The sequence below is a fragment of the Lysinibacillus halotolerans genome, from assembly GCF_003711845.1.
GTDB classification, from domain to species: domain Bacteria; phylum Bacillota; class Bacilli; order Bacillales_A; family Planococcaceae; genus Ureibacillus; species Ureibacillus halotolerans.
This window is the reverse complement of record NZ_RHLQ01000018.1, coordinates 1-57671: the sequence shown is the minus strand read 5'-3', so window position 1 is coordinate 57671 and position 57671 is coordinate 1. Positions and strand designations below refer to the sequence as shown.

The 57671-nt window shown below is 35.0% G+C and carries 58 protein-coding genes, 2 pseudogenes and 3 riboswitches (1 of these 63 running past the window's edge); of the genes and pseudogenes, 16 read left to right on the top strand and 44 right to left on the bottom strand.

Annotated elements, in window-relative coordinates; genetic code table 11:
- A protein-coding gene (locus EC501_RS09050; protein ID WP_122971960.1) for a Crp/Fnr family transcriptional regulator crosses the window boundary here: on the bottom strand, positions 1 to 377 show its 5' portion. Its footprint begins 241 nt before the window's first position; 377 of the gene's 618 nt are visible here — the first part of the coding sequence; its start codon is at positions 375 to 377; the stop codon falls past the left edge of the window.
- A gap of 142 nt (positions 378 to 519) precedes the next feature.
- Between EC501_RS09050 and EC501_RS09045 the strand changes: the two genes are divergently transcribed.
- The 4 genes from EC501_RS09045 to cysK all read left to right on the top strand — a co-directional run bounded on the left by EC501_RS09045 (position 520) and on the right by cysK (position 4194).
- Positions 520 to 1371 carry an ABC transporter ATP-binding protein gene (locus EC501_RS09045; protein WP_341362639.1) on the top strand — a complete coding sequence of 284 codons (852 nt, stop codon included), beginning with the start codon at positions 520 to 522 and terminating at the stop codon, positions 1369 to 1371.
- Complete coding sequence (locus EC501_RS09040; protein WP_225230316.1) at positions 1337 to 2086, top strand: ABC transporter permease; 750 nt, start codon at positions 1337 to 1339, stop codon at positions 2084 to 2086. Before EC501_RS09045 ends, EC501_RS09040 begins: the two co-directional genes overlap by 35 nt.
- Before the next feature lie 11 nt (positions 2087 to 2097).
- The gene (locus EC501_RS09035) at positions 2098 to 3117 is read left to right on the top strand and encodes an ABC transporter substrate-binding protein (protein WP_122971957.1); all 1020 of its coding nucleotides are present in this window, start codon (positions 2098 to 2100) and stop codon (positions 3115 to 3117) included.
- 150 nt (positions 3118 to 3267) lie between these two features.
- Positions 3268 to 4194, top strand: coding sequence for a cysteine synthase A (cysK, locus tag EC501_RS09030; protein ID WP_122971956.1), 927 nt, complete (start codon positions 3268 to 3270; stop codon positions 4192 to 4194).
- 30 nt (positions 4195 to 4224) lie between these two features.
- Here the strand turns inward: cysK and nikC are convergent, their stop codons facing one another.
- The 9 genes from nikC to mutY all read right to left on the bottom strand — a co-directional run bounded on the left by nikC (position 4225) and on the right by mutY (position 14313).
- Positions 4225 to 5127, bottom strand: a complete 903-nt coding sequence (gene nikC, locus EC501_RS09025) for a nickel transporter permease (RefSeq protein WP_122971955.1) — start codon at positions 5125 to 5127, stop codon at positions 4225 to 4227.
- A 15-nt stretch (positions 5128 to 5142) separates the two neighbouring features.
- Positions 5143 to 6147, bottom strand: coding sequence for an ABC transporter permease (locus tag EC501_RS09020; RefSeq protein WP_122971972.1), 1005 nt, complete (start codon positions 6145 to 6147; stop codon positions 5143 to 5145).
- Positions 6148 to 6269: 122 nt separating this feature from the next.
- Positions 6270 to 7886: an ABC transporter substrate-binding protein gene (locus tag EC501_RS09015; protein WP_122971954.1), complete on the bottom strand. Its 1617-nt coding sequence runs from the start codon at positions 7884 to 7886 to the stop codon at positions 6270 to 6272.
- A 31-nt stretch (positions 7887 to 7917) separates the two neighbouring features.
- A complete protein-coding gene (locus tag EC501_RS09010) occupies positions 7918 to 8892 on the bottom strand; it encodes an ABC transporter ATP-binding protein (RefSeq protein ID WP_122971953.1) in 975 nt (324 codons plus the stop codon).
- Positions 8864 to 9886 carry an ABC transporter ATP-binding protein gene (locus tag EC501_RS09005; protein WP_122971952.1) on the bottom strand — a complete coding sequence of 341 codons (1023 nt, stop codon included), beginning with the start codon at positions 9884 to 9886 and terminating at the stop codon, positions 8864 to 8866. The genes EC501_RS09010 and EC501_RS09005 overlap by 29 nt, the downstream gene beginning before the upstream one ends.
- Positions 9887 to 10204: 318 nt before the next feature.
- The gene (locus EC501_RS09000; protein WP_122971951.1) at positions 10205 to 11950 is read right to left on the bottom strand and encodes an ABC transporter ATP-binding protein; all 1746 of its coding nucleotides are present in this window, start codon (positions 11948 to 11950) and stop codon (positions 10205 to 10207) included.
- Positions 11951 to 12100: 150 nt separating this feature from the next.
- Positions 12101 to 12649, bottom strand: coding sequence for a nucleoside tri-diphosphate phosphatase (gene ntdP / locus EC501_RS08995; RefSeq protein WP_122971950.1), 549 nt, complete (start codon positions 12647 to 12649; stop codon positions 12101 to 12103).
- A 358-nt stretch (positions 12650 to 13007) separates the two neighbouring features.
- Positions 13008 to 13190 (bottom strand): hypothetical protein, encoded by a 183-nt coding sequence (locus tag EC501_RS08990; RefSeq protein ID WP_122971949.1) that lies wholly within the window; start codon positions 13188 to 13190, stop codon positions 13008 to 13010.
- 70 nt (positions 13191 to 13260) lie between these two features.
- Positions 13261 to 14313, bottom strand: coding sequence for an A/G-specific adenine glycosylase (gene mutY, locus EC501_RS08985; protein WP_122971948.1), 1053 nt, complete (start codon positions 14311 to 14313; stop codon positions 13261 to 13263).
- A gap of 121 nt (positions 14314 to 14434) precedes the next feature.
- Between mutY and EC501_RS08980 the strand changes: the two genes are divergently transcribed.
- On the top strand, positions 14435 to 15421 hold the full coding sequence (locus tag EC501_RS08980; RefSeq protein WP_122971947.1) for a metal-dependent hydrolase: 987 nt from the start codon (positions 14435 to 14437) through the stop codon (positions 15419 to 15421).
- Positions 15422 to 15465: 44 nt separating this feature from the next.
- Here the strand turns inward: EC501_RS08980 and EC501_RS08975 are convergent, their stop codons facing one another.
- The 3 genes from EC501_RS08975 to recX are packed head-to-tail and all read right to left on the bottom strand — an operon-like array spanning position 15466 to position 16874.
- On the bottom strand, positions 15466 to 15735 hold the full coding sequence (locus EC501_RS08975; RefSeq protein WP_122971971.1) for a YfhJ family protein: 270 nt from the start codon (positions 15733 to 15735) through the stop codon (positions 15466 to 15468).
- A 7-nt stretch (positions 15736 to 15742) separates the two neighbouring features.
- A complete protein-coding gene (locus EC501_RS08970; RefSeq protein ID WP_122971946.1) occupies positions 15743 to 16072 on the bottom strand; it encodes a YfhH family protein in 330 nt (109 codons plus the stop codon).
- Positions 16065 to 16874 (bottom strand): recombination regulator RecX, encoded by an 810-nt coding sequence (recX, locus tag EC501_RS08965; RefSeq protein WP_122971945.1) that lies wholly within the window; start codon positions 16872 to 16874, stop codon positions 16065 to 16067. Before recX ends, EC501_RS08970 begins: the two co-directional genes overlap by 8 nt.
- A gap of 156 nt (positions 16875 to 17030) precedes the next feature.
- Between recX and pdaA the strand changes: the two genes are divergently transcribed.
- Positions 17031 to 17822, top strand: a complete 792-nt coding sequence (gene pdaA, locus EC501_RS08960) for a delta-lactam-biosynthetic de-N-acetylase (RefSeq protein WP_122971944.1) — start codon at positions 17031 to 17033, stop codon at positions 17820 to 17822.
- A 68-nt stretch (positions 17823 to 17890) separates the two neighbouring features.
- Here the strand turns inward: pdaA and ribH are convergent, their stop codons facing one another.
- The 3 genes and pseudogenes from ribH to ribE all read right to left on the bottom strand — a co-directional run bounded on the left by ribH (position 17891) and on the right by ribE (position 19674).
- Complete coding sequence (gene ribH, locus EC501_RS08955) at positions 17891 to 18358, bottom strand: 6,7-dimethyl-8-ribityllumazine synthase (protein ID WP_122971943.1); 468 nt, start codon at positions 18356 to 18358, stop codon at positions 17891 to 17893.
- 63 nt (positions 18359 to 18421) lie between these two features.
- Positions 18422 to 19012 (bottom strand): annotated as a pseudogene (gene ribB, locus EC501_RS08950) (3,4-dihydroxy-2-butanone-4-phosphate synthase); the annotation flags it as partial.
- Between the two features lie 23 nt (positions 19013 to 19035).
- Positions 19036 to 19674, bottom strand: coding sequence for a riboflavin synthase (ribE, locus tag EC501_RS08945; protein WP_122971941.1), 639 nt, complete (start codon positions 19672 to 19674; stop codon positions 19036 to 19038).
- Positions 19675 to 19797: 123 nt separating this feature from the next.
- A riboswitch (FMN riboswitch) is annotated at positions 19798 to 19931 on the bottom strand.
- Positions 19932 to 20074: 143 nt separating this feature from the next.
- Positions 20075 to 20208, bottom strand: a riboswitch (FMN riboswitch).
- Between the two features lie 194 nt (positions 20209 to 20402).
- Here ribE and rlmD point away from each other — a divergent pair.
- Positions 20403 to 21761, top strand: coding sequence for a 23S rRNA (uracil(1939)-C(5))-methyltransferase RlmD (gene rlmD, locus EC501_RS08940; protein WP_122971970.1), 1359 nt, complete (start codon positions 20403 to 20405; stop codon positions 21759 to 21761).
- Positions 21762 to 21771: 10 nt separating this feature from the next.
- Here the strand turns inward: rlmD and EC501_RS18810 are convergent.
- The 6 genes and pseudogenes from EC501_RS18810 to EC501_RS08910 all read right to left on the bottom strand — a co-directional run.
- A pseudogene (locus EC501_RS18810) lies at positions 21772 to 21834 on the bottom strand (IS200/IS605 family transposase); the annotation flags it as partial.
- Positions 21835 to 22031: 197 nt separating this feature from the next.
- Entirely contained in the window at positions 22032 to 22823 is a 792-nt protein-coding gene (locus tag EC501_RS08930; protein WP_122971940.1) for a CPBP family intramembrane glutamic endopeptidase, read from the bottom strand.
- 11 nt (positions 22824 to 22834) lie between these two features.
- A complete protein-coding gene (locus EC501_RS08925) occupies positions 22835 to 23935 on the bottom strand; it encodes a DUF1648 domain-containing protein (protein WP_122971939.1) in 1101 nt (366 codons plus the stop codon).
- A 13-nt stretch (positions 23936 to 23948) separates the two neighbouring features.
- Positions 23949 to 24326, bottom strand: a complete 378-nt coding sequence (locus tag EC501_RS08920) for a GntR family transcriptional regulator (RefSeq protein ID WP_122971938.1) — start codon at positions 24324 to 24326, stop codon at positions 23949 to 23951.
- 203 nt (positions 24327 to 24529) lie between these two features.
- A complete protein-coding gene (gene glpK, locus EC501_RS08915) occupies positions 24530 to 26020 on the bottom strand; it encodes a glycerol kinase GlpK (RefSeq protein ID WP_122971937.1) in 1491 nt (496 codons plus the stop codon).
- 48 nt (positions 26021 to 26068) lie between these two features.
- The gene (locus EC501_RS08910) at positions 26069 to 26881 is read right to left on the bottom strand and encodes an MIP/aquaporin family protein (protein ID WP_122971936.1); all 813 of its coding nucleotides are present in this window, start codon (positions 26879 to 26881) and stop codon (positions 26069 to 26071) included.
- A 447-nt stretch (positions 26882 to 27328) separates the two neighbouring features.
- Here EC501_RS08910 and EC501_RS08905 point away from each other — a divergent pair, with 447 nt between their 5' ends.
- Positions 27329 to 28555 (top strand): saccharopine dehydrogenase family protein, encoded by a 1227-nt coding sequence (locus EC501_RS08905; protein WP_122971935.1) that lies wholly within the window; start codon positions 27329 to 27331, stop codon positions 28553 to 28555.
- Positions 28556 to 29695: a carboxynorspermidine decarboxylase gene (gene nspC / locus EC501_RS08900; RefSeq protein ID WP_122971934.1), complete on the top strand. Its 1140-nt coding sequence runs from the start codon at positions 28556 to 28558 to the stop codon at positions 29693 to 29695. It begins immediately after the preceding gene.
- 121 nt (positions 29696 to 29816) lie between these two features.
- Here the strand turns inward: nspC and EC501_RS08895 are convergent, their stop codons facing one another.
- Entirely contained in the window at positions 29817 to 30995 is a 1179-nt protein-coding gene (locus EC501_RS08895; protein ID WP_122971933.1) for an MFS transporter, read from the bottom strand.
- Between the two features lie 394 nt (positions 30996 to 31389).
- Here EC501_RS08895 and EC501_RS08890 point away from each other — a divergent pair, with 394 nt between their 5' ends.
- The 3 genes from EC501_RS08890 (at position 31390) to EC501_RS08880 (ending at position 35485) form a co-directional block, all read left to right on the top strand.
- The gene (locus EC501_RS08890; protein ID WP_122971932.1) at positions 31390 to 31587 is read left to right on the top strand and encodes an SE1561 family protein; all 198 of its coding nucleotides are present in this window, start codon (positions 31390 to 31392) and stop codon (positions 31585 to 31587) included.
- Positions 31588 to 31770: 183 nt separating this feature from the next.
- Positions 31771 to 33321, top strand: coding sequence for a fumarate hydratase (locus EC501_RS08885; protein ID WP_122971931.1), 1551 nt, complete (start codon positions 31771 to 31773; stop codon positions 33319 to 33321).
- A gap of 265 nt (positions 33322 to 33586) precedes the next feature.
- Positions 33587 to 35485 (top strand): heavy metal translocating P-type ATPase, encoded by a 1899-nt coding sequence (locus EC501_RS08880; protein WP_122971930.1) that lies wholly within the window; start codon positions 33587 to 33589, stop codon positions 35483 to 35485.
- Between the two features lie 34 nt (positions 35486 to 35519).
- Here EC501_RS08880 and EC501_RS08875 read toward each other — a convergent pair whose 3' ends face one another.
- Both EC501_RS08875 and EC501_RS08870 read right to left on the bottom strand, forming a co-directional pair.
- A complete protein-coding gene (locus tag EC501_RS08875; protein WP_122971929.1) occupies positions 35520 to 36446 on the bottom strand; it encodes a YihY/virulence factor BrkB family protein in 927 nt (308 codons plus the stop codon).
- Positions 36447 to 36473: 27 nt separating this feature from the next.
- Positions 36474 to 36806 (bottom strand): YtxH domain-containing protein, encoded by a 333-nt coding sequence (locus EC501_RS08870; protein ID WP_122971928.1) that lies wholly within the window; start codon positions 36804 to 36806, stop codon positions 36474 to 36476.
- A gap of 173 nt (positions 36807 to 36979) precedes the next feature.
- Between EC501_RS08870 and EC501_RS08865 the strand changes: the two genes are divergently transcribed.
- A complete protein-coding gene (locus tag EC501_RS08865; protein WP_122971927.1) occupies positions 36980 to 37201 on the top strand; it encodes a DUF1128 domain-containing protein in 222 nt (73 codons plus the stop codon).
- Positions 37202 to 37248: 47 nt separating this feature from the next.
- On the opposite strand, the gene EC501_RS08860 is transcribed toward EC501_RS08865, so the two are convergent.
- The 4 genes from EC501_RS08860 to motA all read right to left on the bottom strand — a co-directional run bounded on the left by EC501_RS08860 (position 37249) and on the right by motA (position 40939).
- Positions 37249 to 38166 carry a pseudouridine-5'-phosphate glycosidase gene (locus EC501_RS08860; RefSeq protein ID WP_122971926.1) on the bottom strand — a complete coding sequence of 306 codons (918 nt, stop codon included), beginning with the start codon at positions 38164 to 38166 and terminating at the stop codon, positions 37249 to 37251.
- Positions 38163 to 39254, bottom strand: coding sequence for a PfkB family carbohydrate kinase (locus EC501_RS08855; RefSeq protein WP_122971925.1), 1092 nt, complete (start codon positions 39252 to 39254; stop codon positions 38163 to 38165). Before EC501_RS08855 ends, EC501_RS08860 begins: the two co-directional genes overlap by 4 nt.
- 139 nt (positions 39255 to 39393) lie before the next feature.
- On the bottom strand, positions 39394 to 40152 hold the full coding sequence (gene motB, locus EC501_RS08850) for a flagellar motor protein MotB (RefSeq protein WP_122971924.1): 759 nt from the start codon (positions 40150 to 40152) through the stop codon (positions 39394 to 39396).
- A complete protein-coding gene (gene motA, locus EC501_RS08845) occupies positions 40136 to 40939 on the bottom strand; it encodes a flagellar motor stator protein MotA (protein ID WP_122971923.1) in 804 nt (267 codons plus the stop codon). Before motA ends, motB begins: the two co-directional genes overlap by 17 nt.
- Positions 40940 to 41322: 383 nt before the next feature.
- On the opposite strand from motA, the gene EC501_RS18395 reads away from it, so the two are divergent.
- Positions 41323 to 41463, top strand: a complete 141-nt coding sequence (locus EC501_RS18395) for a hypothetical protein (protein ID WP_158599695.1) — start codon at positions 41323 to 41325, stop codon at positions 41461 to 41463.
- Positions 41464 to 41558: 95 nt separating this feature from the next.
- The gene (locus tag EC501_RS08840; protein WP_241559307.1) at positions 41559 to 42170 is read left to right on the top strand and encodes a beta-class carbonic anhydrase; all 612 of its coding nucleotides are present in this window, start codon (positions 41559 to 41561) and stop codon (positions 42168 to 42170) included.
- Positions 42171 to 42230: 60 nt separating this feature from the next.
- On the opposite strand, the gene EC501_RS08835 is transcribed toward EC501_RS08840, so the two are convergent.
- Positions 42231 to 42782, bottom strand: coding sequence for a GNAT family N-acetyltransferase (locus tag EC501_RS08835; RefSeq protein ID WP_122971968.1), 552 nt, complete (start codon positions 42780 to 42782; stop codon positions 42231 to 42233).
- 519 nt (positions 42783 to 43301) lie between these two features.
- Here EC501_RS08835 and EC501_RS08830 point away from each other — a divergent pair.
- Complete coding sequence (locus EC501_RS08830) at positions 43302 to 44033, top strand: hypothetical protein (protein WP_122971922.1); 732 nt, start codon at positions 43302 to 43304, stop codon at positions 44031 to 44033.
- 24 nt (positions 44034 to 44057) lie between these two features.
- Here EC501_RS08830 and map read toward each other — a convergent pair whose 3' ends face one another.
- From map to EC501_RS08760, 14 genes are all read right to left on the bottom strand, one after another.
- Complete coding sequence (map, locus tag EC501_RS08825) at positions 44058 to 44810, bottom strand: type I methionyl aminopeptidase (protein ID WP_122971921.1); 753 nt, start codon at positions 44808 to 44810, stop codon at positions 44058 to 44060.
- 262 nt (positions 44811 to 45072) lie between these two features.
- Complete coding sequence (gene thiT / locus EC501_RS08820) at positions 45073 to 45633, bottom strand: energy-coupled thiamine transporter ThiT (RefSeq protein WP_122971920.1); 561 nt, start codon at positions 45631 to 45633, stop codon at positions 45073 to 45075.
- A 137-nt stretch (positions 45634 to 45770) separates the two neighbouring features.
- Positions 45771 to 45878: riboswitch (TPP riboswitch) on the bottom strand.
- Between the two features lie 107 nt (positions 45879 to 45985).
- On the bottom strand, positions 45986 to 46705 hold the full coding sequence (locus EC501_RS08815) for a hypothetical protein (RefSeq protein ID WP_122971919.1): 720 nt from the start codon (positions 46703 to 46705) through the stop codon (positions 45986 to 45988).
- A 58-nt stretch (positions 46706 to 46763) separates the two neighbouring features.
- Positions 46764 to 47474 (bottom strand): hypothetical protein, encoded by a 711-nt coding sequence (locus tag EC501_RS08810; RefSeq protein WP_122971918.1) that lies wholly within the window; start codon positions 47472 to 47474, stop codon positions 46764 to 46766.
- Positions 47475 to 47494: 20 nt separating this feature from the next.
- Positions 47495 to 48211, bottom strand: a complete 717-nt coding sequence (locus tag EC501_RS08805) for a hypothetical protein (protein ID WP_122971917.1) — start codon at positions 48209 to 48211, stop codon at positions 47495 to 47497.
- 20 nt (positions 48212 to 48231) lie between these two features.
- On the bottom strand, positions 48232 to 48912 hold the full coding sequence (locus tag EC501_RS08800) for a hypothetical protein (RefSeq protein ID WP_148037816.1): 681 nt from the start codon (positions 48910 to 48912) through the stop codon (positions 48232 to 48234).
- A 63-nt stretch (positions 48913 to 48975) separates the two neighbouring features.
- On the bottom strand, positions 48976 to 49125 hold the full coding sequence (locus EC501_RS18390; RefSeq protein WP_158599694.1) for a hypothetical protein: 150 nt from the start codon (positions 49123 to 49125) through the stop codon (positions 48976 to 48978).
- Between the two features lie 55 nt (positions 49126 to 49180).
- On the bottom strand, positions 49181 to 49705 hold the full coding sequence (locus tag EC501_RS08790; protein WP_122971914.1) for a hypothetical protein: 525 nt from the start codon (positions 49703 to 49705) through the stop codon (positions 49181 to 49183).
- 326 nt (positions 49706 to 50031) lie between these two features.
- Positions 50032 to 50745, bottom strand: a complete 714-nt coding sequence (locus EC501_RS08785) for a hypothetical protein (protein WP_122971913.1) — start codon at positions 50743 to 50745, stop codon at positions 50032 to 50034.
- A 39-nt stretch (positions 50746 to 50784) separates the two neighbouring features.
- Positions 50785 to 51540: a hypothetical protein gene (locus EC501_RS08780; RefSeq protein ID WP_122971912.1), complete on the bottom strand. Its 756-nt coding sequence runs from the start codon at positions 51538 to 51540 to the stop codon at positions 50785 to 50787.
- A 55-nt stretch (positions 51541 to 51595) separates the two neighbouring features.
- On the bottom strand, positions 51596 to 52336 hold the full coding sequence (locus tag EC501_RS08775; protein WP_122971911.1) for a hypothetical protein: 741 nt from the start codon (positions 52334 to 52336) through the stop codon (positions 51596 to 51598).
- A complete protein-coding gene (locus EC501_RS08770) occupies positions 52329 to 53072 on the bottom strand; it encodes a hypothetical protein (protein WP_122971910.1) in 744 nt (247 codons plus the stop codon). Before EC501_RS08770 ends, EC501_RS08775 begins: the two co-directional genes overlap by 8 nt.
- A 194-nt stretch (positions 53073 to 53266) precedes the next feature.
- Positions 53267 to 56341, bottom strand: coding sequence for an AAA family ATPase (locus EC501_RS08765; RefSeq protein ID WP_122971909.1), 3075 nt, complete (start codon positions 56339 to 56341; stop codon positions 53267 to 53269).
- A complete protein-coding gene (locus tag EC501_RS08760) occupies positions 56338 to 57510 on the bottom strand; it encodes an exonuclease SbcCD subunit D (protein WP_122971908.1) in 1173 nt (390 codons plus the stop codon). Before EC501_RS08760 ends, EC501_RS08765 begins: the two co-directional genes overlap by 4 nt.
- Positions 57511 to 57671: the final 161 nt, after the last annotated feature.

Below are 57671 nucleotides of genomic sequence, written 5' to 3'. Positions count from 1 at the left end.
AATTCTTGAGCCTCTATTAATCGTTTCCCTAAGGAATAAAATAAGCTTCGTTCCATTTCAGATAATTTATTCAAATGTTGAGTTAAAATTTCTATCGGTAAAACAAATAATTCAACATCCGTCATCGCAACGGCATATTGAGTATGCTCTAACCGGTTGTTTAATCGATCTAGAAATCCAAACATTTCCCCCATTCGAATTAAGGAAATCGTAACTGGATGTCCATCGTCTCCATCGATCGCAATTTTAACGATTCCGTCATTTAAAAAATATACGTTATTTGCTTCTTCTCCAGCTTGATAAATAATTTGTCCTTTTCTAGCATGTATTTTCTTACCAAGCTGTTCTATTAACTTCAATGAACTATCTAATTCCATTGTTTCCCTCTCCCTTATAATTCTATTATATAAATTATTCTGAAATTTTGTAACAAAAGTGACAGAAAGAAGCGAATACAACACATAAAATAAATTAAAACTTAGTATTTTAATATGTTTTATAGGAATGGAGGGATTTATTTTGTCAAATGAACATATTATTCTAAAAAATGTTCATAAGGAATTTCAAAGTAATGAGCATGCTCCAACAATTGCGTTAGATGACGTTTCATTAACTATTAATAAAGGTGAGTTTATCTCCTTATTAGGCCCTTCTGGTTGTGGGAAATCCACACTTTTAAATATTATTGCAGGACTTGAAGAACATTCTTCTGGCACTTTTTTAGTCAATGATAGTCCGGTAAAGGGACCCGGGAACGATCGAATCGTTGTCTTCCAAGAATCTGGTTTATTCCCTTGGATGACAGTTCTTGAAAATGTTATGTATGGTCTACTGATTAAAAAAATACCTAAGGAAGAAGCTAAGGAGCGGGCGATGACATGGTTACAAAAAGTACACCTTGGGAAGTTTGCCCATTCTATGCCCCATCAATTGTCTGGAGGCATGAAGCAACGGGTGGCGATTGCCCGTGCCCTTGTAATGGATCCGGAAATCCTTTTAATGGATGAACCATTTGCTGCTTTAGATGAACAAACTCGTATGGTTTTACATAAAGAACTGGAAACATTGTGGAGTGAAACTGGAAAGACCATCCTTTTTGTCACTCATAATATTCGTGAAGCAGTTGTATTATCGGACCGCATCGTTTTAATGAAGACGCGTCCTGGAGGTATTAAAAATGTTTTTCCTGTACAGGCGTCTCGTCCGCGCAAATCTTCAGACAGCATTTTAATACATTTAGAGAATCGTATATTAACAGAGCTGGAGCAGGAAATGGAAAAAGTGCTGAAGGAGGAATTAGGTAGTGACTACTCTCTTGAGAAGGATCGTCTTCGTGTTGATCCTCATAACAATATGGGAAGCGATATCTAAATTCGACATCTTCCCTGCCTTTATGTGGCCACCTTTAATCATTCCGAATGATCCAGGTGGTGTCACAATACTAAAAACGTTAGTAAACGGATTAATGACTGGACAATTAATTGAAGCAACTAGCGCTTCCCTTGTGCGATTATTTGTTGGCTTCTTTATCGCAGTCGTTATCGGATTAATACTTGGATATTTAATTTATAAATACAAAGTAATTGACGATACCCTTGGTTTCTTTGTCACAAGTTTACAAGCTATCCCAAATATCGTATGGATGCCTTTAGCTATTCTTTGGTTCGGTTTAGGGGTCGGTTCCGTTATTTTCATTGTCATATTAGGAGCGGCGTTATCTATTATTATTACGTCAAGTGCCGCCTTTAAAAGTGTACCTCCCTTGCTAATTCGAGTAGCGAAAACAATGGGTTCAGACGGATTCCATTTATTCCGTACTGTTATTTTTAAAGCAACGGTACCTCAATTAATTTCAGGTTTACGTTTAGCATGGGCACTTGCTTGGCGGGCAGTATTATCAGGGGAATTACTCGGAGGAAGCGGGGGTCTCGGAACCCTTTTAGACCTTGGACGCTCCATACAAGCAATGGATTTAATCTTTAGTATTATTATTATCATCGGTGTCATTGGTTCCTTTATCGATAACTTTATTTTTGTACGTATTGAACGTTATGCATTAAGAAAATGGGGTATGCAAACAGTTTAGGAGATGAAAAAATGAAAAAGAAGCATTTTTTATTTTTAACAATGATGACCCTGATGACTATTATCCTTGCAGCATGTAGTCATAGTGAAGCTTCTTCCAACGAAGAAAAGGATCAAGCTTCCACTGTTCGAATCGGGTACTTTCCGAATATGACCCATATCGCAACAATCGTCGCACTAGAAAAGGGCTATTTCCAACAACAACTAGGCGATGATGTTACCATTTCAACGAAAACCTTTAACGATGGTACTGCCTTCATGGAGGCAATGTCTACGAACGCCATCGATATCGGAACAGTTGGCCCTACACCTGCATTAAACACTTATACGAGACATCCACAACATGAAATTATTGCTGGTGCTGTCAATGCCGGGGCAGTACTTGTCGTACGAGGCGATTCAAATATTACTAGTGTAGAAGATTTGGCAGGTAAAACGGTTGCAGTACCTGCTTACGGTAGTACACAGGACATTGGGTTAATGAAATCCCTTAAAGATGCAGGTTTAAAAGTAAAATTAAGCGGTGGAAATGTCAATTCCATTAAACTAGCTTCTGCTGATACAGCATCCTTAATGTTAAGAGGAGACATTGATGCTGCAGCAGCACAAGAACCGTGGGGGGTTAACATTGAAACGAACGGAAAAGCAAAACTTTTACTAGATGAAAAGGAATTTGCTTGGGGTAGTGAATCGACTAACACCGTTGTAGCTGCACGTAAGGCATTTACATTAAACAATCCAAAGTTGACAAAAAAAATATTAAAAGCGCATCTACAAGCCATTGATTTTATTAAACAAAATCCTGAAGAAGCTATACAGTTATTCCTTGACCACGTAAAAAAAATTACTGGTAAGGACCTTTCAAAGGAAGAAGTGACAAAATCTTTTGATCGTATAACGCCAACATCGGAAATAAATGAAGAGATTATTAAAGAGATGGCAACTATTTCAAAGGAAGCAGGTTATATTACAACGGATAATATCGACGGCTTATTAAACCTTAGTTTCTTAGAAGCAGTTTCAAACGAATAATTTCATCCGTTTCTAAAGGAACTTTAGCTGTTTTAACTTATCCCCTATACTCGTCACTTTTGAATAACCGTATTATACTGTATAGAGTAAGAAAAGCTAGGTTGGACTCTTGCCTAGCTTTTTCAAAATTTTTTTGAAAGGTGTTTCATAATGAAAATACATGACTCCATTCTTGAATTAATAGGAAACACACCGATTGTAAAATTAAATGCATTACCTGATGCGAACGGTGCGAAAGTTTATATGAAATTAGAATCTTTTAATCCAGGTGGCAGCGTTAAAGATCGAGCTGCTTTTAATATGATTGAACAAGCAGAAATTGAAGGGAAACTGATTCCAGGAGTGAGTACTGTAATTGAACCAACTAGTGGGAATACAGGAATTGGTCTCGCTATGGTATGTGCGGTAAAGGGTTACCGATGTATTATTACAATGCCTGACAATGCTACAAAAGAACGGGTACAGTTAATGCGAGCTTACGGTGCAGAAGTCCATTTAACCTCTGCAAGCTTACGTATGCAAGGATCTATCGATGAAGCAGTACGAATTGCTGAAAGTATTCCAAATAGCTTTATCCCATTACAATTCGAAAATAATGCAAATGCTGATGCCCATCGTCAAACAACTGCTATTGAAATTTTAAATGCCTTTGACAATAAACTAGATGTTCTCGTATTGACAGCAGGAACAGGTGGAACCGTAACCGGAACGGGGGAAGAATTGAAGAAGGTTATGCCCGATTTAAAAATTTATGTAGTAGAACCAGCAGGCTCCCCAGTATTAGCTGGTGGTAATCCAGGACCTCATAAAATACCTGGAACTGGTCCGGGATTTATTCCAAAAATATTAAATCAAACAATATATGATGAAATTCTTCACATTGAAGATCTCGATGCCCAAACTACTGCAAGACGTCTTGGTACGGAAGAAGGAATTTTAGTAGGAGCTTCCGGCGCTGCTTCTGCTTACTTCGCGTTGCAAATAGCTAAACAACTTCCTCCGAATGCAAAGGTGTTATGCATTGCGCCCGATACAGGGGAACGTTATTTATCATCCGATTTATTTCCGTACGAATAAAGGGAGAGCTAAATTCGCTCCCCCTTCCCTTTAATTTTTCATTTTAGGATCTAACGCATCTCGCAAACCATCCCCCATTAAATTAAAGCCAAGCACGGTTAACATGATAGCCAATCCAGGGAAAATCATCGTCCATGGTGCAGTCATAAGATGGATCCGAGCGTCCGATAACATTTTCCCCCATTCAGGTTGGGGCGCTTCTGCACCGAGCCCAAGGAAACTTAATGCAGCCGCTTCAATAATAGCCGTTGCAATAGCTAACGTACCTTGTACAATGACTGGCGATAAGGAATTAGGCAAAATGTGTTTCCATAATATTCGAGAATCCTTCATTCCTATAGCCTTTGCTGCTACAATGTATTCCTCTTCCTTTACACTTAAAACTTTAGAGCGAATTAATCGCCCGAAATTCGGGATATTAATAATCGCTATCGCAATAAGGGCATTTTGTAAAGAAGGACCTAATATTGATACGATAGCAATAGCTAAAAGTATACTAGGGAAAGCTAGCATAATATCAAAAACTCTTGAAATAATCGTATCTATCCAGCGGCCATAATAGCCAGAGATAATTCCAAGAAAACTCCCTACTATAGCTGAAACGATAACCGATAAAAATCCGACCGCCAAAGAAATTCTCGCTCCGTAAACTACTCTTGAAAAAATGTCCCTTCCAAAGTCGTCTGTACCAAACCAATATTCACTGGATGGAGGTGCAAGTCTTAAGCTTGAGTCTTGTAATTTTTGTTCATTTATTCCTTCTGGCGCAATCAATGGACCAAATACAGCTAAAAGGATGAAAAATACAACAATGGCTGTTCCAACGAGGGCGGCTTTACTTTTTCGAAAGCTGCGCCACGCCTCTTTCCATGGTCCAACTACTTTCTCTTCTTTCGTCGATAAATCGACTGAATTTGAGACCAATTCAGGCATCATTCCCTCTCCCTTCTAGTTATATTTAATCCTTGAATCGATGATTGTATATAAAATATCAACAACCAAGTTAATGATGACAAACATAAAGGCAACGATTAAAATACCCGATTGAATGACTGTATAATCACGGTAACCTATAGCCTCGTAAATATAACGGCCGATTCCTGGCCAACTGAATATCGTTTCCGTTAAAATAGCTCCACCTAATAACAAGCCCGTTTGTAATCCAATTACTGTTAAGATCGGAATAAGGGCATTTTTTAATGCGTGCTTATAAATCACTTTCACCATTTTTTGCCCTTTTGCTCGAGCAGTACGAATATAATCTGAGCGCATTACTTCCAACATGGAAGAGCGGGTCATTCTGGCAATAATCGCCATCGGAATCGTTGCAAGGGCAAAGGCCGGTAAGATTAAATGCTGAATCGTTACCCAAAATTGATCAAAACGTCCTTGAATCAATGTATCGACTAAATAGAAATGGGTAATTGCTTCAACAGGTGCTCGCACCTCTTCCCTTCCGGAAGTAGGCAACCAATTTAACTCTAAACTAAATACCCATTGCTCCATTAAACCAAGCCAGAAAATCGGTACAGATACACCGATTAAAGCAATAACCATTGCAATATAGTCAAACCAAGAGTTTTGGAACCAAGCCGAAATAATTCCGGCATTCATTCCGATAAGGATAGCTAAAATCATCGCAAAGAAGGCTAATTCCATAGTGGCAGCTAAATAGGGCCAAATTTCACTAGTGATCGGCTGACTTGTACGTAGCGACTCTCCTAAATCGCCAGTTAGTAGTCCTTTTAAATAATCGAAGTATTGAATATACCATGGCTGATCGAGTCCTAATTTATCTCTTAACGCTTTAATCGCTTCCTCTGTCGCTTGCTGACCTAAAATGACTTGAGCAGGATCTCCTGGTATTGCACGAATAATTAAAAACACAATAAATGTCATTCCTAATAGCACAGGTATTAAATGAAGAATTCGTTTACCTATGTAGCGAAGCATATCTTCACCTCTTTCGTTAGAATGCATGAATGAAAGAATGGGAGGTAAAAATACCCCCCATTTTTTTAATGTCTATTAACAAAATTCGTAAGCAGCTTGGCACTTATTCAAGCAATAGACACTTATTGAATCGATACATTAATTAAACTTTCAGATCCAGTTGGGTGAGGTAAATAATCTGTAACACCTTTTTTCGCAGCAAGTAATGGCGTTGAATGGGCTAATGGTACCCACGGTGCATCTTCATGGATAATAACTTGTGCTTGTTTATAAAGATCATTTCGCTTTTCTTCATCCGTTTCAGTTTGAGCAGCAATTAATAATTCATGAACTTCATCATTCGAATAATAAGCATAGTTATTACTTCCAATCGTATCTTTATCTAACAATGTATAAAGGAAGTTGTCCGCGTCACCGTTATCGCCTGTCCAACCCATTAAAAAGGCATCCGCTTCACCATTTTTTGCCTTTTCTAAATATGTTGCCCATTCAAAAGTTACGATTTTAGATGGAATACCAACGTCCGCTAAATTTTTCTGAATGGCTTCAGCAACCTTTTGACCGTCTGGCATATATGGGCGTGGAACTGGCATTGCCCAAAGCTCAATTTCTTCACCGTCATACCCTGCTTCAGCTAATAATTCTTTTGCTTTTTCAGGGTCATATGGATATCCTTCGATTTCTTCGTTATAACCACTAATCGAAGAAGGCATTGGGTTTACAGCTACTTCAGCTCTACCTTGGAAGAAGGCATCGACAATCGCTTGTTTATCAATCGCATAGTTGACAGCTTGTCTAACAAGTACATTGTCAAAAGGTTTTCGTGTAGATGTTAACCCTAGATAACCAATGTTCATAGATGGACGTTCGATTAATTGTAGTTCAGAATTGGATTCTACAGTTGCTGCATCAGACGGATTAATACCATCTGCTAAATCGATTTCTCCAGTTGTTAATGCATTTAAACGAGCAGAGTTATCGGGAATGGAACGGAAAATAATTTTGTCTAATTTCGGTAATCCTTCTTGCCAGTAATCTTCATTTTTCTCAACTGTAATTGAATCGTTTCGCTTCCATTCAACAAATTTAAATGGACCAGTTCCTACCGGATTATCTCCAAAGGCATCACCCGCTGATTCAAAGGCAGTCGGTGATGCAATAGCAAATGGACTCATCGCAATATTTTTTAAGAACGGTGCTTGTGGACGCGTAAGGGTAAAGACAACCGTGTAATCATCAACAGCTTCTACACTTTTAATAATATCTTCCCCTTCAGATTTAAACATGGAATGGAAATAATAAAACTTTTCTTCAGCGCCACCTTTCCAACGTTCAACGTTTTTCACCACTGCCTCAGCGTTAAAATCTGTTCCGTCATGGAATTTAACACCTTCCTGTAGGTGGAATGTATATGTTAGACCATCCTCACTAACTTCCCATTCCTTCGCTAAACCTGGCTGTACCGTCGTATCTTGTTCACCAAAGTTTAGTAATGTCTCAAAAATATTTTCTGTTACTTTAAAAGACTCACTATCTGTTACAATGGCTGGATCTAATGAGACAGAGTCTCCACCACGACCGAATACTAAAGTTTGAGGTACTGCTTCTTCTGTATCTCCACTTGTGTCTGTGTCTGCTGGTTCTTCTGAAGTACCTTCTTCTCCGCTACATGCAGCTAGCACTACTAAAAGAACTAGTAATAAAAATAGTTTTAGAGACCAAAACTTCCCTGTTTTCATAGTTACCCTCCCAATTTCTTTGTTCTATATGTCATTGCTGCGCTTCATTAAATAAATGGCACGCAACAGAGTGACCTGGTTTGACTTCTACTAAATCTGGAACTGTCATTTTGCAAGTAAGCGTTGCATATGGACATCTAGTTTGGAAAGTACATCCCTTATTTGGAATGGCATTCGAAACATCACCTGTGAGAATAATTTTTTCCCGTTCATAAGTAGGATCAGGAATCGGTACGGCTGATAACAAAGCTTGCGTATACGGGTGTAATGGTTCCGCATATAAAGATTCACTATCAGCTAACTCTACAAATCTACCTAAATACATTACGCCTACCCGATCACTAATATGGCGAACTACCCCTAAATCGTGGGCAATGAAAATATACGTTAGCTTTAACTCTTGCTGTAATCTTTGCATTAAATTTAAAACTTGTGCTTGAATCGAAACATCTAATGCAGATACCGGCTCATCAGCAATAATTAGCTTCGGATTTGTCATTAAAGCTCTAGCAATACCGATACGCTGTCTTTGCCCACCACTAAATTGATGGGGATAGCGCTTTGCATGATATGAGCTCAAGCCGACAATTTCTAAATATTCCTCAACCCTATTTTTTCGTTCCGTTGAATTTCCGATATCATGGACAATCAGCGGTTCTTCTAAAATTTTCTTTACCGTATGCCTTGGGTTTAATGATGCATAGGGATCTTGAAATACCATTTGAATATCTCGCCTTGCTTTTCGCATCTCTTGTTTTGATAATGAAGAAAGTTCTACACCGTTAAACTTAATTGATCCATCTGTTGGTTCAAGAAGACGCATGATCATCCGACCAGTCGTTGACTTTCCGCAACCCGACTCCCCTACGATTCCTAGGGTTTCTCCTTCATAAACTTGAAATGAAACGTCATCGACTGCCTTCACATGGGGGCCCTTTTTTAAAGAACTCGTTCCCTTTGGAAAATATTTTTTTAAGTTATCGACTTTCAATAGCACGTTCTGCAAATGGAATTCCCTCCGTTTCCTGTAAGAAGCATCTTGATTTATGGACAAAGGAAGAGCTTACTTCGTATAATGGCGGATTTTCTGTAAAGCACCGTTCCGCAGCAAATTCACAACGGGGAGCAAATCGACAACCAGTTTGAATGGAACCAGGCTTTGGTACATTACCTTTAATGGAATATAAAGTTTCCTTTTTATAACGCATGTCAGGAACAGATTGGATTAGACCTTTCGTATATGGATGTTGAGGATTTTTGAATATTTCAGATATGGGAGCTTCTTCGACAATTTGACCAGCATACATAACGATTACCCGTTCACACGTTTCAGCAACAACACCTAAATCATGGGTAATGAGTAAAACTGCCGTCTTAAATTGTTTATTCAACTCTTTCATTAACTTTAATATTTGAGCTTGTATTGTAACGTCTAGGGCAGTAGTAGGCTCATCGGCGATTAATAGTTTTGGATTACATAGTAGAGCCATTGCAATCATGACCCGTTGTCTCATCCCGCCTGATAATTGATGGGGATAGTCTTTCATTAATTCTTCTGCCCTTGGTAATCCAACCAGTTTCATCATTTCAATCGCTCTATTCGCTGCATCCTTATTCTTCATACCTTTGTTATGGATTAAAATGGCTTCTGTTAGTTGATTCCCAATAGTGTATAAAGGATTTAAAGAAGTCATCGGTTCTTGAAATATCATTGCCACTTCTTTTCCACGAATTTTACGCATTTCCTTTTCTGTTTGCTTTGTTAAATCTAACTCATTTAGAAGGATCTGACCTGATGTGATCTTTCCAGGAGGAGATGGTACGAGCCCCATAATAGACAGAGAGGTAACACTTTTCCCACAGCCTGACTCTCCTACAATAGCTAATATTTCTCCTTCATTAATATGAAAGTCTATATGATCAACTGCTGGTACTTTTCCATCGTCAGTAAAGAAAGTTGTTTCCAAATCTTTAACTTGTAATAGTACTTTTTTTTCCATCTTGTACCCCCTCGCATAACGCTAATTTACAAATCTATCATTCTATTTCGTTCTCTATTTGCTTAAAAACAATAATAGATTTGAATTCTCTTAATCATATGTTTTTATGATAAAATACCTTAAATTAACACAAAACTTCAATGTAATTTTCTCGACAAAAAGCAACAGTTATACTGCTTTAATCGATTAAATTCTGGTTCACTAAAATTTGAAAACGTATATAAACAGTGGATTATACATCAAATTTTTGCAAAAAATAAAAAATACCTAACTAGTCGAACGTTGACTTGTTAGGCATTTTCTTGTCGTATTATTTTTTTAGTCTAATTTTTGAATTTGGAATAAATCATAGTAAACACCTTGTTTTTCCATAAGCGATTCATGGTTACCTTCCTCTACTAATTCACCATGATCAATAACGAAAATTTTATCCGCATGGGTAATTGTTGATAATCTATGGGCAATAATGATAGTCGTTCGATCACTTGCCAATCGATCTAAGGAATCTTGAATTAATGCTTCACTTTCTAAATCCAAGGCAGAAGTCGCTTCATCCAATACTAAAATTGGCGGATTTTTTAGGAATACACGGGCAATCGCAACACGTTGTTTCTGACCCCCGGACAGTTTCACACCGCGCTCTCCTACTTTTGTTTCGTACCCTTCAGGTAATGTCATAATAAAATCATGGGCATTGGCTGCTTTAGCAGCTGCAATCACTTCTTCATCCGTAGCATCCGGTCGACCCATTAAAATATTTTGTTTTACCGAATCGCTAAATAATATATTATCTTGCAATACAATTCCAATTTGGGAACGTAACGACTGAATGGATACATCTTTCACGTTCATCCCATCGATTTTAACTGCCCCATTTGTTACATCGTAAAAGCGAGGAATTAAACTTACAATCGTTGATTTTCCGCCTCCACTCATCCCAACAAAGGCAGCGGTTTCTCCAGGTTTAATATCAAATTGAACATTTTTCAATATCATTTGTCCGTCTTGTTCATATTGGAAATTTACATTTTCAAAGGAAACTTGTCCCTTTACAGGAGCAAGATGACGAGCATTTTCTTTATCTTGAACATCGTATTCTTCATCCATTAGTTCAAACATTCGATCCATTGAAGCAATAGATTGGGTTAAAGTTGTAGATGAATTAACTAGACGTCTTAATGGACTATACAATCGTTCAATATAAGCGTAAAACGCAGCCATTGTTCCGACGGATAGATCACCTTGAATTACTCGATAACCGGCATACGCAATCACTAATAATGGGGCGATATCGGTAATAGTATTTACGACTGCAAAGGATTTTGCATTCCATTTTGTATGATCTAGGGCACGGTCTAAAAACTCTCCATTTTCATTATCGAAAATTTTCTGTTCATGCTTCTCCAACGTGAAACTTTTAATAATACTAATTCCGCTTACTCTTTCATGTAAATAACTTTGGACATGGGCTAACGCTTGGGATCGTTTACGTGTTAAATCCCTAAGTTTTCCGAAAAAGTATTTTACACTAATGGCGAATAGCGGTAATGCAATGATTGAAACAAATGTTAGTTTTACATCCATCGCAAGCATTATCCCAATTGCAATGAGGATCGTTGCAACATCAAGCCATAAATTCATTAAGCCAATCATAATAAAGTTTTTCGTCTGTTCTACATCGTTAATAACCCGGGATATTACTTCGCCCGCTCGAGTATTAGCGTAATATTTTAAACTCAATTTCTGTAAATGGCCAAATAATTCTTGTCGTATATCGAACAATACTTTGTTCCCAACATGTTGGGCAAAATATTGACGGTAGTATTCAATAGGTGGACGAATAATAAAGAATAAAATGACAGTACCACCTAACCAATAACTTAGTTGCTCAATTTTTTCCCCATTTGTTAAATCTGGTGCATTAATAATATTGTCTATTACAATTTTGATTAAAATCGGAATGAACAACGGAATGGCAAATTTTAATATACCAATAATAATGGTTAATAATATTTCCCATCTATAAGGTTTGACAAATTTCATATATCGTTTAATACTACCCAATTTCCATTCACTTCCCTTTATCAACAAACAAACTTAAATCGTCCTAATTAAAAGTTGTCCCATTTTGGACACACGAATAACACTATACTCTAATTTACCAGTAAATACATAAAAAAAGCCTACTGATTCTCCTAGTAGACTTTTCCACTATTATTTTTCATTTGATTGCATTTCTTTATTAAATAAATATCGATTCGTCCAAACTTCAATAAAATCTGGCGCAAAGGGACCTCTTTTTTGTTTTATCCAGCTGATTAATTTATTCACATTTCGTTTTAAAATTTTATCAATCACTTCTGGATAGCCCATTTCCTTCTTGTGCTGCTCGTATTCATCTTCGTCTAAAAGTGTATATGACATATCTGGGAAAACTTTAATATCTAGATCATAGTCGATATATTTTATAGCATTATTATCAAAAACATAAGGAGAACTCATATTGCAATAATAATACACACCATCTTCACGCAACATACAAATAATATTAAACCAATGTTCTGCGTGAAAATAACAAATAGAGGGCTCGCGTGTTAGCCATGTTCGTCCATCCGATTCAGTAACAAGTGTACGCTCATTGGCTCCAATAAAGATATTTTTCGTTCCTTTTAAAACCATCGTTTCTTGCCAGACACGGTGGATGCGACCATTGTGTTTATAACTATGTATTTGAATCGTTTCTCCTTCTGTAGGTATTGTCATTTAAAGCCCACCTTTTCGTCTATGTATCAATTTCCTCATGTTGAAAAATGTCCAGGATTTGATATGACCTTAAACGGTATCGATTAATCATTTCAAACTCTGTGAATAAAATCCATCTTATTCAGCGGGTTTCTATACACCCGCTAAATGAAGAAAAATCAACATCTAGCAGTTATTTCTTTATATTATAACAATGGAAATAAAAAACTTGTAGTTAGAAGAACATATTTTTTAATGAATTTGGTAAAAATTAGATTAGAACATCCTTTTATCCTTTATATAAAATTAAGGTATAGACAAATAAATTTGTCTATACCTTAACGTGAATTGTCTTATTCACAATTGTAAAGCAATTTAATTAAAATTCGTTGTTGTTATTTTTATTATTGTTATTATTGTTGTTATTGCGTTGGTTGTTTTGTTGATTTTGTTTTTGGTTTTGTTGACGTGCTTGTTGGAAGTCTTGATCAACACCAAATTCTTCATTATTGTTGAAGTTGTTGTTATTATTGTTGTTATTGTTGTTGTTTTTCTTCGCCATCTCAAACTCACCTCCGTAATAATTATTGTGGACTGATGTTATTGAGATTATGCGAAAGTTAAAAAATAAGTCAATTCAGAATATTCAAAATTTTCAACATTGGTACTGACATTGGTAATTCCCTAATTTTTCCTATAGGTAAAAAATGGGCATTGGCCGGTAATTGATTCAATTGTTGAACTTGTACAAGGTAGCATTCCATCTCCCAAGTTAAATGGGAAAAGATATGTTTAAATTTCATGAAATCATTATTTAAGTAATTTTCAATTTGAACATTATACTGTTTTTCAAAAGCGTCTTTTGTAGTTTCTTTCGTCATTTCTATCATTGGAAATTGCCACATATTAGCTAACAACCCCTCATTTGGTCGCTTTTCAATTAAATAATTCCCTTGTTTATCGACAGCTACATATATATTATATATTACTTTTTTCGTTTTTATTTTTTTTGATTTTATTGGCAATTGTTCTGTATCACCTTCTTGGAACGCAATACAATAATCACGTACAGGACAAAGCAAGCATTTCGGAGAAGTTGGAGTACAAATCATAGCTCCTAAATCCATTATGGCTTGATTAAAATCACCAGGGTAATCTTTATCGATTAACATATCGACTGCTTCTTCAAAAACTTTTCTCGTTTTGGGTAGGGCGATATCTTCTTCAATATGTAATACGCGGCTTAAAACACGCATAACATTTCCATCCACTGCATGCTCTGGTTTATTATAGGCAATACTTAAAATAGCGCCAGCAGTGTATGGTCCAATACCTTTTAATTTTGAAAGATCATGGCGATTGTCCGGTACAACGGCGTTATATTTCTCGACCACTTCTTTAACGCCCGCCTGTAAATTTCTAGCTCTTGAATAATATCCTAACCCTTCCCACATTTTTAACAGTTCTTCTTGCGGAGCATAGGCAAGGGACTGCATCGTAGGATATTTTTCTAAAAAACGATTATAATACGGGATGACCGTGTCTACCCTTGTTTGTTGAAGCATAATTTCGGAGACCCAAATTTTATAAGGGTCCGATGTTCGCCTCCACGGCAAATCTCTTTTTTCTCTATTAAACCAATCGACTAAATGATGGCGAAATTCATTTTTATATTGATAATTCACGATAACCTCCGACGAATTTCGATTTTAAATTTTATAATTAGGGTATAATACTTCTATTAAGATTCATGAAAATAACCGTCAAGTATATAAGAAATGTGTCCATAAACAGGGAGTTGATACTTTGGATTCAGGCACACATTTAGTAATGGGCGTTGCATTAGGCGGCTTAGCTTTAGCAGATCCTGTTGTAGCCGAAAATAATTTAACATTTGTTGCTGTTATGGCTGGTACCGTTATTGGCTCACAAGCACCAGATGTGGATACTATATTAAAACTTCGAAATAATGCGATTTACATCCGACATCATCGTGGCATTACCCATTCGATCCCAGCAGTCCTTTTATGGCCCATTGCCATTACAGCTGTATTATCTTTTATATTTCAAGACGCCAATATATTTCATTTATGGCTTTGGACTTTCCTAGCTGTTTTTTTACATGTTTTTGTTGATATATTTAATGCCTACGGTACGCAAGCCCTTCGTCCTTTTTCAAAGAAATGGGTTGCACTTGGTGTTATTAATACCTTTGATCCGATTATTTTCGGATTACATTGCATCGGCATTATGTTATGGGCTTTTTGGTTCGACCCTGTCATAACATTCACTGTCATGTATACGATTATTTTTGTTTACTATATTATACGTTTCGTTTTACAAGCAGCTGTAAAGAAGGCCGTTCATGATGCTATTCCCGATGAAGATTATGTCATTGTCGCACCAACAATGCGTTTTTTAAATTGGCGAGTAGCTGCAAAATCAAAAACCCATTATTATGTTGGCCGCGCTTACGGTAAAAAAATAAACATTTATGATAAATTTGAAATCCATCCACTTCCGAAAACACCAATTGTAAATAAAGCTATTGAAGATTCGAATTTAGCTGCATTTATTTCTTTCTCTCCCTTATATCGTTGGGAAATTTCAGAACTAGAATGCGGCTTAACGGAAGTTCGTTTAATCGATTTACGTTATCGAAGTAATGACCGCTATCCCTTTGTAGCTGTTGCCCATGTGGATGAGGAGTTGAACATTGTCAATTCCTATACGGGTTGGATTTATTCTGAAGATAAACTACAACGCAAACTACAAATTGGTTCGAGTAATTAAATAGCGAGGAGTTGTCCAACCTATTAGGACAACTCCTCTATTATTTAATGAAGATTTTCATCACTTTCATCTAATAGATGGGCATACTTTGGATTTCTACCCGCAAACTCATGAATTTTATCTCCGTAACTTTCAATCCATTGTTGGACTATCTTTTCTGTATATTCCATTCCACGGTAATCATATCCCGCTTTTGCATAAGTCGATTCAAAATCAGACCAGAGTAGTTCAATCCATGTTTTTGCTTTATTAACGGATAAATTAGGATTTTTACTTACTAAAATTTGTGTTAATTTATCTATTGATTGATTCACATTCATATTACTTCCCTACTTTCATTGGTAAAAGAATAGAAATCGGCAATGCTTCTTCATAACGATCTCCACCTAAACGATAACCCCAAGCAAATCGTCCTTTTAAATATTCTACTTTAAAAAATTCCCCTGGAGCACCGTCTATACGATACATTTCTCCTGGTACAATTGTTTTCGGGTCAATTAAATAAGCAGCAGCCATCGTTGCTTTTCGCTCATATACAGCATACTCATTTACAATCCCAAGCTGTTCAGCTTTTCTAGCCTTTTCCTTTAAGTTGGCAATTTCTTCTCTTAATTCTTGTTCCGTCATTTCCGCATAATTTTTTTCAGCCATTTGCTTCCTGCTCCTTTTCATCTAAATAACGATCGATTACTTCTATTGGAAAGCCTTTCTGGTATAAGGCTTGTTTTGTTTTCATTCGCAATTCATTACCTGTTAACTTGGCAGCATACTTCTTCCACAGTTTATCCCCTTGTAGTTCAATCAAATGTTGCCAATCATCATCTTCTCTCTCTAAACGAATTTGGTCAAGTATTTCGTTTACAACTGAAAAGGAATAACCTTTCCGCATTAAAAGATCTTGTACCTTTTGTTTTATTTGCATCGGTGTCTTTTTACTATTTGCCCGCACTGTTTTTTCTGCCAGCTCCATCGCAATATTCACTTGTTCTTCATAAGTAAAAGATTCAAGTACTTTGCTTTGAGTATCTTTATCGATTCCCTTTTTCATCAAATCTTGTTTAATCGCTCTCGGCCCTTTTTTGGCTGTTTTCTTTTTTGTTTCTAATAAAGCTTTCGAATAAGTTTCATCATTTAAAAAACCAAGTTTCTCCAACTTCCGAATGGCCTCTAACACGACAGCTTCTCCAAAGCCTGCATCTAACAATTTCTTTTTCACTTCAAATTCACTGCGCATTTGATAACTTAAAAAATTTAACCCACGATTAAACGCTTTTGCGATTTCATCTTCATATGTAATTTCATCGATATCAAATTGTTCGAGTATTTTTCCCTTTGTTAAACCAAACTTAATAAGGGTCGATTCATCAACAGCAAAGGCATAACTTTCATTTAAATAAATATTATATCGTTCTGGATTGTTTTTCTGTCTGCTTATTTTCGATATGACTTGCATACAAACACTCCTTCTAAGCATTAGTATACATTTTTTTTAAGTTCGTTTCATTGCCGTTCATTTGTTAAATCATTTCCTTCTAGGATAAGCGAATATTCATTGGCATAAAGGAACAGTTTTCGCACAATATAAGCAAAAAGGAGGCTAAAATTTTTTATGTGGAAACATCCCATTTTTCGTTTAACATTATGGGCAATCGCATTTTTCTTTGCCTTTAGTTTTATTAAACCAGATATTGCTAACGCAAACTCCTATCACTGGGGCTTTAGTAAATCAAAAGATGGAAAGCCGGCAGATGCGGGGGCAAAATTTGAAAGCATGTTAAAAGAGTATGGCGCATTTTATCGAGGAGACCCAAACAAAAAGGTTATTTATTTAACCTTTGATAACGGCTTTGAAAACGGATATACAGAAAGTATTTTGGATACTTTAAAGGAAGAAAATGTTCCAGCAACCTTTTTCTTAACGGGGCACTATTTAACAAGTGCAACGGATTTAGTAAAAAGAATGATTAAAGAAGGTCATATTATCGGGAATCATTCCTATGGACACCCAGATATGTCTAAGTTATCCGACGAAGAACTTGTAAAAGAATGGAAAAAATTCGATTCAAAATTAAATGAAGTTGCCGGAATTAAACGTACCCATTATGTACGTCCACCAAAAGGTATATTTAACGAAAGAGTTTTAGAAGTTGGAAATAAACACGGTTATACCCACATGTTCTGGGATACAGCATTTGTAGACTGGCATGCTGATTCCAATGTAGGGTGGGAATATGCTTACGATGAACTAATGAACCAATTGCACCCAGGCGCATTAATTTTATTGCATACTGTGGCAAAACATAATGCCGATGCCCTTCCGAAATTTATAAAAGAAGCGAAAAAACAAGGGTATACTTTTGGTTCCCTTGACGATTTAGTCATGGAATCCGTATTAGAATAATAAAAAGTGCCAACACGAAAAGTAGGCGTGTTGGCACTTATTTTGTTAAAAGCATTGATTTCTATTCATTATTTAAACATTTTTTTCAAGTTGGCCATTTCAATGGCAGAAACAGCAGAATCATAACCTTTGTTGCCCGCTTTTGTACCTGCACGTTCAATTGCTTGTTCGATGTTTTCTGTTGTTACGATCCCGAAAATTACTGGCACATTTGAATTTAATGAAACGCTAGCAATTCCTTTTGCTGCTTCGTTATTAACATAATCATAATGAGTTGTTGCTCCACGTATTACTGTACCTAACCCAATTACCGCATCATAGTTACCTGTTTCAACCATTTGTTTAGCGATAAATGGTACTTCAAACGCTCCTGGTACCCATGCTACATCAATATTTTCTTCATCTACTCCATGTCTTCTTAAACCATCAAGGGCACCATCTAATAATTTTGTTGTAATAAACTCGTTAAAACGTCCTACAACAATCCCTATTTTTAAATCTGTTCCTATTAATTGTGCTTCAAATCGTTTTCCCATTGTTCTATTCTCCTCGTCATAAAATTATTGTCTTAAAATGTGTTATCCAATTTTTTGTTTTGAACGAAATCGAACTAAATCTTCAATCGTAATAATTTTTAATCGATGCATTGTTGCAAAATCCTTCAAGCCGTCAAGGCGTAACATCATTCCATCTTCAGCCATGATTTCACAAATAACACCTGCCGGAACGCTGCCACAAGCTCTTGCCAAATCAATAGCTGCTTCAGTATGTCCTCTTCTTTCGAGCACTCCGTTTCTTTTTGCGATTAACGGAAATACGTGACCCGGACGTCTGAAATGGGCTGGCTTAGCATTTTCTTTAATCATTTGTAAAATCGTAAAGGATCGCTCATACGCACTGATTCCAGTTGTCGTTTCCATATGATCGATACTTACTGTAAAAGCTGTTTGATGATTATCCGTATTATGTTCAACCATCGGAAATAATTCTAGTTTATTGGCCAGTTCTTCCGTAATCGGTGTACAAATTAAACCTCGACCAAATGTCGCCATAAAATTAATATTTTCCGGTGTGGCAAATTCAGCTAGAATGACTAAATCTCCTTCGTTTTCACGATTTTCATCGTCCACAACAATAATCGGCTTTCCTTTTTTTAAGTCTTCTAAAGCTTCTTCTATTGTATTGATCATTTTCTCCACCACCGTTTTTATAGTTAAAATCCGTTTTGTTTTAAAAATTCCATTGATATATTTGACGTATTATCCGTTTTTCTTAAATGATATAAAACGTATTTCCCTAACATATCTGTTTCGATATTTACTTTATCTCCTACACTTTTCATGCCTAAAATCGTTTCTGCATACGTGTGAGGAATAAGGGATACTGTAACAGTATTACTGGATACTTGAAATAGCGTTAAGCTTGTCCCATCAATTGTAATAGAACCTTTAGGTATACAATTTTCAATAAGTTCTCTAGGTATTTCAATTTCAATGTAAACTGCGTTTGAAACCGGTCTTTTACTTCTAATCGTTCCTACACCATCTACATGTCCTGAAACAATATGACCACCAAATCGGCCATTGGCACTCATTGCCCGTTCTAAATTGACCATATCTCCTAATTTTAACGTATGAATCGTTGTTACCTTTACTGTTTCTGGCATGACATCTACAGTCATTTCTTCACTAGTTAAGTGGGTAATCGTCAGACATACACCATTAACCGCAATGCTATCACCCAATTTAGCATCAGACACAATTTTGGGTGTAACAATGGTCAATTGACTACTGTCGATATCTTTTTTAATCCCAACTACTTTTCCCTTATCTTCAATTATGCCTGTAAACAATCTACTCACCTCTTTCTAAAAATAAAAAACCCCTTAGAAAATGTCCTAAGGAGTTGGGAGTATTTAAAAAAAATGGCGTAACGAAATAAACCTTTTGAAATTAATTTTCAAAAAGTGCCAAAATTCATCCTTCTCCCATCCAGACTATACTGTCGGCTTTGGACTCGCACCAAATCCTGCTCTTAACAAGCTCACGGGCTTAGAAGTTTCGCTTCATCACCGTCGATTGGGAATTTCACCCGACCCCGAAGGATGCTTAAGATATATCTTAAGCTTAACCGTATTCAATTTTAAACTATTAAATAAAAAATCCCGTTCAGAAATGAATCGGGATTGAAAAAGAAAAAATACTATAGCAAATAAACCATTAAAAATAACAATTTTAATGGTACATCTATAATAGTTCCTTCTCCCATCCAGACTATACTGTCGGCTTTGGATTCGCACCAAATCCTGCTTATAACAAGCTCACGGGCTTAGAAGTTTCACTTCATCACCGTCGATTGGGAATTTCACCCGACCCCGAAGGAATAATTTATTTAATTGAAATAAGAATAACACGATTTCAAAATAATTGCTAATAACTTATTTTAAAATAACACTAAACGTATCTCTATAGATTTTTACTTAAAGGAAGAATTTATTCATTTGCTTTCAAATAGTGCTTCGATATAATGGTTAAATGAACAAAATAAAGGACGTGAACGCTTTTGGGCGAAAATGTAGTAATGGAAATTGGTCAAAAATTTCCTTTAACGATTAAAAGATTAGGTATTAATGGTGAAGGGGTCGGCTTTTATAAACGAAATGTAGTATTCGTAAAAGGTGCATTACCTGGAGAAGAAGTAACTGTAAAAGTTTCAAAAGTACAGCGAAATTTTGCTGAAGCGGAAATTTTAAACATCCGTAAAGTATCGAAAGACCGCCAAGAGCCAAGCTGCCCTGTTTACAATGAATGTGGAGGATGTCAGCTGCAACATTTAACATATAGCGGGCAACTTAAAGAAAAACGGGATATGGTCATACAAGCATTAGAAAAGTACGTTAAATCAATTGCTGAAACGACGGATATCCGCCCTACCCTTGGGATGGACACCCCTTGGCATTATCGAAATAAAAGTTCCTTCCAAGTAAGAAAAGAAGGGAAACGGGTTTATGCAGGTTTATATATTGAAGGGACAAATAAATTATTAAATATTAATGATTGTGCTGTTCAACATCCCCTAACGTCCAAAATCACTGTAGGGACTCGAAAAATATTACAAAAGCTAAATATCTCCATTTACGATGGGAAATCGTTGGACGGATTAGTTCGCACAATTGTCGTTCGCACAGCTGTTCAAACAGGCGAAACCCAAGTTTGTTTAGTGACGACACGAAAAGATATACCTCATAAGAAAGAGTTAATCGAGCGCATATTAAAAATCGATCCGAGTATCGTTTCGATTACCCAAAATATAAATCGAGAAAAAACTTCCCTTATTTTTGGAGATGAAACGATTAGTTTATATGGTAAAGAAACGATTCATGAAAATTTAGGAGAACTTGCCTTCGACTTATCGTCCCGCGCTTTCTTTCAACTTAATCCTGAGCAGACGGTTCATTTATATGATGAAATTAAAAAAGCTGCCCAGTTAACTGGAAAGGAAAAAGTAGTAGATGCTTATTGTGGGGTTGGGACAATTGGGTTATGGCTAGCACCTAAAGCAAAGGAAGTCCGCGGTATGGATGTTGTTCCTGAAAGTATTGTTGATGCTAAGAAAAATGCAAGAAATCACGGATATAAACATGTTCGCTATTATACAGGTACAGCAGAGGAATGGTTGGCAAAATGGAAACGGGATGGATTTATCCCTGACGTAATTACTGTCGATCCACCCCGGACTGGTCTTGCACCAAGCTTCATCAAAACCGTATTGAAAATTAAACCGAAACGATTTGTCTATACTTCTTGTAATCCGTCCACCTTTGCTAAAGACTTACAGGAATTAACGAAGTTTTATAACGTGGACTACATTCAACCAGTAGATATGTTTCCTCAAACGGCAAGGGTTGAAATCGTAGCGAAATTAACATTGAAAAAGTAATAATAATAATAATAAAAACTATGTGATACTTCCAATTCCATCTTGTGTGTGATAGACTATTGTCGCTCGACATTGAGTAAAACTCTTCTCGATTTGAATTTGGTTTGACGGCTATTTTCATTATATCAATAGGAGTTTTTATTTCCATTTCTAATACCACTCTAAAAGTATATTTTCACACGTGCAGAGCACGTGGTTTTAAAAGAATTAATTAAAAAAGAGGTGACCTAGTCATCTCTTTTTCCTATTTAAAGACAGTTCATGCAACTATCATGACAATAGTGGAATAAACAACAGCTGTAATGCAATGTGTGTAAACATATGGGCTAACACTGCATACTCGAATCCCTTTTTCCAATAAAGATACCCGAAGAATATACCGCCAATGCCATTTAGCAAGAAACATCTTATAATTAATTCTACTGTTAAATCCCCAAATACCATAACCGTTGCAGGTAAATGGCCAGCTGCAAATAATAATGAAGCAATTACAATAGCAATCCAAAAGAAAGAATTTGATAAGCTTTGCTGATTGCGTCTAAAGAGTTTCATCATAAGCCATACTAATAAGCTCATGAAGAACAACCTTAGCATAATTTCTTCGAACACCCCGCCATAGAAAATTCCCGCAAGTAAACCTATCACTGAAGTTTCAGCTTGCCCTTTACCAATAGCTTCAATATTATGTTGAAAATAAAATTGATCTGCCCCAACTAAAACAAAGGCTGTAATTACGCCAAAGCCCACTGCCATTAAAGTACTTTTCAAATCTATCTTCGTTTTTTCTTTACTGAAATACGAATCGAAAATATTTAACTTAAATCCTACTTTCCTCGCTAGTTTTATCCCGATAAAAGATAAAACAAATGAAAAAATAGCAATTTGCAACGAACTTATCATCGATAAAATATAAATAGGGATTGGGATTGTTTTAATTAACGAATCGTATTGATCCGAAGAAGTATTTTGCAACATTTCTAACTGGTATGGTACTAAAAAGAACCCACCAATTAAGCAGATAAATGCTAATATTAATGAAATTTTTAAATCTACTTTTTTCAAGAAACGGCACCTCACCCTCCCATAACGAAAGAAATGATAATAATAATGATTAACGGTACAAAAACAATTAAGTAACCCACTGGATTAGCAAAGTTGATAGTCCATCCTACTCCAAAACGTTTCTCTACAAAAATGGATGGATCATTTTTATTGAAATAAAACATACCGCCTTTCCAATATTGATCTTCATCTACTTCCATAATCTTCTCATCAATTGTTCCTTCTATCTTCTTATCAGAGCGACCTACTTTTAATGCAAAAATAAGTGAGCCAGCTAATACAATAAATAAGAAAGCAAAAGGTAAAATTATTTTTATACTACCTGCTGCAAATTCAGGATGAATCATTGTTAGTTGATAAAAACTCATTAATATAGTGCAAGCTAACATGACGAAGAACAGAAACCAGCTTGAATATTTTCTTAAAGTTAATTGACGATTTTTAGATGCAGCTAAATTGGATGCACTTAACTTAATACCAGAATTTTTCGTCGCGACATGAACACCTAAGAACATTAATTGCATAATTAATAATAGTAATGTGTGTTGTATTGCTGAAAGAGGCGATTTTTCTGTAAAAGCGTCCGGTTCCCCACTTGGTCCCCAATGGGTCGGTATTTGTTGCGGTAAAATATCATAGTTAAAAATTGTATAACTCATTAAACCTAACGTCGTAATGATGGGTAATAAATAGATATACCACGGTAACATTTCATCTTCTTTTCGCACGGATAAGTCCGTTACTTTCACTTGTTTTAAATGTTCTACCCATTTATGTTGAATTTTTAATTGTTTCGTTTTCCCATGATAGTAAATATATAAAGATAAACTAATGAGAAGAATTCCAAATTCCATTAACATACCGATAATCGCCATTTGTTCTTCCTGTGGTTCAGTAGTTAATGACCAAACTGAATAACCTGTTAGTAACACAATGGATATAAGGGCAACTGCAATAGCATATTGCTTTTTCAACTTTTTAATTGCCCCATCGTTCATATATTGTTCAGGTATTGTCACACCAAAAATAACCGTCTTTTTAACTAAATACGGAATAACGATTTGAGTGACAGCTATAAATAAAGTAATGATAAGAAAAACTAAAAACGCCATGTTATTTCCTCCTTTACCTTTCCTTCATTTCTTCCATAATAGAAAAAATCATATTTTGAATTTCCTCTTTTTTTACTCCTAGCACGAGTGCTTCAGCAATAATAGGTTTTATTACGGAAAGAATTCTTTCGTTCGTTTCATTAGTGACATGTTCACCTGGCGAAATAATCGCACCGGATTTAGGGACAATTTTAATAATCCCTTTCTTTTCTAGCTCATGGTAACTTTTGTTTACCGTATGCATATTAACGCCTAAGTCTGCTGCAAACGCTCGTACGGATGGTAACGATTCACCATATTGAATGTCCCCTCGGGCAATCCCTTCGATTATTTGATTGGTTAATTGTGTATAAATTGGGACATCTGAAGTTGTTTCTATTCGAATGATCACGAATTCCCCTCCAATCTGTTCTATATTTATTATAACAGAACTGTTCTATAATGTATAGAACAAAAAGCGAATTTAACAAAGTGAAAAAAGAGGAAGCATCTATGCCTCCTCCACTGGCCATAAAAAAGAGATCACAAAACACCACCTTTAAAGGTATGTTTAAGTGATCTCTAAATAATCTAGCTTAATTTCTAAAACGAGAATTATTTATATGTTCGCGTACTTGCAACAGCTCTTTCCCAACCGTCGACCAATTCTTTTCTTTTCGCTTCGTCCATTTTCGGCTCATAAGATTGGTCAATTGCCCATTGGGATGCAATTTCTTCTTGACTTTCCCAAAAGCCAACCGCTAATCCAGCCAAATAGGCTGCTCCTAGCGCCGTTGTTTCATTTACCTTTGGCACTTCTACTGGAACATTTAAAATATCGCTTTGGAACTCCATTAAGAAACTATTCTTAACAGCTCCTCCGTCGGCACGTAATGTTTTCAATGAAATTCCTGAATCCTTTTCCATCGCATCGAGAACAGCCTTCGTTTGATATGCTAATGATTCCACTGTAGCACGAACGAAATGATCCTTTGTTGTTCCGCGCGTTAAACCAAATATTGCTCCCCTTGCTTCACTGTCCCAATAAGGCGTTCCTAATCCAACAAAGGCAGGAACAACATAAACTCCGTCCGTTGAATCAACTCTTCTACAATATTGCTCACTGTCAGCAGCATTATTAAACATACGTAAACCGTCACGTAACCATTGAATAGCAGATCCGGCTACAAAAATACTTCCTTCTAGCGCATATTCTACTTTGCCATTTAATCCCCATGCTAACGTTGTTAATAAGCCATGGACAGATTTAACTGGTTTCTCACCAGTATTCATGAGCATGAAGCAGCCTGTTCCGTAAGTGTTTTTTGCCATCCCCTTTTCAAAACATGCCTGGCCGAACAATGCTGCTTGCTGGTCTCCAGCCACCCCAGCAATTGGTACTTCCTGACCGAAGAAATGCTCTTTATCGGTAGTCGCATACACTGTTGATGAAGGACAAACTTCAGGCAACATAGATGTTGGAATATCAAGAATCGATAATAATTCCTCATCCCATTTTAATTCGTAAATATTATACATAAGTGTTCGGGATGCGTTGGAATAATCCGTCACATGGGCTTTACCGCCAGACAGTTTCCAAATTAACCAAGTATCGATTGTACCGAATAATAACTTTCCTTCATTAGCAAGTTCCCTTGCACCATCCACATTGTCTAAAATCCATTTCACTTTCGTTCCTGAGAAATAAGCATCGATTAATAATCCCGTTTTGGAACGGAAAAGTTCGTTATATCCATTGCTTTTCAATTCCTCACAAATATCGTTTGTTTGACGTGACTGCCAAACAATTGCATTGTAAATCGGATTTCCTGTTTCTTTATTCCAAACAACCGTTGTTTCCCGTTGATTTGTTATCCCTATCGCTGCTACCATTTCAGGAGAAACGTCTGCTTCTGATAAGCAAGAAGCAATGACAGCTAAAACCGAACCTAAAATTTCGTTGGCATTATGCTCAACCCACCCTGGATTTGGAAAGTGTTGAGTAAATTCTTTTTGAGCGCTATGGACAATTTCTCCTTGCTTATTAAAAAGAATTGCTCTTGAACTAGTTGTTCCTTGATCGATTGACAAAATATATTTTCCCATTTTCCTGTTCCCACCTATCTATAGTTCATTTTTAACTTCGTTTGTCTTTTAAAGCATTTCATTACTTGTTAAATTTCTTGGACTCATAAAATAAGCAATACCTAAAACAAGTACTGTCACAACTAATACAATCCAAAATTCAGTCGTCATCGTATTATTAAATACAGCTTTATGGAATAATGCACCTAGAGAGCCACCAAGCAGTGGACCAACAACTGGTATCCAAGAATATTTCCAATTTGAAGACCCTTTTCCAGCAATCGGAAGAACTGCATGGGCGATACGTGGGCCTAAATCCCGGGCAGGATTAATAGCGTAACCTGTAGTACCTCCAAAGGCCATACCGATGGCAACAATTAGAAGCCCTACAGCAATTGGATTTAACCCTTCTGTAAATTGCCCCGCTCCGATAAATTGCAGACCTAATAGCAATACAAATGTCCCAATAATTTCACTTAACAAATTGGAAAACGTATGAGGTATAGCCGGTCCAGTAGAAAATACGCCTAGTTTTGCACCTGGATCCTTCGTTTCCTTCCAATGAGGTAAATATTGAAGGAAAATAATACATGCTCCTAAAAATGCTCCGATTAATTGTCCAAGAATATATAGTGGAACATCATTCCAAGCAAAATCACCCGTCCATGCTAAACCTACTGTTACTGCCGGATTCAAATGGGCACCACTAATACTTCCGACGGCATAAACCCCTAATGTTACACCTAGCCCCCAAGCAATCGAAATGACTACCCAGCCGGCATCTTTTGCATAGGACTTCGTTAGATTAGCGCCCGCGCAAACACCTGCTCCAAACAAAATTAAAATCATCGTCCCTAAAACTTCTCCCCAAAACGGTGACATCTTCAACATCTCCTTTGTTTTAAAATAATAAGGAAACACCTTTTATTATTTAAAGGTATAAGGGCAATAAGTGTTTCCCTTTTGTACTCCAAACTAAAAAAATGAATGGAAACGCTATCATTTTAACTCATAATTACGCTTAGACAAATTTATTTATTCGTTGTCGTAACAAATAAATTTTGAAGGATTGTCCAATCTTTATTGCTCAAACGAACTATTATATTTGAAAGAATATGAGTAAAATTCTTTAAAAACTTGACTCTATTATACATTAAATAGTTTCATCTTTAGGATAATATTCTTCAAAACTAGTTAAAATTCTCCAATATCCTTTATCTTTCTACAATGAAATAAACAACTGAAACCTAATTTTATTTGATACCCTCAACATTATTGTGTATAATCGTTTTGTTTTAAAAAAATAAAATATTTGGGGGTTATAAAGAATTGGGTAAAGCATTGATTATTGGAGCTGGCGGTGTAGCTAGCGTAGTCGTACACAAATGTGTACAAAATTCAGAAGTGTTCGAGGAGATTATGATCGCTAGTCGAACTAAGTCAAAATGCGACGCTTTAAAGGAAAAATTAGACGGCGGTAAAACAATTATCCACACTGCACAAGTTGATGCGGATAATGTTAACGAACTTGTTGAATTAATCAATGGATTTAAACCAGATGTGGTAATTAACGTTGCTTTACCATATCAAGACTTAACAATTATGGATGCATGTTTAGAGACAGGTGTGCACTATGTTGATACTGCAAACTATGAGCCACCTGAAACAGCTAAATTTGAATATAAATGGCAATGGGCTTACAAAGAAAAATTCGAAAAAGCTGGTCTTACAGCTTTATTAGGTAGTGGATTCGATCCAGGTGTAACTGGCGTATTCTCTGCTTACGCTCTAAAACATCACTTCGATGAAATTCATTACATCGATATTTTAGATGCGAATGCTGGTGACCACGGTTATCCTTTCGCAACAAACTTCAACCCAGAAATCAACATTCGCGAAATTACTGCGAACGGTCGTTACTGGAAAGAAGGCAAATGGGTAGAAACTGAACCTTTAGAGTTTAAAGAAGTTTATAACTTCCCTGAAATTGGACCTAAAGATATGTACCTTCTATACCATGAAGAATTAGAATCTTTAGCAAAAAATATTAAAGGCATTAAACAAATTCGTTTCTGGATGACATTCTCTGAAAAATATTTAACTCACTTACGAGTTTTAGAAAACGTAGGAATGACATCTATTGAACCAATCGAATTTGAAGGTCAAATGATTCAACCACTTCAATTCTTAAAAGCTGTTTTACCAGATCCAGCATCCCTTGGACCTCGTACAAAAGGTAAAACAAATATCGGTTGTATCTTCCGTGGAATAAAAGATGGTAAAGAAAAAACTTACTATGTATATAACGTTTGTGACCACGAAGAATGTTACCGTGAAGTAGGTAGTCAAGCTATCTCTTACACAACAGGTGTACCTGCAATGATTGGTGCAATGTTAGTGATGAATGGCGAATGGCAAAAACCAGGTGTATGGAACGTGGAAGAATTCAATCCAGATCCATTCATGGAAGCTTTAAATAAATGGGGCTTACCATGGCAAGAAAGCCATAACCCAGAATTAGTGGACCTTAGCCTTGATAAAGAAGAGGCGAAGTAAATGAAGACAATTGATTGGAATACAGCGCCGTCTCCAAGTTATGTTGTGGACGAGCGCCTGCTATTACGTAACTTAGAAATATTAAAATCTGTACAAGATCGTACAGGTTGTGATATTTTACTAGCACTAAAAGGGTTCTCCATGTTTTCTACTTTCCCAATGGTGCGTCAATATTTAAAAGGTATTACATCAAGTTCTTTATTTGAAGCCCGCCTAGGTTATGAAGAATTCGGAAAAGAAGTACATGCCTATGCACCAGCTTATGCAGAACATGAAATTGATGAATATTTAAAATATGTGGATCATATCGTGTTCAACTCCTTTGACCAATTAAACAAGTATAAAGAAAAAGTACAAAGTTTGGACAAGCACGTTTCGATCGGTTTACGTGTAAATCCTGGTTACTCTGAAGTTGAAACACCACTTTATGACCCATGTTATATCAATTCTCGTCTTGGAATACCTGTTGATTCATTCCGTCCAGATCAATTAGACGGCGTTGAAGGTATCCACTTCCACGCGATGTGTGAACAAGGTTCAGACGTATTGGAGCGTATTTTAGTACACTTCGAAGAAAAATACGGTGAATATTTACATCAAATGAAATGGATTAACTTCGGCGGTGGTCATCATATTACCCGAGAAGATTACGATGTTGACAAACTTGTATCATTAATTAACTACATGCAAGAAAAATATGACGTGAAAGTTATTTTAGAACCAGGAGAAGCAATTGCTTTAAATACTGGTTACTTAGTAACGACTGTCCTAGATGTAGTGAAAAACGGAATGGAAATTGCCATTTTAGATACTTCTGCTACATGTCATATGCCAGACGTATTAGAAATGCCTTACCGTCCCCAAATTATTGGCGCGAGTACACCAAATGACAAACCGTATACTTACCGTCTAGGTGGTATGACATGTCTAGCTGGTGACGTAATTGGCGATTACTCATTTGACGAACCATTAAAAGCTGGTGACAAAATAGTATTTACCGATATGGCTCACTATACAATGGTGAAAAACCATATGTTCAATGGTGTAAACTTACCAAGCATTTGTTTATATAACGAAGATGAAGGCGTAAAAGTCGTACGTCAGTTTGGTTATGAAGACTACCGAAATAGATTATCTTAATAAGCACAAATAAGCTAACTCAGAATTATTGAGTTAGCTTATTTTTTTAAAGGAAAACTCTCCAAATCAAAAAGAATACATATCAGTTTGTTTCTGACATGTACCCTTCTCTACTTTCAATTTAATTTGCTACTTGTTTCATTTGTTTTCCAAAGATTAATACGATAAGAAACATAGCAAACAAAATAGCTGATATAAATAATAGGAAACTAAAGTTATGGATAAATTGTAGATATAATCCACCAACAGTTGGCCCTACTAAACTGCCGACACTAAAGAAAATACCGCATAATAAATTCCCCGTTGGCAATAGAGCTTTCGGCGTTAGTTCCGCCATGTATGTTATTCCTAGAGAGAACATAGATCCTAAGAACATACCAGCTAGTAAAAATACCGCCGCTATAACGAACTCAGAATGCTCAAACAAACTTCCAATTCCGAAAAATAAAGTCCCACCTAAAAAGGTAATTAATATAATTTTTCTTCGACCTATTTTATCGCCCAATATTCCTATTGGTACTTGAGTAAGTATACCACCTATTGAAAAGGCAGCTAATATTATTGATACCATAGAAACGTTAAATTCTTTTCTTAAAGCATAAACTGGGAATAGAGAATTTAAAGAAGTTTCTAATACGCCATATACGAAAGGCGGTAAAAATGCTATCCATGCATATTTGAATGATAATTTATATCGATGGAAACTTTTCACTTCCTTACTATCCCCTGTTAATGCTTCTGGTTTTTCATTGTGAACAAAGAAAACAAAAGACCAAGCAATTAAACAAAGTACAGATGACAAAATAAATGGGAACGTTTCAGATATTTTTATTAAGTTCACCATTAACGGTCCTACCGCAAATCCTACGCCAAAGGATAATCCATAAATGGACATCGTTTTTCCGATACTTTCAGCTGGTGATGTGCTTGTAAGCCATGTTTGAGTAGCAAAATGTAAACAATGGTCTCCGATACCGATTAACATTCGTAAAATAAACCAAAACATCACATTTTGCCATAAAGGAAAGAGAAATAAAGAAACAAAAACAACAGCTCCACCAATAATAATAATCGGTTTATAACCAAATTTACGTAGTGGCTTTTCGACAAATGGTGATATTAATAGCGTTCCTATGTATAGCCCTGTAGCATTTAAACCATTAAGAGCGGATGATACACCATCGCTTTCAAAAATAACCGAAATAAGTGGTAATAGCATACCTTGTGAGAAACCTGAAATTGATACAATTGCTACCAAAATCCAAAATCTACGTTGTACATACTTTTCAGTTGCTATCATAATTTTCCTCCAACTAAAACTACAAACTAAGAATATGTTACCATAGAAGGAAATAAATAGCCCCTACATTTTAGCTTATAAAAAAACCTTAGTGACATTGCATCACTAAGGTTTCTACAGTTCAGTTAACTCCATAATTGATTGAATAAACTACGTTTCGGCCATTCGATAGCCGAAAAATTGTTTAAACTCCCTCCTTCTTTTTCGTAGAGTGAGCATCTTCTTTTCGACCATCTCCTTTCGATTAGTTAAATATAACTTATCATATAAATTCAATTTTGTAAATATTCAGAATAATTTTCTTTACAATTAAAATTACCCCCTTCTTTTCCACATAATATTTGAACAATAACGCCAAATTCGCTATGATGGTCATGACGAAAGAGGTGTAATCATGTCGAACCCTATTACAGATAAAAACAAACAAGTGAATTACTTAAAAGAACGTCTTCAAATTTTTGTTGAAGTTTTAGATGCCATTGATCCCGAAACTGCAGATATTGAGGATATCGACAGACTCATTCAAATTATCGATGATGTTGAAGAAAAAATGGACCAATTCAATCACCGTAACGATTCAACTAAAGAATAAGTAATGAAATCGAATGAAACCATCTGAAACTATTCGGATGGTTTTTATATTGGAAAGAAAAGTTAAACCATTAAAAAATGATAGAATAAAAACCTTAACTCTCTATCTCTCTTTTTTTCGTGAAATGAAAAAGGTATAATAGAATTGAGAGTAAATTTCTTTAATATTCTGGGGGGAATATAAATGTCTCAAGTAGCGACATCCTATTTACAAACATTAGAAAAAAGTCTTTATGACTTAGTGAGCGAAACTTCCACTAATTTACCAGCAGACGTTCGCCGTGCGATTAAAAAAGCTAAAGAAGCTGAAAATGCCGGAACACGTGCTGCAATGAGCTTAGACACGATTACAAATAACATCGTTATGGCAGAAGATAACGTTTCACCTATTTGCCAAGATACAGGTTTACCTACTTTTAAAGTAAAAACTCCAATCGGTGTTAACCAATTAGAAATTAAAGCTGCTATTAAAAACGCAATTGTTCAAGCAACTAAAGATGCTAAATTACGTCCAAATGCAGTTGACTCTTTAACTGGGAAAAACAGTGGAGATAATTTAGGAGACGGACTTCCAGTTGTGAAATTTGAACAATGGGAGAAAGATTATATTGAAGTTAAATTAATTTTAAAAGGTGGCGGGTGTGAAAATAAAAACATCCAATACAGTTTACCATGCGAATTAGAAGGTTTAGGCCGCGCTGGACGTGACTTAGATGGTATCCGTAAATGTATTTTACACTCTGTATGGCAAGCACAAGGACAAGGCTGTTCAGCTGGTTTTATCGGTGTTGGAATCGGTGGGGACCGTTCTTCTGGATATGATCTTGCAAAAGAACAATTATTCCGTCCCGTTGACGATGTCAATCCAAACCCTGATTTAGCAAAATTAGAAGAATATATCGTTGAAAAAGCGAATACTTTCGGCGTTGGTACAATGGGCTTCGGAGGTGAAGCAACATTACTAGGATGTAAAATTGGCATTATGCACCGTATCCCGGCATCATTCTATGTATCCGTTGCTTATAACTGTTGGGCTTACCGTCGTATGGCCATCGATATTGATGCGACAACTGGTGAAATTAAAAAATGGCATTATCAAGAAGGAGAAAAAGTTACATTCCGTGATGAGCCAAAAGCTGAAACAAATTCAGAAAGTAAAGTAGTAGAACTTACTGCACCAATTACTGAAGAACAAATTCGTGAACTTAAAGTAGGCGACGTTGTAAAAATCAACGGTCGTATGTATACTGGTCGTGATGCAATTCACCACCACTTAATGAGCCACGATGCACCTGTAGACTTAAACGGTCAAATTATTTACCATTGTGGACCTGTTATGGCAAAAGACGAAAATGGTAACTGGACTGTTAAAGCTGCTGGTCCTACTACTTCAATTCGCGAGGAGCCTTACCAAGGTGACATTATGAAAAAATTCGGTATCCGTGCTGTTATCGGTAAAGGTGGTATGGGGCCGAAAACACTTGCTGCCCTTAAAGAACATGGCGGTGTTTACTTAAACGCTATCGGCGGTGCTGCCCAGTACTATGCGGATTGCATTAAAAGTGTAGATGGTGTCGATTTACAAGAGTTCGGCATTCCAGAAGCAATGTGGCACTTAAATGTAGAAGGATTCACTGCTGTTGTTACAATGGACTCCCACGGTAACTCTTTACACGCAGACGTTGAAAAATCTTCATTAGAAAAACTTTCCCAATATGCGGAAAGAGTATTCTAATTAAACAATGTAATTTCATCAATATTTGTTCATCAAAACCTACAAGGATCATTGATTCTTGTAGGTTTTTTCTTTTCCTCCCCCTCCCTTTACATCAACTTTTTTCATGAGTAAAACAAATATGTTTTACAATTCCACACGTCTATATTATAATAATTATAAATTAATAAGAATTATTAAAAACTCATATGGCAATTGAAAATTATTATCAATATTGAATTATATGAGTTTTGATATTGATATTCATTATCATGAGGAGGCTAAAATGAATACTTCTAATCGAGAAAATAATAATCTAATTGAGAATATAAAAGAACATAAAGAACTTATTGCTGCTTTACTATCAGGTTTCATAACATTATTAGCTTGGCGTATGGAATCAAACGGACTTATAACAGCAGCGATTATCGCCTATTTAAGTGCTTTTGTTATCGGTGGATACGCGAAAGCAAAAGAAGGATTCCTCGACACAATTGAGAACAAAACATTAAATGTTGAATTATTAATGGTGTTAGCTGCTATCGGTTCATCCATTATCGGGTATTGGACTGAAGGAGCAATTCTAATCTTTATTTTTGCTTTAAGTGGTGCTTTAGAATCTTATGCAATGAATAAAAGCCATCGTGAAATTTCAGCGCTTATGAACTTACAGCCTGAAGAAGCATGGTTAGTTCGGGGTACCTTTGAACCGATGAAAGTTCCCGTTTCTACATTAAAGGTTGGAGATCACTTACTCATCAAACCAGGTGAACGTATTCCTGCTGACGGTCAAATTCTAAAAGGTACTTCTTCTATTGATGAATCGGCTATTAGCGGAGAATCTATGCCTGTTACAAAACAAGTCGGTGAACATGTATATGCTGGTACTGTGAACTTAAACGGTACCATTACAATCAATATGACCAAACCGAACTCTGAAACGTTATTCCAAAAAATTATTAACCTTGTACAATCTGCCCAAAGTGAAAAATCTCCTTCCCAACAGTTTATCGAACGTTTTGAAGGGACTTATGTAAAATTTGTACTGCTTGCTGTCGGACTTATGTTATTCCTCCCCCACTACTTACTTGGCTGGGATTGGACAACAACATTTTATCGTGCAATGGTATTATTAGTCGTTGCATCGCCGTGTGCCCTTGTAGCATCCATCATGCCAGCGACCCTTGCTGCGATTTCAAACGGTGCAAGAAATGGCATTCTTTTTAAAGGTGGTGTTCATTTAGAACAACTAAGTGCCTTAAATCTTTTAGCGGTCGATAAAACAGGGACTTTAACTGTTGGAACTCCGACCGTAACAGATATTATCGTAAGGGAAGACTTAAACGAAAAGGATACAATTGCTACTCTAGCTTCCATTGAATCACAAGCAAATCATCCATTAGCACAAGCTATTGTAAACTATGCTAAAAAAGAAAAGATCAATACGATACAAGGAATTGAAATCGAAGATGTTCCGGGATGGGGGTTAAAAGCCCATGACCAAAATCATTCTTACTTAGTTGGGAAACCAGAATTTGTCGGGAAACTTGAAGCTACAAACTTTGCAAACAATGCTGCAGAAAAGTTAGCTGAAGAAGGTAAAACCGTTATCTTTATGAAAGATGAACGAGGCATTGCCGCTTTAGTAGCTATGAAAGATACAGTCCGTGATGAAGCAAAAGTGGCTGTAAAATTGTTAAAAGAGCTAGGAATTGAAGTTGCGATGCTTACAGGAGATAATGAGAAAACCGCTCGAACAATCGCAAGCGAGGCTGGTGTTAATAAATTTATCGCCGAATGTTTACCTGAAACGAAAGTAAATCATATAAAAAATTATTTACAAACTTATCGAAATGTCGGAATGGTAGGAGATGGTATTAACGATGCTCCTGCATTAGCAACCGCTTCAGTTGGAATTGCTATGGGAGGCGGAACAGATGTGGCACTTGAAACAGCAGACGTTGTATTAATGAAAAATGATTTATCCAAAATTGCTTATGCGATTCGTTTATCAAAAAAAATGCAAAAAATTGTGAAGCAAAATATTCTCTTTTCTATCGCTGTTATTTGTCTATTAATCATTTCTAACTTTATACAAGTAGTCGACCTACCCTTTGGTGTAATCGGACATGAAGGCAGTACCATTTTAGTTATTTTAAACGGTTTAAGAATGTTAAAATTATAAACTAAAAAGCTTTCGCTAAATTTTAGCGAAAGCTTTATTCATTATATCCTTTTTTAACTATCCTTCTTTTATGCATTGTTGCATTTAACAATCCACCAAATATTAGAATCATTCCGGTGAAATATAACCAAAGCATTAAAATAATAATGCCAGCAATACTTCCATAAGTAGAAGTATAGTTTCCAAAATTATTCACATAGTAGGAAAAACCATAAATTAGTACGACCCATGACACCGTTGAAAAAAAGGCACCGGGTAAAACACTAATCATATGTAATTTCGGCTCTGTATTCGGTATAATCCAGTACATTAAATTTAAAACGATAAATATTAATATTGGAGGTATAATCCATCGGACAAATCTCCAAAATTCTGAAAAGGTCTCTTCGACACCTAAATAACTAAATAACGAAAAGGCAAATTGATGCCCCAATATCGGTATTAATAAGGCTAGCAGAATGAGAATGACTAGGGCGATTGTAAAGACGAGAGACCACCCTCTGTTAATAAATCCAGGTTTCCTTTCAGTTTCATAGGCGTCATTTAACGTTTTAATTAACGCATTGACTCCCCTAGATGCCGACCAAATTGTCCCGATGACCCCGATAGATAACAATCCACCACCTTGATGGGTCGTTAAAATTTCGGTTATCGTTCCTTGGGTAAGCAAAAAAACTTCTGTTGGTACGATACTTTGAAGGAAATCGAAAACATGTTCTTCATCCAAATCTAAATAAGGTAGTAAAGTAACCATAAAAATGAGTAGCGGGAAAAAGGACAGTAGAAAGAAGTAGGCTAATTGAGCGCCCATTCCGGATATGTCTACATCCCTCATTCGAACAATTAAATCTTGTATAAACCCTTTACCCGTAGTAATGTCGATTTTCGATTCATCAGGATCTATAAAGGATTTTACTAACGATAACGTCTCTGATACGGATGGTTTTCGCTCTTCACTCAATTTCGCCCACTTCCCCTCGATTAAATTTTACGATTCCTTTTTAGATGAATTGGAAATAACCTTCTTCGTATCATTTACAATGCTTTGGACTGTATTCGGTATTTCCTTCACTTCATTTAATTTACTTACAATCGTATTAATATTTCCCGAAAGATCCACATATAATTCTTGTGCCTCTTCTACTTTTCGTTCAATTAATTGTTGTAGTTCTTCTCGATTTTTTGCATAATAAACAAACGTACTTTTCACTTTTTTTGTTGTTTCAATTGCATGTTCTCTTGTTTTACGGTCAAACATACTTATAACAGCACCTGCTACTGCTCCTACAACCATTGACTTTAATAATTTACTTTCACTCATTTATGTTTTCCTCCTAAACAAGATTAAAACATTTTCATGTATAATGGTAATTATTTCTTCACAGTACCATTCTATAAAAAAATAATAGTTTTTTAAAGCAAGCACTAAATGTTATTGACAGGAAGGGCCAGTAATGAAATGATAAATTGGATACTTTGAAAGGTGGGGTCACAATGGATTTAACTAAACCATCGCGGGACAATGTCATCTATATGATTGAGCAAATTAAAGAAAAGCTTCGAATGGTCAATGTGGACGCTATGAAATCAGAGCATTTTACAGATGAAAATTACGAAGACATATTGTATCTTTACGAAATGGTTATGAAAAGAAACACGTTCAGCCCTAGTGAGATGCAAGCGATCGTTTCAGAATTAGGTGCATTACGTAAATAAAAGAAGTTTCCAACAAGGACAACATCCTCGTTGGAAACTTCCTTTTTTTATTTTTTATTATTATTTAAAGCAATAGCAATGCCTGCTCCAACTTTAGCGTTGTTTTTTACAAGGGCAATATTCGCTTTTAATGATTCACCTTCCGTTAATTCTTTCACTTTACCAAGTAGGAATGGTGTCACGTCTTTCCCTTTAATGCCTTTTTCCTCAGCTTCCTGTAAAGCCTCTTCGATAATATTATTAATGAACTTGGCATCAAGGGCATCTTCTTCAGGGATTGGGTTAGCAATGACAGCACCGCCGTTTAAACCGATTTCCCACTTCGCTCTCATCATATTTGCTACATCCTCCACAGTATTTAGACGGAAGTTAACACTAAACTCGCTCTCTCTTGTATAGAATGCAGGTAAAATATCTGTTCCAAATCCTACAACAGGAACACCTTTTGTTTCAAGATATTCTAGTGTAAGTCCGATATCTAAAATAGATTTCGCACCAGCACATACTACAGCTACATTTGTTTGAGCTAATTCTTCTAAGTCTGCAGAAATATCCATCGTGTTTTCCGCGCCTCTGTGTACACCACCGATTCCACCTGTTACGAATAGTTCAATACCTGCTAATTCAGCTGCAATCATTGTTGCTGCTACTGTTGTTGCACCAATTTTTTTCGTAGCTAATAAATAGCCTAAATCACGACGTGAAGCTTTTGCCACATTTTTGGCATTCCCGAACATTTCTAATTCTTCATCTGTTAAACCGATTTTAATTTTACCGTCGATAATCGCAATTGTAGCTGGTACAGCACCCATATCTCGAATAATTTGTTCTACTTCTCTAGCAGTTTGTACATTTTGAGGATACGGCATGCCGTGGGATATAATTGTTGACTCAAGGGCAACGATAGGTAATCCTTTTTCTTTTGCCTCTAATACTTCTTGTGAAAATGATAAATAATTTTTCATAATTGTTCCCTCCAATGATTAATTTCATCTGCATTTAGTTCTTGTCTTACCGTTTTATCGGATTGTAAAGTTTTGGCAGCATTATATAGACCAAACTTTACCGCATCAGAAAATGATTCTCCATACAATACGCCATGCACGAGAGCACTTACAAAGGCATCACCAGCTCCCGTTACATCGATTACTTCCGCTACATTCACTGCATCAAAATAAAAAATACCATTTACGTTTCCAACGATTACACCACGGTCTCCTAACGTTAGAACGACGTTTTTCGCGCCTTTTTCGAGCAGTTTTTTCACACCATCTGTATAGTCGCGATCATTCATCATACGGATATTCAAATACATCTCGGCCTCTTCCTTGTTACAAATGAAGTAAGTAACACCGATTAAATCATCCGGCATATTTTTCATTTTCGGTGCTGAAACCGGGACAATTACAAAGGGGATATCTCTTAAACAGGCTAGATTTTGTAAATAAACTACCGTTTCTTTTGGACAATTCAAATCGACAATAATACATTTAGCGTTACTCAATATCGCTTCATGTTTTTGTAAAATAGACGGCTGAAGTTGATCGTAAATCGACATATCTGCCATTGCTAAAACAAGTTCTCCCGTTTGATCTAATACCGCACTGTAGGAACCTGTTTTCAAATCGGAAAAGACTTCAATATAATTTAAGTCCATAAACGCCTTGCTTTCATGTTCAATAACCTTCGCATCTTGATCTTGTCCGAGTAATGTAATTAATTTCACTTCATTGCCGAGCCTTCCTAAATTTTCAGCAATATTTCTTGCTACGCCTCCGACGCTTTCCGTTACACTCGACGGATTGGACGTCCCGTATTGTACACGGCCATCAATATGGAATTTTCGGTCAATGTTGGCACCGCCAATGGCAACGACTGAATTTTTTTCCGGTAATACATAAGCTCGTCCTACAATTTCTCCTTTTTTAATAAGGCCAGAAATAATGTTGGCTAAAGCAGGCCTCGACATACTTAATTGTTCAGCCATTTCTTGTTGTGATAAAAAAGGATTGTTCTTTATCGCTTGAAGAACGAGCAGCTCTTTTTCATTCACTGACATACCACCTTATATGTACAATTGTTTTAATGGTGAAACATTTGTTTAAAATTATAAACTTTTGTTTGACATTAGTCAAAATAATTTTTCAAATGAAAAAACCCGAAAGTAATATAATTTACTTTCGGGTTATTTATTATTGTTCATTTACTTTTGTACCATCTTCTTGAACAAGTTGTTGTATCAACACTTCTACACGACGGTTTTTCGCTCTTCCTTCTTCTGTCTCATTTGAAGCAATAGGCGAATATTCCCCATATCCCTTTGCACTAAAATATTTTGGATCTAGCTCAGGATTATGGTCGATAATTAATTTCATTAAATTGACAGCCCGCATCACGGATAATTCCCAATTCGATTTAAATTCCTCGGTATTTTGAGGGACGTTATCCGTATGTCCTGTAACGACAATATAACGGGCTGGATCCATTTGTAATAGTTTCGATAGCTCATCGGCAATATCTACATAATCTTGCTTCACATCTGCCTTACCTGGATCAAACAATATACTATCTCGAATTGTAATTAATAACCCTTCGTCCGTCATTTTCGTAGCGAAAGTACTTTCTAATTCATTGACCGCAATAAAATTATCAACCCGCTCTTGGATTGCTTGTAATTCTTGTTGGTCTTGAATATAGGCACTTACCGAAACACCGTCTGTTACAGTATTCGAAGACTCTACAACGGAAGAGTGTTCCATAAAACTATAACCGCCATCAAATATTTCACTAAAAACAGCAGACATTTGTTCTAACTTTTCTTGATCTACGGTACTAGAAGCAAATAACACGATAAATAATGCCAATAGTAGCGTTAATAAATCCGAGTAGGGTAAAAGCCATGACTCATCCACATGATCGTCGTGATTTTTTCTTTTAGCTTTCTTTGCCAAGGCCACCCGCCCCGCTTTCATTCATAATTTGTTGGCGTTCATCCATTGTTAAGTAGGAAGCTAATTTTTGTTCAATTACCCTTGGTGCTTCCCCTTCTAATACAGATAAAATACCTTCAATCATTAAATACTTTTGTTTTACTTCTTCTGCTGATTTTCGTTTTAACTTATTGGCAAACGGAGTCCATAAAACATATCCAGTAAAAATACCAAGTAACGTTGCAACGAAGGCAGCAGAAATGGCATGACCTAGTTTATCAATATCACTCATATCCTTTAAGGCAGCGATTAAACCTACAACTGCCCCTAATACCCCTAAAGTTGGGGCATATGTACCGGCTTGGGAGAAAATTTGTGCACCACTTGCATGCCGATCTTCCAATGCTTCTACTTCTTCCGTTAGTACATCGCGAATATAATCCGCATTTTGACCATCAATCGCTAACGTAAGACCATTTTTTAAAAATGGATCTTCTACTTCAGATGCTTTCACCTCTAATGCAAGTAAACCTTCTCTTCTTGCTAAGTCAGCCCATTCAGAAAACATTTTAATAATTTCTATGTCACTCTTAAGTTTTGTTTCAGTAAATAAAATTTTAAATAGCTTTGGTACTCGCTTTAATTCTTTTGTCGGGAAAGCAATTGTTACAGATGCAATTGTTCCTACAATAATAATTAAAAAAGCAGCAGGGTTAATTAAAGCACTTAAACTAGCACCCTTTAACACCATTCCAACAAATACAGCAATAATACCAAGAACAATCCCTATTATCGTTGATAAATCCATATACGCTCCTCCAAATCTTCAACCTACTATTTTTTTCGACATGTTTTCTATAATTTTTACATCCTTATTTCAGAAAGTGCCAGGTTCATCATTTTTTCCTGTTTATTCAGCAAAAAACAACACTATTTAACTAGGTTAATATTTGTATCGGCCAATGAGTAAAAAGAATAATACATAATAATTAAGTTCATTAGGTATAATTAGCCAAATATAATAATAAATTAGTATATTTATTAGCTTTAACATAAAAAATATTAGCAATTCATTCTCAAAGCTTCGTGAAATTGCCAATATTAATTTTCATCTTAAGATACAATTGTTTATGAATATATTGTATAATAGGAAACAATGACACTTGTTTATAAGAAAGGAGTCTTTCAACAATGGGTATGTATATTTCTACTGTAGTGGGCTTTTTCGTAGTAATTATGATTGCTATGGCTATGTTCATTCATTACTTACGCGTCGGTTTAAACTCTGCATCATCTGTTAAAATCGATCCTAAACCAACTGAAAAATATTAATGAAATATTCGTTAAGTCGACCAAATCCATTCCGGGTTTGTCGACTTTTTTCATATATACTATAATTTAAGCTATCAACAATAAGGGGTTGTGGAATGATGAAATCATCTTTAAATGAAATTCTTAGTTTTAATGAGTCATTTGTTAAATTTAAACAATACGAACCCTACATTACATCAAAATTTCCTGATAAAAAATCAGTTATTTTAACTTGTATGGATACTCGTTTAGTTGAATTGCTTCCAAAAGCTATGAATATGCGTAACGGAGATGTAAAGATAGTAAAAAGTGCCGGGGCACAAGTTAGCCATCCCTTTGGAGCTATTATGCGTAGCTTATTAGTAGCTGTTTATGAACTAAAAGCAGATGAAGTATATGTGATTGGCCATCATGATTGTGGGATGAGTGCAATTGATCCAGAATTGATGATTCACCATATGATTGAACGTGGTGTAAATGAAGATATTATTAATACTGTAAAATTTTCAGGTATTGACTTAGTGAAGTGGCTTAGAGGATTTGGAGATGTTTCAACAAGTGTTTTGAAAAGCGTTGATTTAATTCGCAATCACCCATTAATGCCAAACGGAACGCCTGTCCACGGACTAATCATGGATCCGAATACTGGGAAGCTGGATTTACTTTCCGATGGGAATGAATATTTAACGAAAAATAATTTGATTGATACGACAAAAATTGAACAATAATGTAAAAGGGTTAATCTTAAACGATCGTTTAACATTAGCCCTTTTATTGTACGAAAACGTTTATGAATAATAATCATATCGTAGTAAAGAATATAAATAATGATCTTCCCAACGGCCGTTAATATATAAAAGCTCTCTTAATAGACCTTCTCGAACGAAATGGGCGTTTTCTAACACTTTAATGGAACCATCATTTTTCGGTGATACATAGGCTTCAATACGATGTAATTGTACATTTTGAAAGGCAAATTCAACGACTTGTTTAACTGCTTCCGTAGCAAAACCTTTTCGAGTATAATTTTCATCAATCGAGTACCCGATGAACGCACTATTATAAGGCAACCTTTTTATGGCATATAACGAAATATGACCGATTAAATAATTACTTCCCTTTTCATAAATACCAAAGGAATATTCTCGATTTGCTCGTAGCAAATGCATACTCTCTAATATTTTTTTAAATTGAGCTTCTTCCGTGTAAAACTCATCCTCATGGAGAGGTTCGTGGATAGACCAAAAATACTTATTCCTTCTCATTAAATCCGCTAAATTTTTTGCATCGGATTCCACTAATGTCCGTAATAATAATCGATCACTTTCGAGCTTTATCAAATGATCACCCTTTTTATGTAGTAAATTCAAAAATTTTTTTACCATCCCGTATACCTTAAAGCCTTTCCTCAAATTTTATCCAACTGTTTCCATCATTTACATTATGAACGTCTTTATACAACTCTTAAGAAATTATTCTTGATGATTAAAAAAATTCCTTTAAAATACTTCTTATTAATAATCGCTTATTTTTTATCCACTATTACATGTATGCATACAATAAACTGAATATTTACGCCCAGCTTATTATGCTTTCTAAATGTTTGAACATTATATTAGTAAAGGTTACTTATTTTCAAAAAAGGGATTCACCATCTAATCAAAAGTAGGATATTATAATTCATATGCTCTAAACATCCATTGAAAACTAGGAGAACTGTAGCTAAATTTTATATCTGTATTTTTTTATCGAAAGCAATTGAAGGATTGTTTAGGTTTTCACAAAATTTTATTACTATTTGGAAATTGTTGTTCAAAACTAAGTAAATGTATATAATTTTATAGAAAGGAGAGGAAAGAATGAGTCGTATAATCCTATTATTTACTTCGGTTATTGTAGTCACCCTTTTTACATTTAATGCATTTTGGCTACAATTTAAAGGGCATTCCACTATTCAAATTATAGATCGTTTACCGATTCTATTTGCACCAACGAATTTTACTTACTACATATGGGTTCTTGTTTTCATTTTTCTTTTCCTTTGGATATATAACTACGTAAAATTACGCCGCACTGATTATTTTATTTCGATACCCCAAGTTATTCTTTTTTTATGTGTAGTTATTTTTCAAATTGCTTCCCTGTGGAGTTGGCATAGTGAACAATTTGTCATATCCTTTGTTTTATTATTTATACAAGTCATTTTATTATTTGGACTTTATTTAACTTATCCATTAAAAAAAGAAATTTTCAAAATAAGAATACCGATTGCTGTTTATTTTAGTTGGTCTACATATCTACTAATTTTACATGGTTGGTACTTACTTGTTGATTTACAATGGAAAGGTTTTGGTTTAAGTAGCGCGCTGTGGACAGTAATTCTAATGACGATTGGTACTGCGATTGCATTACATCTACGCTATCATCATTTTGATATTGCATATCCACTTGTTATGATATGGTGTTATTTAGGAATTGCGATTTCAAATGGTTTTGATGAACTATTAGTAACGACAGCAGCGCTTTTCTTAATAGGTGTTTTGGTAGTGGGCATATTCTTTATGAAAAAAAATCCTGCGCACTTGAAGTAATTCTTCAAGTGAACAGGAATTTTTTTAATCTTCAATTTGTGTAATGATGATTGGTTTGTCTTTCGTAACAATAACCGTATGTTCGATTTGTGCTACTAAAGATTTGTCCGGTGTAATAAATGTCCACCCATCTCCAGCTTCCACAATATGTTCTGCTTTTTCGGATATGAATGGCTCTACAGCTAAAACCATTCCTTCCTTCATAATCGTTGCATCCCAAGCATCATAATAATTTAAAACGTGATCTGGTTTTTCATGTAGGGAACGGCCAATTCCGTGACCAGTTAAATTCATAATAACAGTTAAACCATTATCTCTCGCTTCCCGTTCAACTGCTTTACCAACTCGATTTAACTTTGAGCCCGCTTTTACTTTTGTCATCGCACGATCAAAGGCAGATTTTGCAACCGTACATAGCTTTTCCTTTTCAGGATAACCACTTCCTACAACAAAGGAAATACCCGTATCCGCAAAATATCCATTTAAAGAACCAGAAACGTCAATATTGACCATATCTCCTTCTTTAATTTCCTTTGAACCAGGAATCCCATGGGCAACTTCGTGGTTTACACTAATGCAAGTATAACCAGGGAAATCATATTCTCCTTTTGGTCCAGAAATTGCGCCTGCCTCTTCAAACATACGTCCTGCAATTTCATCTAACTCTTTTGTCGTAATACCCGGTTTTGTTGCTGCTTTCATGGCTTCACGAATTTCAGCGCAAATACGGCCAATTTTTTTCAATGCTTCTAATTCTTCTTTTGTTTGAACAATCATGTTAAACGTCCTTCCTATATACATATCTTTATATAATATACCATAATCGAAAAGGTTTTTATGACAATTGCACCTGATAGGAAATCGTTTTTTCTTTTCAGAATTATCTATACGTAGTCCTTTTTTAGATCGAATGATGGGATTATCTATTCAGTAATAAAACATTTCTCGAACTTTCATTGTTTCTATTTAAACAACTAAAAAACCAAGAATACCGTATCGATTCTTGGTTCTTCTTTATCATATTATAGAATTTATTTTATTAAGAATTGGCTTTTAGTAATCTAGGAGAAGCCGTAAAGATTAGTACACCAACGATCGCAGTTAAAATAATCGCTGGAATCATATAAGATCCGTTATAAACGATTGTGTACACCCAGACGTTTTGATCTCCTGCATACTCTGCAAAGAAAATCGCACCAGCAATGGTATGTGCTGCGTAACGCAACAATCCACCAACAACTGTTCCAAAAACAATGTATAATCCCATTCTTTTTTTATTTAAATTCGTAGCAGCATCGACGATTTGCTTGCGGAATATACCTGCAAATCCGACTACTGAAAAGGCAACAATATAGTCTAGTAACCCTTGAGCCCAGTGAAGGATATAGCCACCAAGAAGGATTTGGATAAGACCGATTAATAGTCCAGTGATTATTCCAGCAGATAATCCCCAACGAATAGCGATTAAAAGAATCGGAACCATCACAAAACTAATAGAGCCACCTTGTGCCCATAACGAAAACGATAATTTGTCTAACACAACACCAATTCCCGCGAAAATAGCAATTTCAACGAGCATTAATAATCTTTTATTGTTCATAACAACTCTCCTCTCTTTTATTCCGATGTAGAACATTGAGAAGGAATAGAAATCTTCGCCCATTATTATTTGGAAACAATGCCCCTTTACTCCAAATAAAAATGGCGTCAGGACAGAGCCTAAACGCCATGAATGGAGTCGGTTTCTATCCACATCCCTTCGCAAGTACTAACTTACAGGTTCAAAGAGTTAGTGCAATAAGTGCACAATCTCAGCTGACTTCATCAGCTCCCCTTGTGGTAAATACATCATTTTTTATTGTTAGAACACATTTATTGTATCAAAGTATATGATTTTTTCAACTAGGTTATTAAGATAAAGATATGTGTCTTAAAAAAGAAAAGGAGAATGTCTATTTATACGATGTTTTCATCTTTGAAACAGATATATCGGAAAAACCTTGTTCATCAAAAGTAAATTTGTACTCTTCTAACAATGGATAATTTTTAAAAAAGGACGGGGTAAAAGAAGAAATCTTAATAAACTCTTCCTTACATTTTTCATACTCTTCTTCTGACAAAACATATACATAAAGTGTGTAATTTGTGTTCATCGATTGTGAATAAAGTTTATTTAAAGTTGCCTCAATTATTTTTTCGTTTAAATTCGAATTTTGCTTTATTATCATATCCGTAACTAATTGTTTTGGTTTACTTCCGCTAATGTATTCGCCCAACTCTATATTGGGATCTGTCACATCAAAATCGACATTTGAAACATCTTGTACTACTGTAAAGCTCTCAGAGTCAATTCCTGCCTTCATTAACTCTCCTTTGGCAATTTCATTTATTTTATTACTAATTACTCTTGCAATAAAATTATCACCACTTAATTCTCCGTTTTTTTCTAAGAAAGCACGAAAATGAATATTTTCATTATCTTTTGGATGAACAATTGTTGTGGTAGTATCCGCTTCAGCTCTGATGGATGAAACTTCAAACTCCATTCCGTATTTTTCATTTAAAAGTTTTTCTACTGTCTGTGCTTGATTTTCATTCATTACATTACAACATGTTAAACTAAATAGGCTCACTCCTAAAATGATGGTCATTAGTAATTTTTTATTTTTCATTGTTCCCCACTCTCATTTCTTCTCTTCAAGATGCGGCGACAAAGCTGTGTAACATCTACTACTCAATAGTCCCCTCTTCAATTTCTCCATTTTTTGAAATGGTAAACTCTAAACTTTTTATCGGTAACTCTGATTCTAAAATTTCATTTAATGTATGATTTTTAACAAAATCTTCAACTTTAGCTTGCTCCTTTATTTGCACAAACTCCACCATGATTGGTTTACTTTTTAATCTCTCTAAAACACTATTAATTTTGCTTTTATTTTCAAATGAGAGAGTGCTATCGAAAACATACAATTTAATCAAGAAATATTTACTATTATAATAATCTTCAAAGTCTTCAATACCGTCTTTGTATTCTTTTATACTTTGTGTTAATAATTTTATTTTTGTATTCGCATTTGGTAAGTATTCTCGTACAATTTCGTTCATATATTCGGAACCTGGTTCCACTAAGTCTAAAGTGAAGTAATCATCGGTAAACTCCATTTCTTCATCTTTCTCACCATCTTTTATATGCACATTGAAGTTTGCATCGTATTTACTTGAATAAACTACCAAATCATTATACTGTGCCATCAAACTTGCAGATTGAAAGGATACCAGTTCAAAATCATCATCATATTTACTTAAATAATCAAGGGCTTTATTTTTTAATGCTTCAACTGCTTCTTCTTTTGAAACACTTTCTTCTTTCCCGTTCTCAATGCAACCGCCTATTCCTATTATTAAAGAAATCATTAATAGTATCATTAACATTCTTTTCATAAAAATAACTCCAATCGGAACTATGTATGATTCTCTATAGTCCCCTCTTCAATTTCTCCATTTTTCTTGATAGAATAATCTAAACTTTTTAGTGGGAGATCTGATGTTAATAATTCATTTAAACTGTGATTCTTTACGTAATTTTCTAAATCCCCCTCTGCTCTTGTTTGTACAAATATGATTCTCATTGTTTTATTATTTTGTCTCATTTCCTCTAATAAACGATTCATTTTAGTTTTATCTTCGAAAGAGAGTGTACTGTCAAAAACATATAGTGAAATTAAAAATTGATCACTATTATAGTAGTCTTCAAAATTATCAATTCCCTCTTTATACGCTTTTAAAGTTAAGTTTAATAACTCTATTTTTGTAACAGCATTAGGAAAGAACTTTTTAACGATAGTATTCATATATTCCGAACCAGCTTGCTCTAAATCTAAAAGAAAATAGTTATCGTTAAATTTGTCCTCATTGGTCTCATCAATATAGACTTTGAAATTCGTATTGTATTTTTTTGAATGCACAACTAAAGTATGATAATGTTCCATTACATTTTTCAATGTAAAAGATACCGGTTCAAATTCATCATCATATTTACTTAAATAGTCCATGGCTTCATTTTTTAATGCTTCAACTTCTGTTTCTTTAGAAACACTTTCTTCTTTCTCTTTCCCAATACAACCACCTATACCTATTACTAAACAAATGGTTAGTATGATACAAAATTTTTTTCTCATATTTAATTTTTCCTTTTATCCTACTTATTCTTGTTTGATGTGTAATCTTTAAAACCATCTTTATCGATATAAAGTCTATATTCATTCAAAATCTTATAATCTTTTAAATTAGATTTATCAAAGAAAGATAAGCTACTAGGCTTTTCCAAAAAGCTTTCGTAATCCTTATCCGAAATTAAAAAAACGTTCATATAATATACTATTTCTGGGATTTCGCTGTGAATCTTTTCCATAATAAGCTGAAATGAAGTAGATGTAATTGTCGAATTCTCTTTTACAATAACTGAAGTTGTAATATATCTAGGAGAATATTTTTCAACATATTCAGCTAGCGTGATATCAAGATTTGTTTCTTCTTTATCATTAGCACTAAGATAAAACATATTAGTAGAAGTCTGTAATTCGACTCCATCCATTTCACCTTTTATTTCTTCATTTATATTCTCACTAATAATTCGTCCAATATAATCGTCTTTTAATTCACCCTCTTTTGTTGTAATCGCATTAAAATGGAGTGTTTCGTCATTTTGGGGGTAAACATATGTTTGAACCGTGCCGCTTCCACCTCTACGGGATCTTCCTCCAATTGAGGACACTTCAAATTTAATACCATATTTATCCTCAAGCGATGATTCAATCTTGTTAGACGTTGTTTCATTTAATGAGCTGCATCCACATAGAGCCAAGAGTGTAGCTACCATCACAACACTATCTAAAAACAATATTTTGTTTTCATTTCCAACCTACTCTCGCATAACTTTTAATTAATTTCCCCGATTTAACATGTTGTTTATAGCTTCGTCCGAATCGACGAAACCATCTTTTGTTAACTCAACAAAAACTTTACTATCATAGTCATAACCTTCTAAATCAGAGGGATCTATATTTGCCACATTCTTTAACGTTTTATTCACTTTTGTATATTCATCATCATTAAATATCCAATAAGTTGCGGAAATAGAAGGGCCATTAAACTGATTGTAAGTTTGTTGTACAATCTTTTTTAATTTTTCTGCTGTAATACCTATCACCATTTTTCATGACAATTTCAACGAAAATATAGTCCGTTTTCGATTTTTCAATATATTCATCGATTGTCATATCTGTTGTAATATCAAAGGATTGTTCAGTATAACTATTAATCCATGAAGAAGCATCTAATCCTTGATCTTCAATCACTTTATTAAAAACCGATGCAAATTTATTCATTAAAAGCATCTCAGGGTAATTTTCAATAATGTTTTTTGATTTGTCCATAATGGCTGTAAATAGAATGTCAGATTCTAATGCTTTCACATACGTCGTTACCGTATCATTACTTTTCGTCCCCCACCGCTCCCCTAAATATTGAACTTCAAAGGATTCATTGTACTTTTCGGATAACTTTTCCTCAATGATTTTAGCTGTTTTTTCATTTACATCACTACATCCTAATAGACTTAAAATAGAGAGTGTGATTAATAATCTACCTATCCTTTTTAAATCGAATTTCATTCATAAACCTACCTTTACCTTTGTGTTAACCCCAATTTACTCCACAAGTTCAAATTGCTTATAAATATAATGGTACCAGATTCTTCCTAAAATTAACAAAAGGCGATGGATATACATCGCCTTTTTCTTTTTGCTATAAATTTATGATTATTTATATTCTTTGTTAAGTTTTTTATTCTTAGAATCTCTATTTCTCGTTGATTAAGAAAATGAGCCTATTTTTACTTTACGACGATTGATGTTTACTATAGCCCTCTTTTCATTTTTCAACTTGTAAAATTTCCGGCATTGCTGCTATAAACTCTGAGATAAAGGAAATAGTCCCATTATTCTCTATTATTATGAAAACCTTCTTGGTCATATACTAACTTGTATTCATCGATGCTTTCAAAATCATTTAAGGCTGAACTACCAAATGATGACAAACTTATGAACTTTTTCACTAATTTGTCATATGATTCTTCAGGATAAACATTAATATTCATATTAAATTTAGTATTCGCTGTATATTCAAAAATTGTTTTTAAAGCCGATTCAAAAGACAAAGGATCCATATTTTCTGACTCTTTCACAATGGTATAACAAATAAAATATTCTGTACCTACTTGTTCGACATAGTCAGCTATTTCAATATTAGGGTCTGTAATGTCTACTGATAGATATTTATCATTGGTTAAAATAAAGCTTTCCGATTCAACACCAATTTTATTTAATTCTTCTTTAAGCACTTTATTTATTTTTGAACTAATTAATCTTGCCATAAAGTTATCTACTACACTTTCACCATCTTTTTTCAAAAAAACATTAAAGTTGATATTCTTGTTATTTAAAGGATTGGCTATCGCTTCTAATTTAAAGGATTCACCATTACCATATCTATTACCAATGGCGGATACTTCGAACTCGATTCCATACCTTTCTTCTAGAAGTTCTTCAACTGTTTGGGCTTGATTTTCATCAACTGCATTGCAACCGAATAAACTAAGCATGAAAATTCCTATAACGACACTTCCTAGTAATCTCTTTATTTTCACTTTCATTTTCTAACCTACTTTCGTACTGTAACCACTTCGTCACCATTACTCCTCGGAATTAGAAATTTTCTCTACCGGTGTAGTTATAATTTTTTTTGATGAATCAATCATAAAGGTTTGTGAAGCAACAATAGCTTCTAATTTCAATAATGATTGGAGTGTATTAGTTGGAACCATTTCACTTATATCTGTAGAGGTTGATACAATTCTTACAGCTCCTAATACGTCATGATTATTTAGCTCTAGCACAACCTCTTTAAATAATCCATTATTTCTCTCATAATCTATGTTTTCTAAAAAAATATAGCTATTTATACCAACCCATCCTGAATTTAAATAATCTTGAAAGGTCTTAATTTCTCCTTTATAATCAATGGATTGATCAAGAAAGGCAACTTTTACACTTGCATTTGGTAATTTAGATTGAATTAAGGAGTATATATATTCAGAAGCTTCATTTGACATATCTAACTGAAAATAATCATCTTCAAAAGTAAATTCTTTTCCCTCTTCATAAATGTATACTTGAAAATTTTCATCATATTTCGATGAGTGAACTACAATAGTATGAAAGGGTTGTATTATACCTTTTAAAGTAAAATTTTCCACTGTAAAAGTGTCATCATATTTTTCCAAATAACTTAATGTTTGTTCTTTTAGCAACTCTGCTTTTCCCTTTAATTCACTGTTTTCTTCATCATTTTTTTCAAAATGTTTTTCAGAGCTAAGGTTCGAATCTGCACAACCACTTACTCCAATAGCTAAACAAATAATCAAAAATAGTATATTAATTTTCTCCATATTATAGTTATGACTCCTATTCTTTTAACACAATCCTAATGGCGTTCTACAACTGTTAAAGATTCTCTTTATACAATCGACTTTTAAATTCTTCGAAAGTTAAATTTGTTTCATCAATTAATCTGGTATAAGTAGTTAGACTTTTGTCGTATTCATACCATTTCATTTGCGTTCCAAGATACTCATATTTATCCAGGTATTCAGAAGTTTTATTTATATCTCCATCAGAACCGACAGTAATTATGTTGCTTGTAAAATTATACGCGTTTAATTTACTATATAATTTATAAATTTCCTCTATGTCTATAGACTCTAAAGGTTCATCAATATAAATAAATGTATTTGTTGAATTAAGTTTAGAAATATAATTAGCAAAATTCCCCTTGAAGTCTTCTATATCTACATCATTCCACTCATGTATTGCCCCACTAACATAAAACCGGCTTTCCGTTATAAAACTTAAATTCTCGATCTCTAATTCTTTTTTAAATAAGTAAGACGCTAACATATTACGATAATTATCTTGATATTCTCCTTTTTTTCCTAAAAACTCTGTTACTAAGATAGTAAGACCAAGATCATTCTTAGCAATTAATACATTTTGATTTGCAAAATCGTTCAATCCCTCTTCACCTGGTATATACTCAATTGCTTCGAAAGTTTCATTATATTTCGTATTGATATAATTTAACATGGCCTCTACGTTTTGGGCGTTTTCCTCATCGCTGGTTTGCATACATCCGCTTATTCCGATTATTAAACAAATCGTTAGTAAAAGTTTTAATACATTATTCATTTTTTCCCTCATACAATCGATTTTTAAATTCTTCGAAAGTTAAATTTGTTTCTTGAAGTAATCTCATATACTTATTAAGACTTTCGTCATATTCATTCCATCTCTTAAGTTTCCCAAGATAACGATACTTTTCAAGGTATTCTGATGATTTATTAATATCACCCTCAAATCCTATACTAAACGTGTTTATTTCAAAATTATAAGTATTTATTTTAGAATATAAGTTGTAAATTTCTTCTAAGTCAACGGACTCTATAGGTTCATTAATATAGATAAAGGCGTTTATCGAATTTAAACTCGGAATATAATGAGTGAAATTATTCTTTAAGTCATTCACATCCACTTCATCCGTATCTTGTATATACCCACTTACATAGAATTTACTATTAGTTATATAGCTTAAATCCTCAATTCTTAATTCTTTTTTAAATAGGTAAGATGCTAACATATTTCGATAATTATCTTGGTATTCTCCTTTTTTTCCCAAAAACTCTGTTACTAATATTGTAATACCTAGATCATTTTCTGCGATTAATGTATTTTGATTCTTGAAATCATTAAGTCCTTTTTCTCCTGGGATGTACTCAACCTCTTTGAAGCTTTCATTGTATTTCGTATTGATATAATTTAACATAGCCTCTACGTTTTGGGCGTTTTCCTCATCGCTGGTTTGCATACATCCGCCTACTAAAATCACAAAACATATTGTCAAAATAAGCATAAATATTTTTTTCATTGAATTTTAAACTCCCACTGTATGTTCAATTCTTATACTAAATCATACCATATTCTTCCTAAATTTAACAAAAGGCGATGGATTTACCATCGCCTTTTTCTTTTTGCTATAAATTTATTATTATTTATATTCTTTGTTAAGTTTTTTATTCTTAGAATCTCTATTTCTCATTGAATAAGAAAATGAGCCTATTTTTACTTTACGACGATCGATGTTTTACTATAGCCCTCTTTTAATTTTTCAACTTGTAAAATTGCCGGCATTGCTGCTTTTAACTCAGAAACATGTGAAATGACCCCAATCATTCTTCCTGATTTTTGGAGATCGATTAATGTATCAATGGCCTTCATAAGCGATTCTTCGTCAAGGGAACCGAATCCTTCATCGATAAACATCGTATCGATTTTTACATTGCCTTGGAAACTTTGAATAACATCCGCCATTCCTAAAGCAAGACATAAAGAAGCATTGAATTTCTCTCCTCCTGAAAGGGATTTTACATCCCTTGATTGCCCAGTATACGTATCATACACATCTAAGCTTAAACCACTTTGGCGTCCATGGGATTCTTGACGGTCTGAACATTGTAAGTAATATTGACCATTGGACAAATTTTTCAATCGAATGTTAGCTGCTTCTGTAATTTGTTCCAAATACCCCATTTGAACGTAGCGTTCAAAAGATATTTTTTTACTATTTTGACCGCGCAACAAATTATATAAGTTAATAATTTGATTCGACTTTTCTTCTAATTGGAAAATTTGGTCCGCTACATGATCAAGTTTTTCTGAAAAATCAATCGCATGTCGCTCACAATCCTTCGAAGTATTTAACCTTTGCAATGCTTTTTCATATTCATCCTTTAAGCTTTGGACTTCCGCTTCTGCTATTGTTAAGTCAACCTTTTGTTTTCCCTCTAATTCAATACTTTCTTCTTTTACTTGTGTAGATATGGAGTGTAGTTCATTAGAAAACTCCATAAACAATTGATATAAACTTTGTATTTCGTCATCCGTTCGTAAAGCTGATTCAAATTGTTTATAGTTATCGAATCCTGCAACAGCCATCGATTGTTTAAATTGCTCTTTGGCATGCTTTAACTTTTCTTCTAAATGCTCAATATTTTTAGTCGTTTGTTTTACTCCTTCTTCAGTTGTCGCAACAAACTTTTCCACTTCTAATAAATGCTTTTGGACCTTTTCCCATTGTGCCAATAAAGCATTTTTTTGAAATTCCGTTTCCTGGATTACCTGCTGTAATTGACTCAACTCTTGTAAATGAGGAGGAATCGACTTTTGTTGTTCCGAAAGGACAATATTTTCTTTTAAAAGCTGTTCATTTTTTTGTCTGAAAGTTTCTTCCGTTTGTTTTCGTATGCGCTCTAATTGTTCATAGTTTTCTTTCATTTGTTTTAATTGTTTTTTATATTGAGCTAGTTTATCCATTCCTAATTTTACTTGTTGCACGTTTTCATTTACCGCACTCAATTGTTGAATGAAAGTGTCTTCATTATCAATCGAAGCTTTTAATCGTCCTAGTTCTAGTTCATATTTTTTTACTTGCTCCTGCAATGTATTATAATTCGCTTCAATCGAATATTTCCGTTGTTCTACACTAGCTAATAAAGACTTCCTATTTCTTAATGAATTTTCATCCACTGCTTCCTCGTGATTCAAATTTACTTGCTGATGGTCGGTACTACCACAAACAGGACAAGGTGTTCCAGGTATTAAGTTTGTAGCAAGAAGGGCAGCTTGGTTACTTAACCATTTCTTCTCTTCCAATTCATAATCTTTTCGAGCCGCATTATATTCCTCAACAATCTTTTCATATTGCTCTTTGAATTGATTTGCCTTAACCACTAACTCTTTGTAACGGGCGAACGTATTCACGACTTCTCGCAAATACACTTGCTGCTCAAGAAGCTCGTTTAAATTTCCCGTTTTTTCTTCTAATTGTTCAACTAAACCATTTATGCGAGCCATTTGCTCCTTTTCAGTGGCTAATTGTTTGTCCACCTTTTCGAAGATCGTTTTTGCACCTTGTACTTCCGTTTCCAAAGTATGGACGATTTGATTTTGTTTTTCAATTTGTTCATAAAGGGGCACAAGCTTTTGAAGTTCATTTACTTTTTGGGTTAATGCATCCCTTTCTGATTGTTTTAAAGATTCCCGTTCATAAGCATTTTGGGCATCCGTTAAATCTCTTTTTGCCTGTTCCAACCGCTGCATCATTTCTGAAAGAATCTGTTGCTGCTTCACTTTGTCCTGATATAAAGCATGGCATTGTTGATTTAAAGGTTGAATTTTACCCGCGGAAATGGCCGCTTCATATTCTTTTTTCTTTTGTTCATAAAGGGGTTTCTGTTGCTCTAATTGCTGTAATGTCAGCTTCTTCTTTTCGTAGGAATCAATTCGATCATTTAAAGCTTTAGCAGCCAAAAAATGATTGTACTTTTCGTGATGATTCTCAACCGCTTGCTCATAGTTTTTTTGATCATCTTTTATTTTTTGTTGATAATATTGAATTTCCTCAACTAGAGCATCCTGGATTTGATAGATATTTGAATTTTGGTCTAATACAGTAAAGAGAGTGGAATCCCTTCTTGGAAGTGCCCCAGCAATTTGAGCTACGTAACTATTTTTCAAAGTTCGCGCTCTATCTAACTCTTGGTCGGCCAATTTCTTCTTTTCTTCTAACTTTTGCGTCATCTCGCCGTATCGATTTGTTTTAAAAATTTTACGCAAGATTGCTTCTTTATTATCCGATTGGGAGGTTAATAGTTTACGAAATTCCCCTTGAGGCAACATGACAATTTGACTGAATTGGTCGTAGGTTAAGCCGATAATATTTTCTATTTTGTCATTAATATCCGTTACCTTTTGACGTTCCACAGCTGGTATTTCTTGTCCATTTACAATTTCAAACAGCTCATATTTTTCACCAGTAGCGGTTTTCCGCCCCTCTTTCACATGAGGAAGTTGTCGTAGTATACGATAAATTTTTCCATGGATTTCAAAAATGAGTTCTACCGCAGTATGTACATTATCTTCTGCAAAGTCACTACGTAACATTTTCGTGTCTTTCCGGTCCTGGCCACTACCAAAGCCATATAAAGCAAAACAGATTCCATCAAAAATAGTCGTTTTCCCTGCACCTGTCGAACCTGAAATGACAAATAAACGGTTATCTTGTAGCTCAGTGAAGTCAATTACTTCTTCATTTTTATATGGACCAAATGCTCTCAATGTTAATTTAATTGGCTTCATTTCACGACCACCTCTTTTGTTTCCCGTTCTTCTTCGAGCATTTCTTGTAAAACTTCCTCAAATAGTTGCTGAGCAATTTCGGATGGTTCTTCTCCTAGAATTTCTTGATGAAATGCTTTAAATAAACTAAGCTCATCCATTTGTTCCCTGCGAATGGCTTCTCCTTGTTCTGATGACTCTAATCTTGGTAAAGTTTTACGTTCCACATGCATGGCATTTGGGTAAACCGTTCGAATTTGTTCCATTGCCCCTACCACTGGAGTTAGATCGGTCAATCGAACAAATACATAGTCTTCACTGATTGGATGTTTTAATATTTCTTGAATGGATCCTTCAACGATTCGTAAATCCCTTCTTGGACGGAAAGGACGCTTTTCGACTGACACTTGTCCGTCAGCATCCAATTCAACGATTAAATAACCTTTTTCATGATTGGCTTCCGATGCCGAATATTTTAAAGGTGATCCAGCATAACGAATCGTTTCATTTAAGACATAGTGGGCTTTATGTAGGTGACCAAGGGCTGTGTAGTGAAAAGGTTTAAAATGTTCTGCACTGACGCATTCGGAACCACCTATCGCTAAAGGCCGTTCGGAATCGCTTGTATTGTCTTCTTGATCTCCATAAGGTGTTACAAAGGCATGTGCAATAAATACATGCCGTTTTAATTTATCCATTTTTTTCTCAATGGACTCAATGACCTTTTTCATCGCATCATCATAATTACTAATATTGTTATCTTCAAAAATATGTTTCACTAAAGAAGGCTCAGCAAAAGGAACTAAATGAAAATGGACTTCTCCAAACTCATCATTCAATACAATCGGTTGTAAATTGGACGATAATTCCCCAACAATATGTAAACCAGCCTCACTCATTAACTTACTTCCAAACTGCAAACGTGTTGGGCTATCATGATTTCCTGCGATACTTAATACAGGTACTTTTCGTTTCAATACAATTTCAGCTAATAGTTCATCTAATAAATCAACTGCTTCAACTGGAGGTAATGCCCGGTCATATAAATCACCGGCAATAATGATCGCATCGGGTTGTTCTTCATCAATTGCTTGTAAAAATTGCTCCAATACATAACGTTGATCGTCCGTCATGTAAATCCCTTGTACAAGCTTTCCTAAATGCCAATCTGCGGTATGAAATATTTTCATAATTGTCGTACCTCCATTCATCTTTTCACCATTTTATTTTGGTTCTAAGTCAAATGTTGGGGTGAGCATTTAGCTCACTCCTAATTTATGCGACCCGAACATCTATATTTTTATATTGATGGTGTAATAACACCTTTAATCTGAATCGATCAAATCGTTTA

What these genes read in the sequence shown, in the direction of transcription:
- EC501_RS09035 (WP_122971957.1), top strand. Translation starts at nt 2,098, where the DNA reads ATGAAAAAGAAGCATTTTTTATTTTTAACAATGATGACCCTGATGACT.
- cysK (WP_122971956.1), top strand. Translation starts at nt 3,268, where the DNA reads ATGAAAATACATGACTCCATTCTTGAATTAATAGGAAACACACCGATT.
- nikC (WP_122971955.1), bottom strand. Translation starts at nt 5,127, where the DNA reads ATGCCTGAATTGGTCTCAAATTCAGTCGATTTATCGACGAAAGAAGAG.
- EC501_RS09020 (WP_122971972.1), bottom strand. Translation starts at nt 6,147, where the DNA reads ATGCTTCGCTACATAGGTAAACGAATTCTTCATTTAATACCTGTGCTA.
- EC501_RS09015 (WP_122971954.1), bottom strand. Translation starts at nt 7,886, where the DNA reads ATGAAAACAGGGAAGTTTTGGTCTCTAAAACTATTTTTATTACTAGTT.
- EC501_RS09005 (WP_122971952.1), bottom strand. Translation starts at nt 9,886, where the DNA reads ATGGAAAAAAAAGTACTATTACAAGTTAAAGATTTGGAAACAACTTTC.
- ntdP (WP_122971950.1), bottom strand. Translation starts at nt 12,649, where the DNA reads ATGACAATACCTACAGAAGGAGAAACGATTCAAATACATAGTTATAAA.
- EC501_RS08990 (WP_122971949.1), bottom strand. Translation starts at nt 13,190, where the DNA reads ATGGCGAAGAAAAACAACAACAATAACAACAATAATAACAACAACTTC.
- EC501_RS08970 (WP_122971946.1), bottom strand. Translation starts at nt 16,072, where the DNA reads ATGGCTGAAAAAAATTATGCGGAAATGACGGAACAAGAATTAAGAGAA.
- recX (WP_122971945.1), bottom strand. Translation starts at nt 16,874, where the DNA reads ATGCAAGTCATATCGAAAATAAGCAGACAGAAAAACAATCCAGAACGA.
- pdaA (WP_122971944.1), top strand. Translation starts at nt 17,031, where the DNA reads ATGTGGAAACATCCCATTTTTCGTTTAACATTATGGGCAATCGCATTT.
- ribH (WP_122971943.1), bottom strand. Translation starts at nt 18,358, where the DNA reads ATGGGAAAACGATTTGAAGCACAATTAATAGGAACAGATTTAAAAATA.
- rlmD (WP_122971970.1), top strand. Translation starts at nt 20,403, where the DNA reads ATGGAAATTGGTCAAAAATTTCCTTTAACGATTAAAAGATTAGGTATT.
- EC501_RS08925 (WP_122971939.1), bottom strand. Translation starts at nt 23,935, where the DNA reads ATGGCGTTTTTAGTTTTTCTTATCATTACTTTATTTATAGCTGTCACT.
- glpK (WP_122971937.1), bottom strand. Translation starts at nt 26,020, where the DNA reads ATGGGAAAATATATTTTGTCAATCGATCAAGGAACAACTAGTTCAAGA.
- EC501_RS08910 (WP_122971936.1), bottom strand. Translation starts at nt 26,881, where the DNA reads ATGTCACCGTTTTGGGGAGAAGTTTTAGGGACGATGATTTTAATTTTG.
- nspC (WP_122971934.1), top strand. Translation starts at nt 28,556, where the DNA reads ATGAAGACAATTGATTGGAATACAGCGCCGTCTCCAAGTTATGTTGTG.
- EC501_RS08895 (WP_122971933.1), bottom strand. Translation starts at nt 30,995, where the DNA reads ATGATAGCAACTGAAAAGTATGTACAACGTAGATTTTGGATTTTGGTA.
- EC501_RS08890 (WP_122971932.1), top strand. Translation starts at nt 31,390, where the DNA reads ATGTCGAACCCTATTACAGATAAAAACAAACAAGTGAATTACTTAAAA.
- EC501_RS08885 (WP_122971931.1), top strand. Translation starts at nt 31,771, where the DNA reads ATGTCTCAAGTAGCGACATCCTATTTACAAACATTAGAAAAAAGTCTT.
- EC501_RS08880 (WP_122971930.1), top strand. Translation starts at nt 33,587, where the DNA reads ATGAATACTTCTAATCGAGAAAATAATAATCTAATTGAGAATATAAAA.
- EC501_RS08870 (WP_122971928.1), bottom strand. Translation starts at nt 36,806, where the DNA reads ATGAGTGAAAGTAAATTATTAAAGTCAATGGTTGTAGGAGCAGTAGCA.
- EC501_RS08865 (WP_122971927.1), top strand. Translation starts at nt 36,980, where the DNA reads ATGGATTTAACTAAACCATCGCGGGACAATGTCATCTATATGATTGAG.
- EC501_RS08860 (WP_122971926.1), bottom strand. Translation starts at nt 38,166, where the DNA reads ATGAAAAATTATTTATCATTTTCACAAGAAGTATTAGAGGCAAAAGAA.
- motA (WP_122971923.1), bottom strand. Translation starts at nt 40,939, where the DNA reads ATGGATTTATCAACGATAATAGGGATTGTTCTTGGTATTATTGCTGTA.
- EC501_RS18395 (WP_158599695.1), top strand. Translation starts at nt 41,323, where the DNA reads ATGGGTATGTATATTTCTACTGTAGTGGGCTTTTTCGTAGTAATTATG.
- EC501_RS08840 (WP_241559307.1), top strand. Translation starts at nt 41,559, where the DNA reads ATGATGAAATCATCTTTAAATGAAATTCTTAGTTTTAATGAGTCATTT.
- EC501_RS08830 (WP_122971922.1), top strand. Translation starts at nt 43,302, where the DNA reads ATGAGTCGTATAATCCTATTATTTACTTCGGTTATTGTAGTCACCCTT.
- map (WP_122971921.1), bottom strand. Translation starts at nt 44,810, where the DNA reads ATGATTGTTCAAACAAAAGAAGAATTAGAAGCATTGAAAAAAATTGGC.
- thiT (WP_122971920.1), bottom strand. Translation starts at nt 45,633, where the DNA reads ATGAACAATAAAAGATTATTAATGCTCGTTGAAATTGCTATTTTCGCG.
- EC501_RS08815 (WP_122971919.1), bottom strand. Translation starts at nt 46,705, where the DNA reads ATGAAAAATAAAAAATTACTAATGACCATCATTTTAGGAGTGAGCCTA.
- EC501_RS08810 (WP_122971918.1), bottom strand. Translation starts at nt 47,474, where the DNA reads ATGAAAAGAATGTTAATGATACTATTAATGATTTCTTTAATAATAGGA.
- EC501_RS08805 (WP_122971917.1), bottom strand. Translation starts at nt 48,211, where the DNA reads ATGAGAAAAAAATTTTGTATCATACTAACCATTTGTTTAGTAATAGGT.
- EC501_RS08800 (WP_148037816.1), bottom strand. Translation starts at nt 48,912, where the DNA reads ATGGTAGCTACACTCTTGGCTCTATGTGGATGCAGCTCATTAAATGAA.
- EC501_RS08790 (WP_122971914.1), bottom strand. Translation starts at nt 49,705, where the DNA reads ATGAAATTCGATTTAAAAAGGATAGGTAGATTATTAATCACACTCTCT.
- EC501_RS08785 (WP_122971913.1), bottom strand. Translation starts at nt 50,745, where the DNA reads ATGAAAGTGAAAATAAAGAGATTACTAGGAAGTGTCGTTATAGGAATT.
- EC501_RS08780 (WP_122971912.1), bottom strand. Translation starts at nt 51,540, where the DNA reads ATGGAGAAAATTAATATACTATTTTTGATTATTTGTTTAGCTATTGGA.
- EC501_RS08775 (WP_122971911.1), bottom strand. Translation starts at nt 52,336, where the DNA reads ATGAATAATGTATTAAAACTTTTACTAACGATTTGTTTAATAATCGGA.
- EC501_RS08770 (WP_122971910.1), bottom strand. Translation starts at nt 53,072, where the DNA reads ATGAAAAAAATATTTATGCTTATTTTGACAATATGTTTTGTGATTTTA.
- EC501_RS08765 (WP_122971909.1), bottom strand. Translation starts at nt 56,341, where the DNA reads ATGAAGCCAATTAAATTAACATTGAGAGCATTTGGTCCATATAAAAAT.
- EC501_RS08760 (WP_122971908.1), bottom strand. Translation starts at nt 57,510, where the DNA reads ATGAAAATATTTCATACCGCAGATTGGCATTTAGGAAAGCTTGTACAA.